Source organism: Providencia sp. PROV209, from assembly GCF_028479485.1.
In the GTDB taxonomy this organism is placed as follows: domain Bacteria; phylum Pseudomonadota; class Gammaproteobacteria; order Enterobacterales; family Enterobacteriaceae; genus Providencia; species Providencia alcalifaciens.
Genome location: NZ_JAMPNR010000002.1, coordinates 1 through 57671 on the forward strand (window position 1 = coordinate 1; position 57671 = coordinate 57671).

46 protein-coding genes (1 of these 46 running past the window's edge) are annotated in these 57671 nt (G+C 41.6%); 25 read left to right on the top strand and 21 right to left on the bottom strand.

The genetic code is table 11. The features are described from left to right. Positions 1-302: 302 nt before the first annotated feature. Complete coding sequence (locus tag PR795_RS02575; RefSeq protein WP_272516634.1) at positions 303-1049, top strand: hypothetical protein; 747 nt, start codon at positions 303-305, stop codon at positions 1047-1049. 2 nt (positions 1050-1051) lie between these two features. Beyond that, the gene (locus tag PR795_RS02580; protein WP_272516635.1) at positions 1052-1450 is read left to right on the top strand and encodes a hypothetical protein; all 399 of its coding nucleotides are present in this window, start codon (positions 1052-1054) and stop codon (positions 1448-1450) included. Positions 1451-1520: 70 nt separating this feature from the next. Here PR795_RS02580 and PR795_RS02585 read toward each other — a convergent pair whose 3' ends face one another. After that, positions 1521-1802, bottom strand: coding sequence for a DinI-like family protein (locus tag PR795_RS02585; protein ID WP_272516636.1), 282 nt, complete (start codon positions 1800-1802; stop codon positions 1521-1523). A 624-nt stretch (positions 1803-2426) separates the two neighbouring features. Between PR795_RS02585 and clpS the strand changes: the two genes are divergently transcribed. Both clpS and clpA read left to right on the top strand, forming a co-directional pair. Further along, entirely contained in the window at positions 2427-2747 is a 321-nt protein-coding gene (gene clpS / locus PR795_RS02590; protein ID WP_006662191.1) for an ATP-dependent Clp protease adapter ClpS, read from the top strand. 31 nt (positions 2748-2778) lie between these two features. Further along, complete coding sequence (gene clpA / locus PR795_RS02595; protein ID WP_006657775.1) at positions 2779-5064, top strand: ATP-dependent Clp protease ATP-binding subunit ClpA; 2286 nt, start codon at positions 2779-2781, stop codon at positions 5062-5064. 67 nt (positions 5065-5131) lie between these two features. Here the strand turns inward: clpA and infA are convergent, their stop codons facing one another. The 6 genes from infA to trxB form a co-directional block, all read right to left on the bottom strand. Further along, a complete protein-coding gene (infA, locus tag PR795_RS02600; protein WP_004244560.1) occupies positions 5132-5350 on the bottom strand; it encodes a translation initiation factor IF-1 in 219 nt (72 codons plus the stop codon). A 139-nt stretch (positions 5351-5489) separates the two neighbouring features. Next, positions 5490-6212 (bottom strand): leucyl/phenylalanyl-tRNA--protein transferase, encoded by a 723-nt coding sequence (aat, locus tag PR795_RS02605; protein ID WP_181480713.1) that lies wholly within the window; start codon positions 6210-6212, stop codon positions 5490-5492. Between the two features lie 8 nt (positions 6213-6220). Further along, positions 6221-7963, bottom strand: coding sequence for a heme ABC transporter ATP-binding protein/permease CydC (gene cydC / locus PR795_RS02610; protein WP_006662189.1), 1743 nt, complete (start codon positions 7961-7963; stop codon positions 6221-6223). A gap of 2 nt (positions 7964-7965) precedes the next feature. Beyond that, positions 7966-9732 (bottom strand): heme ABC transporter permease/ATP-binding protein CydD, encoded by a 1767-nt coding sequence (cydD, locus tag PR795_RS02615; RefSeq protein ID WP_036960844.1) that lies wholly within the window; start codon positions 9730-9732, stop codon positions 7966-7968. Between the two features lie 319 nt (positions 9733-10051). After that, positions 10052-11731, bottom strand: coding sequence for a DUF7057 domain-containing protein (locus PR795_RS02620; protein ID WP_181480714.1), 1680 nt, complete (start codon positions 11729-11731; stop codon positions 10052-10054). 190 nt (positions 11732-11921) lie between these two features. Next, entirely contained in the window at positions 11922-12884 is a 963-nt protein-coding gene (gene trxB, locus PR795_RS02625) for a thioredoxin-disulfide reductase (protein ID WP_036960839.1), read from the bottom strand. 536 nt (positions 12885-13420) lie between these two features. On the opposite strand from trxB, the gene lrp reads away from it, so the two are divergent. The 5 genes from lrp to serS all read left to right on the top strand — a co-directional run bounded on the left by lrp (position 13421) and on the right by serS (position 21460). Next, positions 13421-13915, top strand: a complete 495-nt coding sequence (gene lrp / locus PR795_RS02630) for a leucine-responsive transcriptional regulator Lrp (RefSeq protein ID WP_272516637.1) — start codon at positions 13421-13423, stop codon at positions 13913-13915. Positions 13916-14327: 412 nt separating this feature from the next. Then, a complete protein-coding gene (locus PR795_RS02635) occupies positions 14328-17987 on the top strand; it encodes a DNA translocase FtsK 4TM domain-containing protein (protein WP_272516638.1) in 3660 nt (1219 codons plus the stop codon). Between the two features lie 86 nt (positions 17988-18073). Continuing rightward, positions 18074-18694, top strand: a complete 621-nt coding sequence (lolA, locus tag PR795_RS02640) for an outer membrane lipoprotein chaperone LolA (protein ID WP_006657784.1) — start codon at positions 18074-18076, stop codon at positions 18692-18694. A 24-nt stretch (positions 18695-18718) separates the two neighbouring features. Beyond that, positions 18719-20062 (top strand): replication-associated recombination protein A, encoded by a 1344-nt coding sequence (locus tag PR795_RS02645; protein WP_181480716.1) that lies wholly within the window; start codon positions 18719-18721, stop codon positions 20060-20062. Positions 20063-20167: 105 nt separating this feature from the next. Continuing rightward, on the top strand, positions 20168-21460 hold the full coding sequence (serS, locus tag PR795_RS02650; RefSeq protein WP_006657786.1) for a serine--tRNA ligase: 1293 nt from the start codon (positions 20168-20170) through the stop codon (positions 21458-21460). Positions 21461-21621: 161 nt separating this feature from the next. Here the strand turns inward: serS and PR795_RS02655 are convergent, their stop codons facing one another. From PR795_RS02655 to ycaO, 5 genes are all read right to left on the bottom strand, one after another. After that, complete coding sequence (locus PR795_RS02655) at positions 21622-22452, bottom strand: BPSS1780 family membrane protein (protein WP_006657787.1); 831 nt, start codon at positions 22450-22452, stop codon at positions 21622-21624. A 198-nt stretch (positions 22453-22650) separates the two neighbouring features. Next, the gene (pflA, locus tag PR795_RS02660; RefSeq protein ID WP_006662183.1) at positions 22651-23445 is read right to left on the bottom strand and encodes a pyruvate formate lyase 1-activating protein; all 795 of its coding nucleotides are present in this window, start codon (positions 23443-23445) and stop codon (positions 22651-22653) included. Between the two features lie 112 nt (positions 23446-23557). Beyond that, the gene (gene pflB / locus PR795_RS02665) at positions 23558-25840 is read right to left on the bottom strand and encodes a formate C-acetyltransferase (RefSeq protein ID WP_006662182.1); all 2283 of its coding nucleotides are present in this window, start codon (positions 25838-25840) and stop codon (positions 23558-23560) included. 88 nt (positions 25841-25928) lie between these two features. Beyond that, positions 25929-26786, bottom strand: coding sequence for a formate transporter FocA (gene focA / locus PR795_RS02670; RefSeq protein ID WP_006662181.1), 858 nt, complete (start codon positions 26784-26786; stop codon positions 25929-25931). A 309-nt stretch (positions 26787-27095) separates the two neighbouring features. Continuing rightward, complete coding sequence (gene ycaO, locus PR795_RS02675; protein ID WP_036960343.1) at positions 27096-28850, bottom strand: 30S ribosomal protein S12 methylthiotransferase accessory factor YcaO; 1755 nt, start codon at positions 28848-28850, stop codon at positions 27096-27098. A gap of 235 nt (positions 28851-29085) precedes the next feature. Here ycaO and ansB point away from each other — a divergent pair, with 235 nt between their 5' ends. Then, the gene (ansB, locus tag PR795_RS02680; protein ID WP_006657793.1) at positions 29086-30129 is read left to right on the top strand and encodes an L-asparaginase 2; all 1044 of its coding nucleotides are present in this window, start codon (positions 29086-29088) and stop codon (positions 30127-30129) included. A 181-nt stretch (positions 30130-30310) separates the two neighbouring features. Here the strand turns inward: ansB and PR795_RS02685 are convergent, their stop codons facing one another. The 8 genes from PR795_RS02685 to ybfF form a co-directional block, all read right to left on the bottom strand. Further along, positions 30311-30832 carry a bactofilin family protein gene (locus PR795_RS02685; RefSeq protein ID WP_117584501.1) on the bottom strand — a complete coding sequence of 174 codons (522 nt, stop codon included), beginning with the start codon at positions 30830-30832 and terminating at the stop codon, positions 30311-30313. 434 nt (positions 30833-31266) lie between these two features. After that, positions 31267-31713: a ferric iron uptake transcriptional regulator gene (gene fur / locus PR795_RS02690; protein ID WP_006657795.1), complete on the bottom strand. Its 447-nt coding sequence runs from the start codon at positions 31711-31713 to the stop codon at positions 31267-31269. A 232-nt stretch (positions 31714-31945) separates the two neighbouring features. Further along, a complete protein-coding gene (gene fldA, locus PR795_RS02695) occupies positions 31946-32473 on the bottom strand; it encodes a flavodoxin FldA (RefSeq protein ID WP_006657796.1) in 528 nt (175 codons plus the stop codon). 153 nt (positions 32474-32626) lie between these two features. Beyond that, the gene (gene ybfE / locus PR795_RS02700; RefSeq protein WP_006662178.1) at positions 32627-32920 is read right to left on the bottom strand and encodes a LexA regulated protein; all 294 of its coding nucleotides are present in this window, start codon (positions 32918-32920) and stop codon (positions 32627-32629) included. Between the two features lie 173 nt (positions 32921-33093). Then, entirely contained in the window at positions 33094-35184 is a 2091-nt protein-coding gene (locus tag PR795_RS02705; protein ID WP_036960347.1) for a type I secretion system permease/ATPase, read from the bottom strand. Positions 35185-35187: 3 nt separating this feature from the next. After that, complete coding sequence (locus PR795_RS02710) at positions 35188-36516, bottom strand: HlyD family type I secretion periplasmic adaptor subunit (RefSeq protein WP_039861572.1); 1329 nt, start codon at positions 36514-36516, stop codon at positions 35188-35190. A gap of 17 nt (positions 36517-36533) precedes the next feature. Beyond that, positions 36534-38621 carry a peptidase domain-containing ABC transporter gene (locus PR795_RS02715; RefSeq protein WP_181480718.1) on the bottom strand — a complete coding sequence of 696 codons (2088 nt, stop codon included), beginning with the start codon at positions 38619-38621 and terminating at the stop codon, positions 36534-36536. Positions 38622-38831: 210 nt separating this feature from the next. Next, positions 38832-39608 carry an esterase gene (gene ybfF, locus PR795_RS02720; RefSeq protein WP_006662167.1) on the bottom strand — a complete coding sequence of 259 codons (777 nt, stop codon included), beginning with the start codon at positions 39606-39608 and terminating at the stop codon, positions 38832-38834. 223 nt (positions 39609-39831) lie between these two features. Here ybfF and seqA point away from each other — a divergent pair, with 223 nt between their 5' ends. From seqA to kdsB, 13 genes are all read left to right on the top strand, one after another. Continuing rightward, positions 39832-40383, top strand: coding sequence for a replication initiation negative regulator SeqA (gene seqA, locus PR795_RS02725; RefSeq protein ID WP_006662166.1), 552 nt, complete (start codon positions 39832-39834; stop codon positions 40381-40383). Positions 40384-40439: 56 nt separating this feature from the next. Then, a complete protein-coding gene (gene pgm / locus PR795_RS02730; RefSeq protein WP_036960355.1) occupies positions 40440-42074 on the top strand; it encodes a phosphoglucomutase (alpha-D-glucose-1,6-bisphosphate-dependent) in 1635 nt (544 codons plus the stop codon). 293 nt (positions 42075-42367) lie between these two features. After that, a complete protein-coding gene (gene serC, locus PR795_RS02735) occupies positions 42368-43456 on the top strand; it encodes a 3-phosphoserine/phosphohydroxythreonine transaminase (RefSeq protein ID WP_006657806.1) in 1089 nt (362 codons plus the stop codon). A 105-nt stretch (positions 43457-43561) separates the two neighbouring features. Then, entirely contained in the window at positions 43562-44839 is a 1278-nt protein-coding gene (gene aroA / locus PR795_RS02740) for a 3-phosphoshikimate 1-carboxyvinyltransferase (RefSeq protein ID WP_006662164.1), read from the top strand. Between the two features lie 191 nt (positions 44840-45030). Beyond that, on the top strand, positions 45031-45714 hold the full coding sequence (gene cmk / locus PR795_RS02745; protein ID WP_006657808.1) for a (d)CMP kinase: 684 nt from the start codon (positions 45031-45033) through the stop codon (positions 45712-45714). A 173-nt stretch (positions 45715-45887) separates the two neighbouring features. After that, positions 45888-47561: a 30S ribosomal protein S1 gene (gene rpsA, locus PR795_RS02750; protein ID WP_006662163.1), complete on the top strand. Its 1674-nt coding sequence runs from the start codon at positions 45888-45890 to the stop codon at positions 47559-47561. A gap of 54 nt (positions 47562-47615) precedes the next feature. Further along, a complete protein-coding gene (gene ihfB / locus PR795_RS02755) occupies positions 47616-47903 on the top strand; it encodes an integration host factor subunit beta (protein ID WP_006657810.1) in 288 nt (95 codons plus the stop codon). Positions 47904-48246: 343 nt separating this feature from the next. Continuing rightward, entirely contained in the window at positions 48247-50496 is a 2250-nt protein-coding gene (locus PR795_RS02760; protein ID WP_272516639.1) for a DNA internalization-related competence protein ComEC/Rec2, read from the top strand. Between the two features lie 38 nt (positions 50497-50534). Further along, a complete protein-coding gene (gene msbA, locus PR795_RS02765) occupies positions 50535-52283 on the top strand; it encodes a lipid A ABC transporter ATP-binding protein/permease MsbA (RefSeq protein ID WP_272516640.1) in 1749 nt (582 codons plus the stop codon). Then, positions 52276-53250, top strand: coding sequence for a tetraacyldisaccharide 4'-kinase (gene lpxK, locus PR795_RS02770; protein ID WP_006662160.1), 975 nt, complete (start codon positions 52276-52278; stop codon positions 53248-53250). The genes msbA and lpxK overlap by 8 nt, the downstream gene beginning before the upstream one ends. Positions 53251-53702: 452 nt before the next feature. Next, complete coding sequence (locus PR795_RS02775) at positions 53703-53918, top strand: cold-shock protein (RefSeq protein WP_006657814.1); 216 nt, start codon at positions 53703-53705, stop codon at positions 53916-53918. Between the two features lie 143 nt (positions 53919-54061). Beyond that, the gene (locus tag PR795_RS02780; protein ID WP_006657815.1) at positions 54062-54241 is read left to right on the top strand and encodes a Trm112 family protein; all 180 of its coding nucleotides are present in this window, start codon (positions 54062-54064) and stop codon (positions 54239-54241) included. A gap of 4 nt (positions 54242-54245) precedes the next feature. After that, positions 54246-54992: a 3-deoxy-manno-octulosonate cytidylyltransferase gene (gene kdsB / locus PR795_RS02785; RefSeq protein ID WP_006657816.1), complete on the top strand. Its 747-nt coding sequence runs from the start codon at positions 54246-54248 to the stop codon at positions 54990-54992. A gap of 64 nt (positions 54993-55056) precedes the next feature. On the opposite strand, the gene elyC is transcribed toward kdsB, so the two are convergent. Beyond that, positions 55057-55863, bottom strand: a complete 807-nt coding sequence (gene elyC / locus PR795_RS02790) for an envelope biogenesis factor ElyC (RefSeq protein WP_006662159.1) — start codon at positions 55861-55863, stop codon at positions 55057-55059. Between the two features lie 183 nt (positions 55864-56046). On the opposite strand from elyC, the gene cmoM reads away from it, so the two are divergent. Then, positions 56047-56835, top strand: a complete 789-nt coding sequence (gene cmoM, locus PR795_RS02795; protein ID WP_006657818.1) for a tRNA uridine 5-oxyacetic acid(34) methyltransferase CmoM — start codon at positions 56047-56049, stop codon at positions 56833-56835. Then, positions 56832-57671, top strand: the 5' portion of a protein-coding gene (gene mukF / locus PR795_RS02800; protein ID WP_006657819.1) for a chromosome partition protein MukF. 486 nt of this gene lie beyond the right edge of the window; the window shows 840 of its 1326 coding nt (coding positions 1-840); it begins with the start codon at positions 56832-56834; its stop codon lies off the right edge, out of view. The genes cmoM and mukF overlap by 4 nt, the downstream gene beginning before the upstream one ends.

Consider the following 57671-nt stretch of genomic DNA (forward strand, 5'->3'; position numbering starts at 1 on the left):
GTAGAGATTAGAGGAAGAATCCAAACAAGAACAAGCAAGCAAACTAGAAGAGTAATAACTAAGGTGCGCCAGCTTGAGTGGTTGGCGTATGTAGATATTAGATGCTGATTATTTTATTTGCAGAAAATAAAGTTAACTACTTAAAAGCTAGAAAGATTCTTCATGTTTTTTATTAAAAATAAATGCTTAATAAAAAACCACGGTTGTTTTTATTGATACAACCAAATTGCTAAGTTAATATAAATGGAATTATATTAACTTAGCAATTAGATGGATCCCATTGAAGGGAAGGAAATAAGTCGATGTTAAGACCCCAATCTAAAGGACAAGAAATTTTAGACACCATAGCTGAATCCATGTTATCTGGTGAGCTAAAGCTTTTCCCTATTCAAGTTATGGGAATTAAACGAGAGATAGAGAGGCTCGCTGACATCGCATTGAAGCTTCATTTAAAGGGAATTATGGCCATTCTTCAAGGGGTAGAAATAGAAGAAGGTATGTCCTTGTGTGAAAGGGCAATAAAACTAGATCAAACTAACCCGAGTTATTGGAATAATTACATAGTTACATTGCGAAATGCCGGACTACACCAAAAACATAACGCTTTTATTGAGGAATCGTCCCACTTGATTAATTACCACCCAAAAATGCTGGGCTATGAATTATTCATGCTGGGGGTGTATTCATTAAGGATTGAGCTTATTGATGCCGCAGTTTCTATCTTAGAAAAGATGGGTATATCTATAGATGATATAGGTTTAAACACTGAAGGTAAGGTGACGGCTATGTTAATGCGTGAGAATGCATCTCTTATAGAACAATTTCGACCTATGGTTGATTGTCTTTTAGACATTGTAGAGCGTCAATATAAAGGATCTCCATCAACACTATTAAAGAAAGATTCCGATGGAACAATGACTTATATTTTTAGAGTTAATTTAGATCTTGATAAAGTATCAGATCTAAATGAGCAATTATTTGAGTCTTTGTATGACAAAGGTTTGCTATCCAGTGATTGCTGTATCTATATTGAGCCAGGAAGGGCATAAAAATGGAACTTGATGATTACATTGAATATGCTAAAAAAATTATTGTAAACGATAAATCCGAGGTTGCAATTAGAACATCGATAAGTCGAGCTTATTATTCAAGTTATTACTATGCTAACGAATTAATATCTAATGAATTCAAGGGTAGTGAGCAATGGAATTCAATGCCTTTTGGTGAGCACAAAAAACTTGTAAAATCATTGATAGATTATCAGGGATGTAATGAGAATGTTCCTAGAAAACTTGCCGCTAGCGTTGGAAATAAACTGAATATTTTAAAATCAAAGCGGCATGATTCCGATTACAATCTAGAAATGAAGCATCCTGAATTGAAGGCATCTCAGGTAATTGATGAGTCCACTAGATTGATAAATCTTGTAAAATCATTAGATGACGAATAGTGATATAAGTAAACAAATCACTCTGATAGTTAAGCGAAAAGCCACTAATTAAAAAGTGGCTTTTTTTAATTCACTTGTCGAAAAATTCCACTTCCTCAGTTTCTTTCATTTCAGGCATCCAATCCCCATCATTCCATATTTCTTCCAGCGTTTCTTCGATGTAGGTTTTCTTTTCGTTCTTTCCAAGACCATCAATAGACACATTAGCTTGAGATCCCCAGTTGATATCGATATTTAAATCAGGGTATTTGGGACTCAATCTTTTTGTGATTTCATTTTTCAATGCATCGAAAGTCCCCATGGGTAACTTGCCTTTCATACTTGCAGCGAAGCGAACTTTAATAGTAACCATCGTACATTTTCCTTACATAGAGTACTGTATATAAAAACAGTCAAACAATAACTGTGATTATATACAGTAAAATGTTAATGGAGGTCAAGAAATAAGGTGAAATTTATCTTATGGCTAAGAAAACGACTTCCCCAAAACCATTTAAAGAATATCGTTAAATCAAGAGGTTAAATGATAGTTGAAAATGACATAAAACTAAGGGGTAATGCCATTTAAATGATTATGAATCAATAAGTTAAGTTATTATTAAGCGCATGAATAAAATACACATGCAAACTAGGTATAAATACGAGGTTTATCGCTCGCATTTCATACTGTATTGGATAGGGATATTTGGTCAAGAGTCGGATTTTGGCTTTTTGAGTAAACTGAAAATAATCCGATGAGCGTTTTTCGCGAATTTTTAAATTATTTGATATGGATCACAAAATTTAGGATCTACAAGTCTGCTATCAGCCCATGGTACACTGACGTAAATTGAGTATTTAGTATCAAAATGAAGACAAAATATTTTTAATGACCTAGCTTTATTGAAGTGCTATTTAACGGATAGATATCATTGATAATAAAGGCTATGCTTAAATTGAATTTCCACACTGAGCAACACGACTGAGCAAGAAAGTAATGAGTGATTTTCTGGGCACATTTAAAACTGACACAATTTTTAAAGATGAAGTTGAAAAGGCGCTGCAACCACCATCAATGTATAAGGTTTTGTTAAATAATGATGATTACACGCCGATGGATTTTGTTGTTGAAGTGTTACAAAAATACTTTTCTTTTGATGAAGAACGCGCTACACAGATAATGTTAGATGTGCATTTTCAAGGTAAAGGTGTTTGCGGTGTTTATACTGCTGAAGTTGCAGAAACGAAAGCCGCTCAAGTCAATGCTTTTGCAAGGGAACATGAATATCCTTTATTGTGTACTATAGAGAAAGTCTGAAGAGTCTTAATATCAATTTTGGGAGGTGCTTATGCTCAATCAAGAACTGGAGCTTAGTCTAAATGTCGCTTTTACCAGAGCGAAAGACAATCGCCATGAATTTATGACTGTGGAGCACCTATTGCTGGCGTTGTTGAGTAATATCTCTGCGCGTGAAGCATTAGAGGCTTGTAAGGTTGATTTGGTTGCCCTTAGACAAGAGCTTGAACATTTTATTGCCCAAACTACACCGTTATTACCTGAAAATGATACACGAGATACTCAGCCGACATTGAGTTTCCAGCGCGTGCTGCAACGTGCTGTTTTTCATGTTCAATCATCAGGGCGTAATGAAGTGACTGGCGCTAATGTGCTGGTGGCGATTTTTAGTGAACAAGAATCACAAGCCGCCTATCTATTACGTAAGCATGATGTTAGCCGCCTTGATGTGGTTAATTACATTTCTCACGGAACCATCAAAGGTGAGGATTCATCCTCCTCAGAAGAGGATGCTTCTAACAATGCTCCGTCAAGCGAAGAGCAGCCGGTCTCAGAAGACCATATGGACAACTTCACCACGAATCTTAACCAGCAGGCTAAGAAAGGGAATATTGACCCGCTGGTGGGGCGTCAAGCTGAATTAGAGCGTACTATTCAAGTACTATGCCGCCGCCGTAAGAATAACCCATTATTAGTTGGGGAATCCGGCGTGGGTAAAACAGCGATTGCAGAAGGCTTAGCATGGCGCATTGAACAAAACGATGTCCCTGAAGTGATGAAGGATTGCACTATTTATTCCTTGGACATTGGCTCGTTGCTAGCAGGAACAAAATATCGTGGCGACTTTGAGAAACGTTTCAAAGCGTTGCTAAAAATGCTGGAAAAAGATCCGAAAAGCATCCTGTTTATCGATGAAATTCACACCATTATTGGGGCGGGAGCCGCATCGGGTGGGCAAGTCGATGCCGCAAACTTGATTAAGCCACTTTTATCGAGTGGGCGTATTCGAGTGATTGGTTCCACCACATATCAAGAGTTCAGTAATATTTTTGAGAAAGATAGGGCATTAGCTCGCCGTTTCCAAAAAATTGATATTGTGGAGCCGTCCCCTGAAGAGACTGTACGTATTATTAATGGCTTGAAGCCAAAATATGAGTCCCATCATGATGTTCGTTACACCGCAAAAGCGATTCAAGCAGCGGTGGACTTGTCTGTGAAATACATTACTGACCGCCATCTGCCAGATAAAGCAATTGATGTCATTGATGAAGCAGGTGCAAGAACTCGTTTAGTTGCTCCAAGTAAGCGGAAGAAAACGATTGGTGTACCTGAAATTGAAACCGTGGTGGCACGTATTGCGCGTATTCCAGAAAAAACGGTTTCATCCAGCGACAAAGATCGCTTAAGAACCTTAGACTCTCGCTTGAAAATGTTAGTTTTCGGGCAAGACAATGCGATTGAAGCGCTTTCTGAAGCGATTAAGATGAATCGCGCTGGTTTAGGGCTAGAGCATAAACCCGTAGGCTCCTTCTTATTTGCAGGACCAACAGGGGTGGGTAAAACCGAGGTGACGGTCCAATTAGCGAAAGCATTGGATGTGAAACTATTGCGCTTTGATATGTCCGAATACATGGAACGCCATACGGTTAGTCGGTTGATTGGTGCGCCTCCAGGGTATGTGGGCTTTGACCAAGGCGGTTTGTTAACCGATGCGGTTATCAAGCACCCACATTCCGTGGTGTTATTGGATGAAATTGAAAAAGCGCACCCCGATGTGTTCAATATCCTTCTGCAAGTGATGGATCACGGTACGTTAACTGATAATAACGGTCGTAAAGCGGATTTCCGCAATGTGATTGTTGTGATGACAACAAACGCAGGAGTACAAGAAACTCAGCGTCGTTCGATTGGCTTTGCAGAGCAAGACAATAGTACGGATGCAATGTCAGAAATCAAAAAGACATTTTCACCGGAGTTCCGTAACCGTCTTGATGGCATCATTTGGTTTAATTCACTGTCGATGGATATCATCACACAGGTGGTTGATAAGTTCATTGTCGAGCTGCAAGCTCAGCTGGATGAGAAGGGCGTTTCGATTGAGGTTAGCCAAGCAGCTCGCCGTTGGTTATGTGAAAAAGGGTATGACAAAACAATGGGTGCCCGACCTATGGCGCGTGTCATTCAGGATAACCTGAAGAAACCATTAGCGAATGAACTGTTATTTGGTTCGTTAACGAATGGTGGCTCGGTGAGTATCGGGCTTGATGAAAATAGTCACACACTGACATACAGCTTCAGTAGCGTACACAAGGCCTCTCCAGAGGATGCTGTAATCTGACAATAGCTAGTACCACAGGTGTCTTGGGCACCTGTGGTCTTGTCAGGCCTTGCCTGAAAATCGAAAATCAGCGGCTACGGAAAATGATACGACCTTTGCTCAGGTCATAAGGAGTTAACTCTACAGTTACCTTGTCGCCTGTCAGAATGCGGATGTAGTTTTTACGCATTTTACCAGAGATGTGTGCAGTCACGACGTGACCATTTTCCAGTTCAACGCGGAACATTGTATTTGGCAGGGTATCCAAAACCGTTCCCTGCATTTCAATATTATCTTCTTTGGCCATCTAATCCTCTAAGTCTAATAACCGTGATTTTTTACGGGCAAGATAATGCCCAAAAACCCACACTAAGTAAAGAAGTGTCGCATTTTAAAGCGATCTTTCTTTCGCACAGTTGGGGATAAAATTACTGTATTGTCACTTTTTATTTCTTAAAAAGTGGTGATTTTTCAAATGATTGTGGTAAATCAATTGACTGTGGTAACCAGCATGCTGGGTCAATTCGCAGATCACGCCACCGGTAAAGAATATGAAGGAAATCCCTGCGGGAGATCTCCGTTGCACCCAGTGAGGCGGTGTGGTGGTTAAGTACCTGACAATCAAAAAGTTGCCCATTATAGCGCAAAAAATGAAAATAGAATGTAATAAAAGCACATTTGGATGCATCATTCATTTTACTGAACATGGATTCCCCACAAAACAGGTGTCCCATGTTCACGCCGTATAAGCCTCCAACCAATTTCTCGCCATGCCATGCCTCAATCGAGTGCGCTAAACCCTCTTGATGTAAAGCGAGATAGCCAGCCTGCACGGAAGGTAGGATCCAAGTCCCTTCTTGACGTACTGCACAGGCTTCAATCACATTTTTAAATGCATGATTTATGGTAATGCGATAAGGGGATTTTTTAAATGTTTTGATCATGGAGCGGCTGATATGCAGATCACCCACCATCAAAACAGCTCGAGGATCAGGAGACCACCATAATGGTACTTCTCCAGGGTTAAACCAGGGAAAAATACCATCATAATACGCAGATTGTAATCGGCGGGATGATAAATCTCCGCCAATCGCTAATAATCCATTAGGTTCCCGCATCGCTTCAGACACGGGAGGGAACAGATAAGAGTCGTCATCTAACTGGTACATGGTACACCTCAGCGAGTTTGCTGAACCAAATGACGCTGATGGAATTGATAATAGCGACCTTGCTCAGCTAACAGTTGCTGGTGGGAGCCTTGTTCAATGATTTCGCCATTATCCATCACACAGATAGTATCCATTTGCTCTAAACCTTGCAGACGATGGGTGATAACTATCAGGGTTTTATCTGCACATTTTTGTTTGAGTAAACTGAGAATTTGTTGCTCAGTATGGGCATCTAGCCCTTCGGTAGGCTCATCCATTAATACCAGTGGCGCATCATGTAAAAGTGCACGAGCGATACCTAAGCGGCGCTGCTCTCCTCCTGATAATTGACGACCACCTTCACCCATCCAAGCATTTAGTTTTAATTGGGTATCCAATAAGTTATCTAAGCCGACTTGGGTTAAAACATCACAAAGTTGTTCGTCAGAGGCTTGTTCATTCGCCAGCAGTAAGTTGTTGCGTAAGGTATCACTGAACACATGGACACGCTGAGGCACAACAGACATTGCTCCACGCAGCGCTTCTTCACTGTATTCTTGAATTGGCTGACCGTTAATCGTAATCACGCCACTGTCGACATCCCAAGCACGAGTGAGTAATTGAAGTAGGGTCGATTTTCCACAGCCGGTTTTTCCTAATAACGCAATATGTTGACCTTGCTTGACGAATAATGAGACTTTTTTGATAACCGCAAAAGGTTGCTCTGGATACGTAAAGGTCACATTATCAATCATTAAACTTTCAAGAGACTTCAGCTCGTGACTTTGATTAACAAAGCTCACTTCTGGCTTCGCATGCATTAATTGGGACACTCGAGTCGCTGACGCGATGACTTGTCCCATGTGTTGGAATGCCACAGCGACAGGACCTAAGGCTTCAAATGCAGCCAATGCACAGAAAACGAATAAAGCAATCAGCGCACCCGGTTGTGTATTTCCCCCCACATGCTCAGCAGCCATCCATAATAGCAAGGTTGCTGTCAGTCCTGATGCACAGAGAATAATTGCTTGAGATAGCCCCGTGAGTGCAGCTTGTTGCTGTTGACGCGCTTGCCATGAATTTTCGATGTTAGATAAGTTTTGGCGAAAACGTTGAGTGGCACCAAACAAGGCTAATTCAGCTTGTCCTTGTAATGCAGAAGTTAAAACGGTGCGGTAATTACCACGGAGTTCGGTGAGTTCGTGCCCAATAGGTTTACCCGCACGATAAAAAACAATCGGCATCGTGAACAGTAAAAACAACATTACGCCGCCTAGAGTCCATGCAAGGCGAGGGTCAAGGAAGCTCAGACCGATGATTAGCACAAATGTCACAAAGAAGGCGCTAACTATTGGAGACAGAACACGTAAGTAAAGATGGTCTAAAGTCTCCACATCGGCAACCAATCGATTTAATAAATCCCCTTGGCGGAAACGGCTGATCCCACCAGGAGACAGCGGTAGCACTTTACTGAAAGCGAAAACGCGTAGATGGGCTAAGACCTTAAAAGTGGCATCGTGGCTAACTAAGCGCTCGGCATAGCGTCCTGCGGTACGAAAAATGGCAGCACCACGGACACCTGCGGCTGGCAACATATAGTTAAAGAAATAGATCCCCGGAGCACCCACAATAGCAGCACCCGCTAAGAACCATCCTGATAGGGTAAGCAGCCCAATACTTGCAAGTAGAGTGACAATTGCCAGAATGATCCCTAATGAAATCAAAAACCAATGGCGGCGATAGAGGGCTAAGAAGGGCAGTAATACTTTCATTTTTAAAGCTCCTCTTGGCGGTGAGCAAGCAACTGGGCAAAGGCACCTTCAGACTGGCTCAGTTGTTGGTAATTACCACGTTGAATAATTTGTCCGTTTGCCATTACCCAAATTTGGTCGTAATCCATCGTTTCTTCGAGTAAATGGGTCACTAAGAGCGTCGTTTGCTGCTCGGAGAGTTGGTTTAATGTTTCCATGACACGCTGCTCGCTATGGGCATCTAAGCTCGCAGCGGGTTCATCTAATAGCAATAAACGTGACGGCTTTAATAGCACGCGAGCGACGGCCACACGCTGGGCCTGACCAACAGAAAGGCGCGCAGCAAAATCACCTAAACGCGTGTTTAATCCATCAGGTAAGTTTGGCAGAAATTCTGCAACATACGCTTTTTCAATCGCAGATTGAATTTCCGCCTCTGTTGCATCAGGTTTACCCAAACAAATGTTTTCTTTCAACGTCTGTTCTGGCAAATGTGGGTTTTGTCCTACCCAGCCGACCAACGCTCTCCATTCATCAGAGCATAGCTGATTGAGTTCATGACCATTAATGGTGATAGAGCCACGGTAAGGAAGGAAACCGAGTAATAAGTTTAATAAGGAGCTTTTACCCGCACCACTTTGCCCAACTAATGCGATGCGTTGTTGTGGCTCAACCGTAAAATCAAGAGGACCCGCAAGGATAGCGCCATCGTGGGAGAGAATTTCCAGCCGTTTGGCTTCAATGCGAATCGGTTGATTATCAATGACCTTGTTGCCTTGAGGTGATTTTTCATCAGCTTGGCTTTCGAGTAGGGTTACAAGTGATTCAGCTGCGCCCACAGCTTGAGCTTTAGCGTGGTAGTAAGTCCCTAAGTCGCGCAGAGGCTGGAAGAACTCAGGGGATAAAATTAAAGCAAGGAAACCCGCAAATAGGGTAACGGGCAGACCATAGCTACCGAAGCTCAATTCCCCGAGGTAGGAAAAACCAAAGTAAACGGCAACGACGGCAATAGAAATAGAGGCAAAAAACTCTAAGACACCTGACGATAAAAACGCCATGCGGAGCACTTCCATCGTCCGAGAGCGAAAATCTTCGGTGGATTCACGAATTTGAGTCACTTCTGCTTTGCCACGGAAAAATAGACGAAGAGTATCCAATCCTCGTAATCGGTCAAGGAAGCTACCACTCAAACGGCTCAATGCTAAGAAGTTTCGACGGTTAGCATCTGCAGCGCCTAGCCCAACTAATGCCATGAAAATAGGAATTAATGGTGCAGTAGCAAATAAAATTAATGCCGCAGCCCAGTTAAATGGGAAGATGGCAATCAGGATCATGATTGGGATGATGGTGGCGAGATACATTTGAGGAAGATAGCGAGAGTAGTAATCTTGCATATCTTCAATTTGCTCAAGAATGATGGTTGCCCAGCTGCCAGCAGGTTTACCTTTTACCCACACGGGACCTAGTTCTTGTAGTTTATCTAACACCATACTACGGACTTGCTGCCTAACGACTTGCCCACAATGGTAACCCGCTCGTTCGCGCAGATAGTGAACAATGCCTCGTAAAATAAAGACACTAATCAATAAAGTAAAGTCGGTGAGCAGTTGCTCTCGAGGAATGTGGTCCATCAGCAAGGCTTGTAAAATCACTGCGATTAACCAAGCTTGCGCAATAATTAATAAACCACTGACTATGCCTAAGAGCATAGAAATTCGGAGCCAACGCTTGGCAGGAGCGCTGTGTTGTTTTAACCAACGCACCAATTCAGTCTGTCTTGATTTATCCATAATGATTTAGTTAGCAGGTGTAGTTTTCATGTTATTGAGTGCAGTTAAGATAGTTGACTTTGTCATCAAATCTAACCGAATTTTTACCTATCATAACAGCTTCCATTGGAGATGTTACATAATAAAAGTTAGATATTTGAATAGAACAATTTTTGTTATCAATATGTTTTATAAAGGTAAATCATATTGATTGTCATATAATTAAATTCGAGCGAGCAGAGGATGTTACCGTTATTATGACCAAAAAATAAGGTGGCATAATTTATAATTGTTAAGCCACCTACATTTTAGATTGAAATCGCGAGAGGAAGTCAGTCAGTTATTCAGGAACAATTTCTAACCATGTTTTAGGTTGTAGCTTAAATTGGTTATTGAGTAAGTTATCCCATGCGGCTTTTTTATCAGCGGTATCATCAAAGACTTGCTTTTGTGTATCCACTAGATTCCATGTGTTTGCTTGGGCTTGCCAGATGGTGCATTCATAGTCGAGGGATTCTGGCATGGAATAGCACATAACCACTTCATCAGCCCCATCGCTGTTCACATCCGCCATGAATCCAAGACATTCGTAATTACGGTAATAACTTGTGCAGTTCCAGGAATCTCGAATTCCATCTTCCATATCAAACCAACTCTGGGGAAGTGGCTGACTACCTTTTGCGATAATGAGTACTTCTTTAAAAGGTTTTGGTGTATCGGAGTAAGCACCAACTTTAAGTTGAGCTTTCGTTTCTGGGTTTTGTTCCAGTAGTGCTAAAGCGGCTTTTCCTCGCTCCCCGAGTTTTTCTAGGTCATACGATAAATCGTAATTAATTTTAATTTTGCCTTTTTCAACCGCCGCCATAATGCTATTAACCGTGATCCTCTGGAAATCACCAATAGGACTATTAATCACTAAAATGGTGGCGATTAAACCAAGAATAGCTACCTTATTAATCGAGCCTAGAGCGTTTGCCCAGTGGCGTCGTTTTATCATGACTGTGATGCTGTACGCCAAAATAAGGATTGCCAAAAATAATGCAATTGCAAAGGCGTACAATCGGCTGACACTCCAACTATATTGGTTGACTCGAACTAAGATGCCATACAGAGAAAGTGCAGAGAATGCGTTGAGCAGAACGATGCTAATTAATACAAACCCATTGATGATAGCTTTAAATTGAAATTGCGTTGAGCCATCACCATAAAGGGCATTAATAAAAATGACATTTAAAATAACAAAGCAAAGCATGGTTCCAGAGCCAAGTTCAGAAGCGGTATAGTGCACCCCCGTAAAGAGTGAAATGGCAAGACCAACTAAGAAAATGGCTGCAATAAGGCTAAGCAGTGGTAGGAAAAATTGTGAAAAATATTTGGCGATATTGTTCAGCTGCATCACTAATTTAGAGCGCAAAAACAGCACGCTGATATTGAAGCCAAGTAAAAAAGCGATCCAAAGGATGTAATCATTGTTAAGGAAATGACTGAGTGTCGCCAGATTAACAATGCCGAATAAGAAACTGGCTTGTTTAACAATAAACGCTAATAAGCCACCAATAGCACAGGCAAAAAAGCCAAATAGCGTATTGCGGAAATAGTGCCCGACTAAGCAGCTGTAATGAGCTTTCCATCTACCCGTGGCTTGGCGATTTTGCATCCATGGTAGCAAAAAGAAAATCAGGACGGTTAGCGTGCTCACCGCGAGGAAGGGTTCACTACTGGATGAAGACCCTGTTTCTAAGTTCTGCCAAGTATTAATCCAACCGATAAGAATGATGGTCAGGATGATATTCAGATAAAAAGCAGGTTGTTTGGCATTTGTAATAAGAAAACTGATTACAGAAGGCACAAAAATGGCGAATACCATGGGCAAATAGATCCATATAGGATCTAATTCAACATTGGTACGAATGGAGTAATCTAGCGTACCAGTGATGATAATCCCTTGAATAACCGATAACAAAATAACAATCAGATATGCCAATTTACTCACTGATTCTTTTTGCGTTTGTGGCTCCATGTCAATTCCTTAGTGAATAAGATGATGAAGCTGAGTATAGATAGGGAGTCAAAAGAACAACATAAACTTGCTCCTAATTCACTTAGCGGTGCGATGCTTATTTTTGTGAAATGGATAAATAAAAAGCCCCATTCTATTTCGTTTCGATGAACGGACAGAATGAGGCTTAAATTAAGGCTGGGTTAGAAAATTATTTCTTATCGGCTAATCCATCAAGATAGCGCTCTGCATCTAATGCTGCCATGCAACCAGTTCCCGCAGATGTAATGGCTTGACGATAGATGTGGTCCATGACATCGCCCGCGGCAAAGATCCCTTCAACAGACGTTTGGGTCGCGTTACCGTTAGTACCGGACTGCACTTTTATATACCCATTATTTAAGGCTAACTGACCATCGAAAATCGCGGTGTTTGGGCTATGACCAATAGCAATAAAGGCACCCATTACCTCGATATCCTCTGTTTTATCTGTTTTGGTGCAACGTAAGCGAACGCCAGTCACGCCCATGTCATCACCCAGAACTTCATCTAGAGTATTGTCAGTGTGCAGAACGATATTACCATTTTCGACTTTATCCATCAGTCGGTTGACTAGGATTTTTTCTGCTCTGAAGCTGTCACGACGGTGAATTAAATGCACTTCAGACGCAATATTAGAAAGATATAGCGCTTCTTCAACCGCAGTATTACCGCCGCCAACTACGGCGACTTTTTGGTTACGATAGAAGAAACCATCGCAGGTTGCACAAGCGGAAACACCGCGACCTTTAAATGCTTCTTCAGATGGTAAGCCAATATAACGAGCCGATGCACCCGTTGCGATGATTAATGCATCACAGGTGTATTCAGTCTCACCACCGAACAAACGGAAAGGACGCTGTTGGAAGTCTACTTTTGTAATGTGGTCGTTGATGATTTCCGTTTCGAATTTTTCTGCATGGGCATGCATGCGCTCCATGAGTCCTGGACCTGTTAAGCCTTCAGGATCACCCGGCCAGTTTTCAACTTCGGTAGTTGTGGTTAATTGACCGCCTTTTTCCACCCCAGTAATCAGTGCAGGGTGTAAATTTGCGCGAGCTGCGTAAACGGCTGCGGTATAACCGGCAGGACCTGAACCTAAAATGATTAACTTGCGATGTGTGGTTGTGCTCATGAATTCCTCTTTTAGTCTCGAAAAAGCATAAACACGATTGTAGGAGAAATAGGGGGGTAACAAAAGTGATTTAACTGTTCATTCATATGGACAGAACAAATTTTTCTGATAGGTAGTACCAATTAAGAGTTAAAAAATAGAAGGGAAAGTGCTTTAATCACGAAATGGTAATTTTAGGAATTATCTTGAATTAGGTCTGCGAAACGTTTTACTGAAAAAAAAACCGAAATCTTGTACTGATTTTTATTCATTTACTTTGACAATCGGCTGCGCATTTGCGAAAACATCTATCTAAGAGTTAATTATCTAGCAGGTCAATGGAAATGGCGCATTTTTGTTCTTACTGGAAAATTAACTTTACGTCACACATTCAGGCAATGTCGCGACGATTGTAAACAATTATTCGGTTTACGAGAACTTCAGTTATGACGAATAGAATAGGTTCCACGCCCGCTAGTCCGCTTAGGAAGACTGACGTATAGATGGGGCCGTTTTATAAGATATGAAAATAACAATTAGAGAAAGAGAGATAAGAGATGATTGACAATAAAAAGCGTCCTGGCAAAGACCTTGACCGGATTGACAGGAATATACTGAACGAATTGCAAAAAGACGGGCGTATCTCTAACGTTGAACTATCTAAGCGCGTTGGTTTATCTCCAACACCATGTTTAGAGCGTGTTCGTCGTCTTGAAAGACAAGGGTTCATTTCTGGCTATACCGCGCTGTTAAACCGACACTATTTAGATGCATCACTGCTGGTTTTCGTTGAAATTACGTTAAACCGTGGGGCTCCTGATGTCTTTGAACAATTCAACACAGCAGTTCAAAAACTTGAAGAAATTCAAGAATGTCACCTTGTTTCTGGTGACTTTGACTATCTGTTGAAAACGCGTGTGCCAGATATGTCCGCATATCGTAAACTGCTAGGTGAAACCTTATTACGCCTTCCGGGTGTAAACGATACTCGTACCTACGTAGTTATGGAAGAAGTGAAACAAAGCAACCGTTTAGTGATTAAAACTCGCTAATCGTACTTTGTATTCATCATTCCTGCACAGCAATCTGCATTGTTGTCGCACTGCTGTTTCAACGCTGAGTTTACTCAGCGTTGTTCCGTTTTAGGAACACTCACTTTTCTCTCTGTCCCCTTAATGATTCTTTTTTAAACACGATCTTGTCTGCTGTACTCAAGAGACCTCAAATTTAGTCAGAAATTTTCATTTCAATTTATTGATTTTAAAGCTATAAACAATTAAGAATTTTGACCTTAAATAGAGTTTGAAACCTCATTCGTAAGATGAAATACTGAATCTTATGGTCTCTATGGTGTGATAATTTGTCTTAATCTCCTTAAAGCAGGCACGTTTAGGGGATTAGTGTTAGAATAATCATAGAATAATCACGTATTAAGCAAGAACATCAGTCAGTAAAGAAACAATAATGAGCCAAGAATATACCGAAGATAAGTACATCAAATTTAAAAAGCTGAGTAGCGGCAGACGGCTATTAGAGGTGATTTTGTTGGTCATCTGCCTCTGCGCGATTTTTCTTATGGTCGCGTTATGGAGCTTTAACCCTTCAGACCCAAGTTGGTCACAAACTAACTGGGATGCTCCCGTCAAAAATTTAGGGGGAAGCATTGGCTCATGGAGTGCGGATATCCTCTTTTCTGCATTTGGTATTCTTGCATTTGCGATTCCTCCGTTATTGTTGCTCGGGTGTTGGGCAATTTATCATTATGAAAGTCAGCGTCGTTATATTGACTTTTTCTCACTTTCTTTACGCTTGATTGGCGGGTTAGCGCTGATCTTGTCATCCTGTGGTTTAGCTGCCCTCAATTTTGATGATTTACCAAACTTCGCTTCAGGTGGGGTGATTGGTAGTGTCTTTAGTAATGCCATTATGCCGTGGTTTAACTCGTTAGGCGCCACTTTAGCTTTACTGTTTCTCTGGGCTATCAGTTTTACTCTTTTCACTGGATGGTCTTGGCTTACGATCGCGGAAAAAATTGGGGCAGGGATACTACTTCCAATTACATTACTGACAAATCGAGCGCGTGGTGATGATCTGGATGACCACGATTATGAGGTTGAAGAAACCGAAGAGGCATTGCAGCGAGCTCAAATCGCTGAGCATCAAGCGCATGATGAAGCGCAGCAATATGATGCTGATGATGTGCTTTTCTCAGCACCGACGGTATCGGAGCTAGTCTCTGAAGATATACAGGCTGCTGCTGAACCACAAATTGTCGTTGATTCGCAAGCACCTATTGATTCGCAACCGACTATTGTGTTGCAGCAAGAGATTGAACCTGTACAGCCAACCGCATCAATAGCTGAGCCTGTATTTGTGGCGAAACCGACGGAAAACGAGAATTTACCCAATTTCTCGGCAACGGAAGAACCGCAAACTTATCATTTTGAAGTTCCTGATGAATATCAGCCGCAAGTGCCGCCGACACAGGCATATTCTTCTTCACTTGTGATTTCGCAAGAGCCTGCGTACACACCTGAGCCTACATTTACGTCTGAGCCAGCATTTACTCAACCACCTGCATTTACGCCAGAGCCTATTTTTGCTCCTGAACCACAGGCGCCAAAGTCAGTTGCACCAACAACGACAGCATTTTCACCTGTAGAACCCACAATAGAAGTGGGAAGTCCTGATATCAGTGAACCTTCAGTGACCAACCGTATTGCTGATCCTGCTGCGCTAACCGCGGCAGGTATTTCAATCGCTGCGATGGATCGCCATGCACAAGTGAAAAAGAATCTGGAGCCAGAATTACCGCGCCCAAATCCAGTTCGTTTGCCAACACGTCGTGAGCTGTATGGTATCCGCATTCCATCTCAACGGGATGCAGAATTACAGCGTCGCCAAGAAGAGGCATCACAGCGCGAACAGGTTTATCAACAATGGTCCGCGGAACAAGAGCCGGAAGAAAACGTTAAAACGGATGATGAGCTGGAGCAAGAAAGGTTGCTGCGCGTCCAGTTTTTGGAACAACAGCGTCAGCGCTATGGTGAACCAGAAACGGATATGCAAGATTTTGACGCTGCATTTCAGGTTGACCAATCTGCGGTTGAGGCTCCTTTAGAGCAAGTAACGCCGCCGGTTAGCACGTTTACTCAGCCTGAAATTGAGCATCGTTGGGCTTCTGCGCCAGCGTTTACACCTGCTTTTGAACCTGTTGTACCAACAGAACAAACTCAGCCTTCAGATATCCACCGTTTTACGGCTCATGCCGATGATGAGCATGATTTAGATAATGATGTGGATGACTTAGAGCCTAGGATTGATTTAAGTACGCCATTGTCAGCATTTGAACGTTTCTCACCCGTTGATGATTTAGTTGATGATGAGCCAGCCGTGCCGTTATTTATGCCATCGGTGGCTGAACCACCTGTGCAAACGCCATCTACGCCAGTTAATCCTATCAATGAAGTTGTTGCTCATTCTGCTGTGCAGCCACACACTATTGCGCAGCCGCAACAGCCGCAACAGCCGCAACAGCCGCAACAGCCGCAACAGCCGCAACAGCCGCAACAGCCGCAACAAGATAGCTTGTTCCACCCATTCTTGGTACGTAATGATCAACCATTACCAAAACCAACAACGCCAATGCCATCTCTTGATTTATTGGCAAGTCCACCAGAGCAAGAAGAGCCTGTGGATATGTTCAAATTGGAGCAAACAGCAAGGCTGATTGAAGCTCGCTTAAATGATTACCGCGTCAAAGCAGAAGTCGTCGGATTCTCTCCTGGTCCTGTTATAACGCGTTTTGAGTTAGATTTAGCACCCGGCGTGAAAGCCGCTCGCATTTCAACGTTATCAAGAGACCTTGCTCGCTCGTTATCGACGACAGCAGTACGTGTCGTTGAAGTGATTCCGGGCAAACCTTATGTGGGTCTCGAATTACCGAATGAAAAACGTCAAACGGTGTACTTAAGTGAAGTCTTAGATTGTGATGATTTTAGAAAAAATCCATCACCATTGACGATAGTTCTAGGAAAAGACATTGAAGGCGAGCCGGTTGTTGCGGACTTGGCAAAAATGCCTCATTTATTAGTCGCAGGTACCACAGGGTCAGGTAAATCTGTGGGGGTCAACGCTATGATCCTCAGTATTTTATATAAAGCTAAACCTGAAGATGTTCGCTTTATTATGATTGACCCGAAAATGTTAGAGCTCTCTATTTATGAAGGGATCCCACATTTATTAACCGAAGTCGTGACAGATATGAAGGATGCCGCCAATGCACTGCGTTGGTGTGTTAACGAGATGGAGCGCCGTTATAAACTCATGTCTGCATTGGGTGTGCGTAACCTTGCTGGCTATAACGATAAAATCAAAGCTGCGGCAGAGATGAATCGACCAATTCCTGATCCGTTCTGGAAACCGGGTGACAGCATGGATGTAGAACATCCAATGCTGAAAAAAGAACCGTATATTGTGGTGATGGTTGATGAATTTGCTGACTTAATGATGACCGCAGGGAAAAAAGTGGAAGAGCTTATTGCTCGCTTAGCGCAAAAAGCGCGAGCTGCGGGTATCCACCTAGTATTAGCAACACAGCGCCCATCCGTTGACATCATTACAGGGTTAATTAAAGCCAATATTCCAACCCGTATAGCCTTTACGGTATCCAGTAAAATCGACTCTAGAACTATTCTTGATCAAGGTGGCGCGGAATCATTATTGGGTATGGGGGATATGCTTTACCTGCCACCTAACTCATCAATTCCTGTACGTGTTCATGGCGCATTTGTGCGTGACCAAGAAGTTCATGCTGTCGTTAATGACTGGAAAGCGCGTGGCAAACCGCAATATATCGACAGTATTACGACGTGCAGCGATGACAGCGAAGGGGGCGGCAGTTCAGATAATGGCGATGAAGATCTTGACCCATTATTTGATCAAGCAGTTGAATTTGTTGTTGAAAAACAAAGAGTCTCTATCTCTGGTGTGCAACGTCAATTCCGTATCGGTTACAACCGTGCCGCTCGAATTGTTGAGCAAATGGAAGATCAAGGAATTGTGAGTGAACCTGGACATAATGGTAACCGAGAGGTATTAGCTCCGCCATCAATGGGATATTAATATTTCATGTGCTAATTGCTGGTTTAATTCAAGGGGTGTATAAAGACATACGCCGCTTGAGGTATTAATTTAAAGGTCTTTTCTCGATGAAAAAAATGATGTTATTAGGTGCATTAGCCCTGAGTTTAAACGTAGGTCAAGTATTGGCAGATGCGAGTCAAGACCTTCAAGACCGCCTGAGTAAGGTGAATAGCTTCCAAGCAAGCTTCTCACAAAAAGTCACTAGTCCAGAAGGTGATTTGATCCAAGAAGGTGTTGGTGACTTATGGATTGAACGTCCTAACCTATTTAACTGGAATATGACTTCGCCAGATGAAAGTGTGTTGGTGTCAGACGGCAAGAACCTCTGGTTTTATAACCCGTTTGTCGAACAAGTCACAGTAACGAATTTGGCAGATGCAACGCAAGATACGCCATTTTTACTATTAACGCGTAATAATCCTCAAGATTGGAAACAGTACTCGATCGTTCAACAGGGTAATACGTTTGATTTAAAGCCAAAACAAACTAATGGCACGCTAAAAAGTTTCTCTATTACCGTTAACCCACAAGGTACGATCGAAAAATTTGCTGCGGTTGAGCAAGATGGCCAAACGAGCGCATATCAACTAAAACAGCAAAAAAATGGGCCAGTTGATCCAAGTAAATTTAAATTTACGGTACCGAAAGGGGTCACTTTGGATGACCAGCGTTCTCGCGCTCACTAATCTCTAGGGGGTAAAGAGGATCTCGTGGGTAACTTGTCTCTCGATTTTTCACAAAATGAATTTCAACCACTGGCTGCACGTATGCGGCCAGAAACCCTTGAGCAATATATAGGTCAAAAGCATTTACTTGCCGAAGGTAAACCGTTATCAAGAGCGATTAGGGCAGGTCATTTACACTCGATGATCTTGTGGGGACCTCCGGGAACGGGTAAAACTACATTGGCTGAAGTTATTGGTCACTATGCACAAGCAGATATCGAGCGCATCTCGGCAGTGACTTCGGGGATCAAAGAGATCCGTGAGTCTATCGAAAAAGCGCGCCAGAATCTTAGTGCAGGGCGCAGAACTATTCTGTTTGTGGATGAAGTTCATCGGTTTAACAAAAGCCAGCAAGATGCTTTTTTACCCCACATTGAAGACGGGACGATCACCTTCATTGGCGCGACAACGGAAAACCCTTCATTCGAGCTTAATTCAGCACTGCTTTCTCGTGCGAGAGTCTATTTATTAAAATCATTAGAAAGTAGCGAAATTGAAGAGGTGTTACTTCAAGCTCTCGGGGATAGTGTTCGCGGATTAGGCGGGCAAAATATTATTCTCCCCGATAGCACAAGAAAAATGATTGCTGACTTAGTCAATGGGGATGCGCGACGTTCGTTAAATCTGCTAGAAATGATGGCGGATATGGCTGAGGCTGATAATCAAGGTCAGCGTATTTTAACGGCGGAGTTACTCAAAGAAGTCAGTGGCGAACGAGCGGCTCGTTTTGATAATAAAGGCGACCGTTACTATGACTTGATTTCAGCACTTCATAAATCTGTTCGTGGCTCTGCGCCTGATGCCGCTCTTTATTGGTATGCCCGCATTATCACGGCGGGTGGTGACCCACTCTATGTTGCTCGCCGCTTATTAGCAATCGCGTCAGAAGATATCGGAAATGCAGATCCTCGTGCAATGCAGGTCGCTATTTCAGCGTGGGATTGTTTTACCCGTGTAGGGCCTGCAGAAGGTGAGCGTGCGATTGCTCAAGCCATTGTATATCTTGCATGTGCCCCGAAAAGTAACGCCGTGTATACCGCGTATAAAGCCGCGATTAAAGATGCTCAGATGCAGCCAGATTATGATGTTCCTGAGCACTTAAGAAATGCCCCCACTAAGTTAATGAAAGAGTTAGGGGTTGGCAAAGAGTATCGTTATGCTCATGATGAGCCTAACGCGTATGCGGCGGGTGAAAACTATTTCCCTGAGCCGATGAAAGCGACGCAATACTATTATCCAACCGCGCGTGGGCTAGAAGGCAAAATTGCCGAAAAACTCGACTGGTTAGCCCAACAAGATCAAAATAGCGCAACAAAACGCTATCGCTAAGCGGGTCAATGCGATAAGGTTATAACGCAATAAAATAATTTAAATATAACGCCGGAGCGCGTTATATTCGTTCTCACAATTGACTAACAAAATCACAGGATAAGCATGCTCGATCCAAATTTACTGCGTACGGAGCTAGACGCGGTTGCTACAAAACTGGCTCGCAGGGGTTTTACCCTTGATGTGGAAAAGCTGCGTGAATTAGAAGAACGCCGCAAAGTTTTACAAGTTGAAACTGAAACCCTGCAAGCAGACCGTAACTCGCGATCGAAAACTATTGGTGCAGCTAAAGCGCGTGGTGAAGATATTGAGCCATTACGTCTGGAAGTGAACCAATTAGGCGAAAAATTGGATGCTGCTAAAGCAGAGTTAGATAAACTGCAACAAGAAATCCGTGATATTGCATTAAGTATCCCGAATATTCCTGATGATGAAGTACCAGATGGTAAAGATGATTCAGAAAACTTGGAAGTTTCTCGTTGGGGTGAACCGCGCCAATATGATTTTGAAGTCAAAGATCATGTGAGCTTAGGCGAACTGGCTGGTGGTTTAGATTTCCCTGCTGCGGTGAAACTGACTGGCGCACGTTTTGTTGTGATGAAAGGTCAAATTGCACGTATGCATCGTGCATTAGCTCAGTTTATGCTGGACTTGCACACAGAAAAACATGGCTACCAAGAGCTGTATGTACCTTATTTAGTCAACCATGCCACTCTGTATGGTACAGGTCAGTTACCTAAATTTGGTGAAGACTTATTCCACACTAAACCATTGGAAGAAGAAGCGGATAGCAGCACTTATGCGTTGATCCCAACGGCGGAAGTGCCTGTGACTAACTTAGTGCGTGATGAAATTTTAGATGAAGACGCGCTTCCTCTGAAAATGACGGCTCATACCCCATGCTTCCGTTCAGAAGCAGGATCTTATGGTCGTGATACGCGCGGTCTGATCCGTATGCACCAGTTTGATAAAGTCGAATTAGTGCAAATTGTGCATCCAGAAAAATCAATGGCAGCATTGGAAGAGTTAACGGGGCACGCTGAGAAAGTTCTGCAATTATTGAACTTACCGTACCGTAAAGTATTACTGTGTACTGGTGACATTGGTTTCGGTTCTCGCAAAACTTACGACTTAGAAGTCTGGTTACCTGCGCAAAATACGTATCGTGAAATCTCTTCTTGCTCAAATATGTGGGATTTCCAAGCCCGTCGTATGCAAGCACGTTTCCGTGGTAAGAGTGATAAGAAAACCCAACTGGTTCATACATTGAATGGTTCTGGTTTAGCGGTAGGTCGTACTCTGGTTGCTGTGCTGGAAAATTACCAGCAAGCGGATGGTCGTATTGAAGTGCCTGAGGTATTACGTCCGTATATGAATGGCTTAGAATATATCGGTTAATTGATATATTAGGCGTTAAAGGCTGAGTCTAGTTTTAAACTGGGCTCAGCCTTTTTTATTTGCACATAAAAAATCCCCCAAATGTTTCTCAATGGGGGATTTGAGTCGTTTTAAATTGCAAACCATCAACAAAGCAAATGAGCACGATATCTCAGCTGTGATTACATAATCAATGAGCTGGTTTGTGACTGTTTAGTCTCGGTAAAAAAGATACTGCGGTATGTGCTGTAGTATGTCGCATACATAATTGGCATAGAAATAAACAGACCTAATCCAAAAGGAATGATAGAGACAAACATCAGTACCATGGCAATCAGGAAGAATAGGAAACCAGGCAATAGGTTTTTCTTGACGGCTTGTAAGCTGGCGGAAATAGAAGTACCAATTTTAAAGTCATGGTTCATGATTAACGCAGGGGCAAACCACGTCAATGCGGTACCAAATAAGCTGGCTAATGCCATGACAATTCCAGCGAAGACAAATGACCCCGTTGATGCGAAAAATGCAGCATCAGAAATTCCATCATATTGATCGGCTTGCATCACTAAACTAAAGATTGCGGAACCTGCGATGAGGAACGCAATTAACATGCCTACCATATTTGCGGCGAAGTTAATGGCGCCGACAGCAAACAGTTCACCAAATTTCTTTTGGAATCCAGAGAAAAGTAAGCCAATATCCGCTTCACCGGTTTTGCGCTGATTTTCGCAAATGGCAATAATCCCACCCACAAAAACAGGCGTAACAAAGCTGACGAACATGCTAACGAGTGGCAAGAAAGCCATGGCAAAAATAATCAGGAAAAAGACGATGTTAATGAGGATCCACATCCCTAATTTTTCCTTGACCAGTGCCCATGCTTGGCTGATCCACTCAACCCCTTCACCTGCTTGAACGGCATTAGGTTCTGGTGTAAATACAAAGCTATCGATGGGCTCGGGTGGTGTCATAGGCGAAATGTCGTTATCAACATTATCGTGTTCATTGTTCATAGTGAGTGACCTATTTAGTAGTGATGAATTAGCAATATTTATTATAGAGTTATGTTGCTATTAATAAATTAAATTTAACGTGCGGATTATGCCTAAAAACCGTGCCTGTTCAAAGCAGAGTAATCTGGTAACGAGAAGAGAGGTCGGATGCGAAGAGATTATATGAAATAGGCTCCCAGAAGGGAGCCTATGAAGAAATTAGTACATGACTTTTTTGCCGTAGCTTTCGAGGATACTTTTGACTCTTTCCATTACCTCTTTTGACGGTGGTCTCACGCCATCAAGTTTGTACTCTTCACCCATGGTTTCCCATTTGTGCTTGCCGAGTTCATGGTAAGGGAGTAATTCAATTTTCTCGATATTATCCATATCTTTGACAAACTCACCTAGCATATGGACAGAGTGGTCATCGTCACTCCAACCTGGCACGACAACATAACGGATCCACGTTTTTTGGTTACGTTTTGCAAGGTAGCGGGCAAATTCTAAAGTGCGATGATTGGAAACCCCAACCAGTTTTTGGTGAATTTCGTCATCAAGCTGTTTCAAATCTAGCATGACAAGATCAGTGACATCCATTAGCTCATCAATGACAGGGTCATAGCGACGAACAAACCCGTTAGTGTCTAAGCATGTATGAATGTTCTCTTTTTTGCAGGCACGGAACCAATCACGGACAAAATCAGCCTGTAAAATAGCTTCACCACCTGATGCCGTGACACCACCGCCGGTTGCGTTCATAAAATGGCGGTAAGTGACCGCTTCTTTCATTAACTCATCAACGGTAACCATGTTGCCTGTATGGGTATCCCAAGTATCACGGTTATGGCAATACAGGCAGCGCATTAGGCAGCCTTGGAAGAAAACGATAAAGCGGATCCCTGGACCGTCGACGGTACCACAGGATTCAAAAGAGTGAATTCGTCCAAACGTCGCGGGTGGCGAGGTGGTCGAAATTTCAGTCGTTGGAATAGTCTTTTGCGTTGTTGACATAGCAGGAACTCACAGAATGTAGAATTATAATCTCTTATCTTTGACTAAGATAGAAAGGCCCCAATGGGAGGGGCCTTTTATTTATTTTACGTTATAGAATCTTAGCGCAGTATTACAGAGTACTGGTGAAAGTACGAGTAATAACGTCTTGCTGCTGTTCTTTAGTCAGAGAGTTAAAGCGCACTGCATATCCTGATACACGGATAGTCAGTTGTGGATATTTCTCTGGGTTTTCCATCGCATCTAACAGCATTTCACGGTTCATCACGTTCACGTTTAAGTGCTGACCGCCTTCGATAGAAGATTCATGATGGAAGTAACCATCCATCAGACCCGCTAAGTTAGTTTTACGAACTTCGTCATCTTTACCTAACGCATTTGGCACGATAGAGAAGGTATAAGAGATACCATCTTTTGCGTAAGCAAATGGCAGTTTAGCAACAGAAGTCAGAGATGCTACCGCACCTTTTTGGTCACGACCGTGCATTGGGTTAGCACCTGGTCCGAATGGTGCACCAGCGCGACGACCATCTGGGGTGTTACCTGTTTTCTTACCATACACAACGTTAGAAGTAATGGTCAGAACAGACTGAGTTGGAACCGCGTTACGGTAAGTAGGCAGTTTCTGAATTTTCTTCATGAAACGTTCTACTAAGTCACAAGCGATATCATCAACACGTGGGTCATTGTTACCAAATTGTGGATATTCACCTTCGATTTCGAAGTCGATAGCGATACCGTCTTCATCACGAATTGGTTTAACTTTTGCGTACTTGATTGCAGACAGTGAGTCAGCAGCAACAGACAGACCTGCGATACCACATGCCATTGTACGGTAAACATCACGGTCATGAAGCGCCATCAGTGCTGCTTCATAGCTGTATTTATCATGCATGAAGTGGATGCAGTTCAGCGCAGTAACGTACTGAGTTGCTAACCAGTCCATGAAGTGGTCCATTTTGTCCATCACGGTATCGAAGTCGAGGACTTCATCCATGATAGGTGCGTGTTTAGGACCCACTTGCATTTTCAGTTTCTCGTCCACACCACCATTGATGGTGTACAGCATTGTTTTCGCTAAGTTTGCACGAGCGCCGAAGAACTGCATTTGTTTACCAACAATCATTGGGCTTACGCAACATGCGATTGCGTAGTCATCATTGTTGAAGTCAGGACGCATTAAGTCGTCGTTTTCATACTGTACAGAAGAGGTGTCGATAGAGACTTTTGCTGCGAACTTTTTGAAGTTCATTGGCAGTTTTTCTGACCACAGGATAGTCATGTTAGGCTCTGGAGATGGGCCCATGGTATACAGTGTGTTCAGGAAACGGAAGGTGTTTTTAGTCACCATAGTACGGCCATCAAGACCCATACCTGCCAGTGATTCTGTTGCCCAAATTGGGTCACCAGAGAACAGCTCATCGTATTCAGGTGTACGTAAGAAACGAACCATACGCAGTTTCATGACTAAGTGGTCAATCAGTTCTTGCGCTTGTTCTTCTGTGATTTTACCTGCATCTAAGTCTCGTTGGATGTACACGTCTAAGAACGTAGATACACGACCAAATGACATTGCCGCACCGTTTTGAGATTTAACAGCCGCTAAGTAACCGAAGTAAGTCCATTGAACTGCTTCTTGTGCGTTAGTTGCAGGACCAGAGATGTCGTAGCCATATTTAGCTGCCATCTCTTTGATTTGACCCAGTGCACGATGTTGCTCAGCAATTTCTTCGCGCAATTGGATAGTCATTTGCAGGTCTTCACCTTTCTCTAATCTTTCTTGCAGAGAAGTGAATTGGTTGAATTTGTCTTTCATCAGGAAATCAATACCGTACAGAGCAACACGACGGTAGTCACCGATGATACGACCACGACCATAGGCATCTGGTAAACCGGTTAAGATACCGGATTTACGGCATTTTAAGATGTCTGGAGTATAAACATCGAAAACACCTTGGTTGTGAGTTTTACGGTATTCAGTGAAGATTTTTTTCAGGCTAGGATCTAAAGTACGATCATAAGCTTTACATGAACCTTCAACCATTTTGATACCACCGAACGGGATAAGACCACGTTTCAGAGGTGCGTCAGTTTGTAGACCAACGATAGTTTCTAATTCTTTGTTAATGTAACCAGCATCATGGGAAGTGATTGTTGATGCAAGGTCTGTATCAAAATCAACTGGCGCGTGAGTGCGGTTTTCGATTTTGATCCCTTCCATGACTTTTTCCCACAGCTTATCAGTTGCTGGAGTTGAGCCTGCTAAGAAAGATTCATCACCTTCATACGGAGTATAGTTTTTCTGAATAAAGTCACGGACGTTGACGTTATTCTGCCAGTCACCTTGGCTAAAACCTTGCCATGCTAAAGCGAATTTTTCATTTAATTCGGACATGATACTTTTACCTTTTAACAATGGATCTTTGAGGGATCTTAATAAATCTTTGTGTACGTGTAATAACAATTATATTAATAAATTTCGATTAATGTTTTTCGTTATTACGCAGATGCATTAACCAGTAAACTAGGCCGACTAACACTGCGCCGCCAATAATATTTCCGATAGTCACTGGTATTAAATTGTCACTGATAAAGTTCCCAACCGTTAGGTTAGCGAATTGCTCAGGTGCCATGTTGATTTGAGTCCAAAATTCAACAGGGGCGAATTCTTTAATCATGATACCCATAGGGATCATAAACATATTTGCGATACTGTGCTCAAAACCGCTGGCGACGAACATCGCAACAGGCAGAATCAAGGCGACAAATTTATCGGTTAGGCTACGACCGGCATAACTCATCCAAACAGCTAAGCAAACCATTAAGTTAGCTAAAATACCAAGGAAGACAGCTTCCACAAAAGTGTGGTGTAGTTTGTAGTTGGCGGTTTGTAGTACGTTCAAACCCCATTGACCGTTTGCGGCAACATATTGCCCTGCAAACCAAATAACCGCGACAAAAAACAGTGCGCCGACTAAGTTGCCAATATAAACGTGGAACCAGTTGAGGAGCATTTGACCCCAAGAGATTTTTCCTGTGGCTTTAGCAACAACGGTTAAAACAGTGGATGTAAATAAGTCGGCTCCACAGACTACTACCAACATTAATCCAAGAGAGAAGCAGATGCCCCCAATCAGTTTGGTGAAGCCATAAGGCGCACTCGCGGTACCCGTAGTAGCTGTGATATAGAACACAAAAGCGATAGAGATAAAGATACCAGCGGTGAATGCTGACAAGTAAGTCATGGCGGGGTGTTTGTTGACTTTATAAACGCCCACATCATTAGCGACTTGAGCCATTACAGCAGGGGGTAATAAATTAAAAGGGTTGTCAGCTTTCATACCAACACTCTCTTACAAAGTTGATTAATTATAGCACGCAATTATAGTAACAAACGGGTGTGGTGATAAATTTGATGTGGATCATGAAGTGTTAAGAGAACGGGGGTAAAATAGGTCTAAAATCGTCAAAATTAAATGTAACATTATGATTTAATTATAAAAAATTTTTATAAAACCACGGAAAACGGTCTTCAGAAGTAAAATGTTACAGATGATTGTTAACGAATATCGATAATTATTATGTGATTGAAATTAAATATTGCTTAAGTAAAGATAAAAGCCCGAAGGCCTTTATCTTATTGTCGTCAATTACGCGTTAGCGCGCTTGGCTCTTTGCAGCTTTTCGTAAGCAGCGAGTAGTCCTTGATGAGCCGGTAATGCTTTTAATTCTGCATCTACTGACCATAATCCATAGAAACACGATTCACCGGCGATTGCTGCGGATGCTGCATCCACCGCTTCTTGCCCATACATACGAACAAATGCTTGATAATATTGAGTAGGTTCTCTCTCTTCTTCTTGAGAAAGCAGCAGTAAGGTGTGCAAGCAACGATAGTAGTTGGCACGTTCAGGCGTGAATACTGAACTGTTGAAGTCTTGTGTCCATTCGACCCAAGCCAGTGCTTGTTCAAGATCACCACCTGCGAGCGCCAGCATTGATTTCAATTCACCGATGCGCAGGTTACTCCAGCCATTATCTTTGCCAACGGCTAAACCTAACAGCTCGCGTACGCGGGTAAAGTCATCTAAACCGTCATCATCTAACTGTTCAATTAAAGCGAGGTAATCTTCTTTTTCCCATTGGCTATCTGGCAGCGCCATGATGGTGTCACGCAGGTAAGCCCCCATCGCATTGTTAGCAATGTGCAAATCTTCGACAGGATAGATATCGGACATGCCTGGTACCAAAATACGGCATGCGTATACGCCTAAATGGCTATAGTCCGCAATATAAACTTCCGCATCAAGCTTATTGAAGATGGCCATTAATGTGGCGAACTCTTCGGTCGTGGTCCCTTTAAAGCTCCAATCTACGAATGGATAATCCGCATCATCTTTAAACGTATCCCAGCTAATTAAACCGCTAGAATCGATAAAGTGAGTTTCTAAGTTCGTGTGTTCACCCACTTCTTCATCGTCAAAGGTTGGGGCGTTAAAGACATCTAAGTCTTTCAGACCACGGCCTTGCAGCAATTCAGTTACGGTACGCTCTAATGCAACACCAAAATCAGGGTGTGCACCGAAAGAGGCAAAACACGTTCCGTTTTGTGGGTTAAATAACACAACACAGATAACAGGGAATTCCCCACCTAAAGATGCATCGTAGCTGAAGATTGGGAAACCTTCGTTTTCTAACGTTTCAATCGCTGCAACGACACCTGGATAGCGAGCCATCACTTCGGCAGGAATTGTCGGTAAGCTAATGCTTTCAGCAATAATTTTATTTTTCACAAAGCGTTCGAACACTTCGGATAACCCTTGAACTCGCGCTTCATTGGCGGTGTTTCCTGCGGACATCCCATTGGATACATACAGGTTACCCACAATATTCATCGGAATATAGACGGTACGATTATCTGATTGGCGTGTAAATGGAAGGGCGCAGATACCACGTTCTTCATTGCCAGATTGCAGGTCGATAAGTTGGCTGCCAGCGAGTGCATTATCAGGATCGTAAAACGCAACTAAGCGCTCATCTAATAAACCTTCTGGTAGGCTGTCGTCTTCGGTGAGCGGGAACCATTTCTCATTAGGATAATGGACGAAGTCCCCTTCAGCGATAGATTTACCCAGATAAAAATCCGCAAAGAAATAGTTTGTGGATAAACGTTCAAAATACTCGCCAAGTGCAGAAGCTAATGCCGCTTTTTTACTGGCGCCTTTACCATTGGTAAAGCACAGTGGGCATTCCTTATCACGGATATGAACGGACCAAACGTTCGGTACGGGATTTAGCCAAGAGGCCTCTTCGATATCGAATCCTAGATTTTTCAGTTTAGTTTGGAATGCTTCAATGGAGACTTCGAGTGCGGCATCTTTGCCGGGAATAAATGTTTGGCTCATTGTCAGTCACTTGTAAATGGCTTGTTTCAGATAGCGACTATGATACGGATTTTTCCCAGATTGCTCACGCTTTTTATGCTGAGTTCCTGTTTTTTATTCAAGACAGAAAACAGGCAAAAAATTAGAATTTACTAAAATGACTAAGCGGATCACAAAACTCTCGGATTAAATCCACATAATAACGTGAGTTTATTTTTAATATCATGTTCGTCAATTTTAGTTAAAGGAAAATAGGATGAAAAACCGTAATAAAGCACTGTTAGCCACATTGGTTTCATTGTTTGCTGCATCTGCATTTGCACAACCGAATATTACTGTGTTGGCAACAGGCGGGACGATCGCTGGTGGGGGAGAATCAGCAACTGGCTCGAGCTATCAAGCGGGTAAGGTGGGGATTGATTCTTTACTTAATGCGGTACCAGAAACTAAAAAAATTGCCAATCTTAGTGGTGAGCAGCTTGTGAACATCGGTTCTCAAGATATGAATGATCAAGTGTGGCTAACCCTCGCTAAAAAAATCAACCAAGATTGTAATAAAACCGATGGTTTTGTCATCACTCATGGTACTGACACCATGGAAGAGACTGCCTTTTTCCTCGATTTGACTACAGCATGTAAAAAACCCATTGTAATGGTTGGTGCGATGCGTCCTTCTACTGCCTTGGGGGCCGACGGTCCATTGAATTTGTACAATGCCGTGGTACTGGCATCTGACAAATCAGCAGGGGAGCGAGGCGTGCTGATGGCAATGAATGACAAAGTGATTCAGGGTCGTAATGTGATGAAAATGAGTACAACGGAAGTTCAAGCATTCGACGCGGTGAATGCGGGAGCTGAAGGTTATATTCATGATGGTAAAGTGACTTACTACCAAGCTGCTCAGCCTCGCGGTGACAAGCCTGTTTTTGATGTGAGTAAATTAGATAAATTGCCGGAAGTCGGTATCGTTTATAACTATGCAAATGCTTCGGCTGCACCAGTAAAAGCGCTACGTGAAGAAGGAGTTAAAGGTATCGTCAGTGCGGGGGTAGGTAACGGCAATATGTATAAGACCATTTTTGATGCACTCGCGAATGCGGCAAAAGAAGATGTGGTTGTTGTGCGCTCTAGCCGAGTTCCAACAGGCTATACAACACGTAATGCTGAAGTGAATGACAATGAATATGGCTTTGTGGCTTCCGAAAGATTAAATCCACAAAAATCACGCGTATTATTACAATTAGCACTGACTCAAACAAAAGATCCGAAAAAGATTCAAGAAATGTTTGAGCAATATTAATTCTCTAAGAATAGGCGGCAGAAATGTCGCCTTGATTATGTTTTTATAACTACATCTAGAATGTGTTTCTTGATTAGTAATCACATTTAAATAATCAAAATAACTCGATAATAAATTCCTATAAGATAGGTAATAAAGTTTATTATCGAGTATTTATGTATCATATATTTAACAAAATTAATTATAAAGCACCGACTTCGGGCGTTTGAGGATCGGATTTTTCTTGCTTATTTTTTTCTTTAAATGCAGTTACGTTTCCTGTCGATTGTGTGGCAGATTTAACTTCAGCAAGCCCAGAAAATATTCCGCCTTTTTTGATGGATAAATTCGAATAGCGGATAGTCCCATAAATTTCGCCATTGGTATCAATGCTGATGGTTTCCGAAATACATTCCCCTTCAACTTTACCGTTTACCCACAATTCATTACTCGTAATATTGCCGGTAACATGCCCATTTTGCATAATTTTTACGGTGTTATTTTTGCCAGTAATATTACCAATCACAGTACCATAAATATGCACTTGCTCATTGGAGGTCACATTGCCTTCAAATACGACATCTTTGGCAATGATAGTATTGGTTTTTTCTTCACTGACCGTCGGTGATGATACTTGCATTTTTTCCTCAGCGATCTGTTGAATGATTTCTTCTTTATTGATAGTGGGAGTGGGCTCTGGTTTGTTTTGTTTTTTATTGAACATGTGACTAACCTTTTTGAAATTGAAGTATAGAACCAAACAAATGATTGAAGATATAAAGGCAAGAGATGCCACAACGGTATATCTAAAAAACCACGCTATCAAAGTAAGAAACCAGAAGAAAAAACTTATGTTCAAAAACAGATAGGCTTTTTTCATCTTTTAATCTCTTACACATAAATTTAAGCATCAGTATAAATTAAAATAACACATAACAAATTAAAGAATAGAGGATGATTTTAGTTTTATCTGAAGAAATAAAGGCATGAGTTTTTAAAAAATAGTCGTTATTTTTCAGATATAGAATGGAAATAGGGAGATGTTAAGAAGGGTTAAATAAAAATACCCACAATGAACATTAAGTGGGTATTCTCAGCATTAAATCACGTCTTAATTAAATCGCTTCCTTTAAAAGAAAGAAGCGATTGATAATGTGATTATTTTGCTTCGTGTGCTTCAGTATTTTCGCGACAATTACCTTCAGCGCAGTGTCCATACAGATATAAACTGTGGTTAGACAGTTTAATACCGTGACGTGCAGCGATATCATGCTGGCGTTTTTCGATTGATTCGTCTGTAAATTCGATAACCTTGCCACAATCTAAACAAATTAGGTGGTCATGGTGATGTTGCTGAGTTAATTCAAATACGGATTTTCCACCTTCGAAATTGTGACGTGTCACAATACCAGCATCATCAAATTGGTTTAATACGCGATAGACAGTTGCTAACCCGATTTCTTCACCAATATCAATCAGCTTCTTGTAGAGATCTTCCGCACTGACGTGATGGCACTCAGGCTCCTGAAGTACTTCCAAAATCTTCAATCTTGGAAGAGTGACTTTGAGTCCTGCATTTTTCAATGCTTTATTATTGTCTGTCATGCGGGCTTGTCCTGTATTTTAAATCATAAATTTAACAATAATGAGACGTTTTTAACAAAAATCCAGTTGTCTTCTAAACTGATTTACAATTATAGGCATGGAAAATAAAAATAGAAACCATGCATTGTCTCATTATTTTGATTCGAGCTTAAAAGCGAGTCCCTTAATGTGGTGGACGAATGAGCCATCATATCTAACAGTGCTCGCTTTTAATTGACAATCAATGTCATTATTAGCCAAGGATTTCAGCCAGCGACATCTCTTCAGAGATCTGTTTAACCCAAGCATTAACACGCTCTTCGGTAAGCTCTGGTTGACGATCTTCATCGATAGCAAGACCGATAAAGTGAGTATCATCAGCCATACCTTTAGAGGCTTCAAAGTGGTAGCCTTCTGTTGGCCAGTGTCCCACAATGACTGCGCCGCGGGGCTCAATGATGTCACGGATGGTACCCATCGCATCACAGAAATATTCTGCGTAGTCTTCTTGGTCTCCACAACCAAACAGCGCGACAAGTTTACCGTCAAAATCAATTTCTTCTAATGTTGGGAAAAAATCATCCCAATCACATTGAGCTTCACCGTAATACCACGTCGGGATGCCGAGAAGTAGGATATCAAATGCTTCGATATCTTCTTTGCTGCACTTAGCAATATCGTGAACTTCTGCAACATCTTTGCCTAATCTTTCTTGGATCATTTTGGCAATATTTTCTGTGTTACCTGTGTCACTTCCGAAGAAAATGCCTATAACTGCCATAAATTGATTAACCTCTTGTTTTTCTAGCAGAGAGTTTAACTTGTTGATTCTACTAGAATTAAAAATAGAACGAAAATAGGTAAAATTTGCGCCTTATTTTGGCGAAAAAAACGGTGTTAGTCTGTCAAATTTGTGTGATTCATTCAGACACAGCTAGTGGTCAATTGTCTCACTAACCTGCTCAAGTTGAGCCATCAAAATTTCTTCAATTAGCTCACTTCGGCTTATATTTTTCTCTTCAGCTAATTGGTTTAAGACTGCGACAGCGTCTTCATTTAATTTCAGCTCAACTCGACGCAGTCCTTTGACTTTATCCCGTTTGAGCTGATTTCGTTTGTTAATTCTTAATTGTTCATCCCGCGACAACGGGCTAGTTTTTGGTCGCCCAGGCCTGCGTTCTTCTGCGAACAAATCCAGTGTCGTGCGATCAGTTTGTTCTTTTGCCATATCTACTATTGCTAACGGAAGGGGTGTGCCAGTATTTCAGCGCGCAATGATACCCTAGCTGAATCCCTAGTACCATAGGTGCATACCCAGCTAATTCATCTAATAGATTAAAAAAAAAGCACTTTTAAGAAAAAAGCATCACCCAACGAGGGGGAGATGCTTTTTTGTTCAGGTCAACGAGTCTGCTGCTGCCATAAATTTGCATAAATGCCATTCAATTTAAGGAGGTTTTCATGGGTTTCCGTTTCAGTCACTTCCCCATTGCAAATCACGTAAATTTTATCGGCGTTCATGATGGTATTGAGACGGTGGGCGATGCTAATTACCGTTCTACCTTGTGAAATTAATGGCATGTTTTGCATGATGGCAGATTCCGATTCGTAATCTAATGCGGATGTAGCCTCATCAAGAATTAAAATATCGGGCTCAGTAATTAATGCTCGAGCTAACGCAATGCGCTGACGCTGCCCGCCTGAAAGATTTAACCCTTTTTCAGATAAATGATAATTAAAATTATTAGGCAATGACATAATAAATTCATACGCACCTGCAAGTTTTGCTGCATGAATTAATTGTTGCTCATTTGCTTGTGGGTAACTTAAACGAATATTTTCTGCAATTGTTCCGACAAACAATGTGCTTTCTTGTAGCACGACACTCATTCGACGACGCAATGCCACTGTATCGGCAACGGCTAAATCCATTCCATCCACAATAACTTGCCCATGTTGAGGAACATATAATCGCTGTAATAGTTTTGTTAGCGTGCTTTTCCCCGAGCCAGAAGGACCCGTGATACCAATAAATTCTCCCGCCTTGATGGATAAACAGAGATTATTAAGGACTTCAGGGGTTTCTGGTTGGTAACGAAACCGGATGTTTTGAAACTGAATCTCGCCTTGAATAGCGGCGGAGCTAGCAATGCCTTGGCGCTCATTTTCAATAGGTTTATCAAGAATATCACCGACGCGACGAAGGGAAATGATCGTATGCTGAAAATCTTGCCAAATTTGAGCAAAGCGCAAAATGGGTTGAGTTACATGGGCGCTAAGCATATTAAAGGCGACAAGCTCCCCTGGAGTAATGTTGCCTGCTAGCACCTCGTTCACGCCAATCCACAGTAAAATCGCAGTAGTAATTTTACTCACTAATGTCATCAATTGCGTTGCAACCACGCTGCGCATGGATACTTTAAAGCCTTGCATCAATTGTTGACTGAGTAATTTCTGCCAACGCCTAAAAAAATATTTCTCTGTTGCAGTAGTTTTTAGGGTTTCAATCCCCGTAATGGATTCAGTTAAAAACGTAAGGCCATTTTCATCAGCTTGGTAAGATTTTTCTGTCTGTTGACGAATAATGGGACCTAAAATCATCCATAAAATAAAAAAGACGCCCATAGAACCGACGAGAGTCCAAGTCATTATGTCACTATACGAAAATAAGACGGCGACAAACAGGATCACAAAAATAAAGTCAATGAACAGCATAAGTGTTGAACCAGTCAAAAATTGACGGATATGCGCTAATTCACGGACACGAGCAATAATTTTTCCTGTTGGTCTTAACTTAAAATAATTAAGCGGTAACGCCATTAAATGGCGATAGAGTTTACCGGATAACTCTGCACTAATTTGTGTGCTGGTATGGCTGAAGATTTTATTACGAATAAAGCTATAAATAGGCTCTGCAATTGCAATGGCGAGTATGCCAAGCGCAAGAATGTGCAAATTAGGTAGGCTTCGTCCAACCAGCACTTTATCAATCAGATTTTGAAATAGTAGCGGGCTGATTAATGCAAATAGTTGCACAATTGCCGCTAGGATAAAGACATTTTTGAGTTTAAAACGCTGGCGAATAATAGAGGGAATAAACCAGCTAATACCAAATGCCCTTTTTTGTTCTGTCTCCAATTGTTCTTTAATTAGAATCACGGAGTAATGAACATCAACAGAATTATCCCACGGTTCTACGCTGTCACCTTGTGGCGTGATGACGGTGAGTGGTGAGTTTTGAGTAATAATATGCCAACGTTGGTTGATTAATATTAAGGCTGGTAATGGAATATTTTGCATTTGTTGTTGAGTCAAGGACACATGCTGTGTTTCATAACCAATAATTTGTGCACATTCTCTGAGTTCTAAATCTGTTGGTGAATCACCCTGCATACCAATAGCATGCATTAATTGCCCTTGAGTGATATTTTTTTGAAAGTGATTCGCTATCCAGACTAAGGCTTCCAAGCCATTATTATTGCGCTGTTCCATGGATTACTTCTCTCTCATCGCAGTGGAGGTATATTCATTAATTGGGCTAAGCAGGTAATCAATGAGTCGACGTTTATCGGTTTTTATTTCGGCAACAATAGATAAACCCGGCGTTAATTCAATGTGTTCTCCTTCAACTAATAGTTGTTTACTGCTTAAACCAATTTGAGCCAAATACACTAAGCCTAAGTTTTCATCTTGAGTACTATCACGGGAAATAGATAGCAGTTCACCTTCAATGGTGCCGTAGCGTGTATAAGGGAATGCATCAATTTTTACATCAGCTTTTAAGCCTTCTTGAATAAAGCCAATATCTTTATTCAGAATTTTGACTTCCGCGAGTTGTACATGATTATTAGGAACGATAACCATTAATTGCTGTGCTGGTTGTAAAACCGCACCGAGAGTATAAATAGCAATTTGTTGTACTGTTCCGTCAACGGGGGCACGAATAATTTCTAGTTGGTTTCTTTCTTGGTTTTTAATGAGCTCTTGCTCAAGGGATACAAATTTGAATTTAGCTTGCTGATATTTCTCATACCATTCTTGGTGTTTTTGCGCATTAATCCTATCTTGCTTTTCGCGTAAAGCATGGTGTTGGCTATTCAATATGGAGAGTTCAGATTGTTTGGCGGTTTTCTCTTTTCTAGCGAGTAATAACTCACGTTCTTGTTCTAGAAACTCTTTTTGGCTGATCAATTGTTTTTGATTCAGAGCTGTGTGTGCATCAAGTCGTTTTTTAATGTTATGCATCAATATATTGATATCTTTTAATTCACGTTCTCTTGCTTGGTAATTCACGCGATTAAGTTGAACTTCGTTAGCTATCTCGTTCAGTAATGTTTCATACTCTTTTTTAATGGTTTGGTAGCTAAGTTTTGCTTGGACTTGTTCCGTTAATGAAAGCTGAGGGTATCGTGGTGATGTCTCGATTTGCTGTTGATTGAGTAAGGCATGGTGGATCATTTCCTCACTAGCATGAAAGTTTTTCTGGTAGTGAAGGCTAACAATATCTTGGTCAACACCCAGGACTTTGACGCTGAGTAATGGATCGCCTTGTTTAACTTGCTGTCCATCTTCAACGTGGATTTGTTGTAAGCGGCTTAATTCAAAAGCTTGGATAGTTTGTGTTCTTCCCGAGACAATCAGTTTTCCCTGAGTAGTGGCTTGAACGTCCAATTTGCCAAAATATGACCATGCAATTGCAATAAAAATACCGACGCTAATGCTGATGGCCATTGTAAAAGCCAAATAAGAGGGTGGTGTTTTTAAAATAGATAAATGAGCAGGTAAAAAGCTGTTATAGCGGGTAGTGTTTGATTTTCGTTTCATGATTAACATCCATGTCATTATTTAAGAGACTGCTGAAGCGTCCATAAATGTCTATAAAATTTATTATTTTCGATTAATTGTTGGTGGCTGCCTTGCTCAACAATTTGTCCCTGTTGCATCACGATAATGCGTTGGTGATTACGGATTGTGGAAAGGCGATGGGCAATCGTAATAACAGTGCGCCCTTTGGCTATTTCTTGCATATTTTCTTGAATAATAGCTTGGGATTCGTCATCTAATGCGCTGGTGGCCTCATCGAAAATGATGATTTTAGGGTCAGCTAAAAGGGTTCTTGCGATGGCGATACGTTGGCGTTGTCCCCCTGAAAGTGATGATCCACCTTCAGCTAAAACGGTGTCATATCCCATGGGTAATTTGAGAATAAAATCATGCGCTCCCGCCATTTTTGCGGCATTCACCACTTGATCCATTGATGCATTGGGGTTCGTTTGTGCAATATTATTGAAGACAGATTGGTTGAATAGAAAATTTTCTTGTAAAACAATACCAATTTGTTTCCTTAACGATGAAAGCTCGATAGCTGAAATTGGCGTGCCATCAAGGTAAATTGCCCCTTGTTCTGGAGTATATAAACGCAATATTAACCGAGCTAATGTGCTTTTCCCTGAACCTGAGGTACCCACGATACCGATGGTTTCGCCTGCTTTAATCGAAAGATTAAAGTTATCGAGGATAGAAGGCATATTAGGTTGATAACGGAAGCTAATGTTGTGTAGTTGAATATTGCCAATGAGTTGAACGTCATTGCCTTTTTTACTTTGCTCTATCGGAAGGTTGATTATTTGCGACAGTTTTTCTATTGCGACTTTGGTTCGAATATAGTCTCCCCATAATTTCACCAGTTTCACCAGCGGTTGGTTTGCGTGGTTGACCATCATGTGAAAAGCAATAAATTGCCCAATAGTCAATTGCAACGCGAGAACTTCGGACGCACCCACCCATAGAACAAGGGCACTGGTGACTTTTTCAATCACCATGACGATGTGCTCTGAGCGAGAACTGATTTGCCCAGAGACAAAGTTGGTTTGGCTCATATCGGCAGTTTGTGTATCCCAGCGACGGGTAAAGCTCGGTTCAATGGATAAGCTTTTGGCTGTCTCTATCCCATTCACACTTTCCGTTAAAAATGAGGTATTGATAGCAATATTTGCAAACTGCTGCTGAGCTGCCGCTTCAATCTTTGGTGTCAGCCACCATGCGACCAGCAAATAGCAGGGGATTGAACATAAGAAAAGTAAGGTAAGTGTGGTGGATAGCAGGTTCATCACATAGACGAAGACAAATAAAAATAGTACATCAACGCACAGTGTGAAAAAGCTACTCGTTAAAAATTCTCGAATGGTTTCTAATTCTTTTACTCGAGTGACAATCGCACCGATTTGTCTATTTTTAAAAAACGAAATAGGCATATGCAATAAATGATTAACGAGTTTTAATCCTAGCGTCATATCAATACGATTGACGGTATGGTTATAAATATACTCTCTTAGACCTTTTAATATAACTTCGATGATAGCAGCAACAATTAAACCGAAAATTAAAACATCCAAGGTGGATAAACTATTATGAATAAGGACTTTATCCATAATTACTTGCATGACAATAGGCGAAGCTAAAGCCAAAATTTGTAGAATAAAGGAAAAAACCAGTACCCATGCAATAATACTACGGTACTTCATGAATTCTGTTTGGAACCATGAAATATCGAATTTTCCTTGTTTGACTTTGACGTGAAGCCAATCTCCACTCCAGTTATTTTGGAGTTCTTCATGGCTCCATATTTCAGGCGAGGATTGACCAATACGCTGAATCAGCACCTGTTCTTGATTATGATTAGCCAGAAGAAATGCATGCCCATTATTATCATATAAAATAGCGGGTGAAGGGAGTTTCTTTATTTTTTTATCACGCTGATATTTATTTTTACATTTAATCTGATATTTATCTTTTATTACTTTAATGTAATTTTCAATATGATGAATATCTTTTGTGGCTTGCTTGAAATCGTCATAGTCGATTTCACCAGAAAGCTTTGCAATTATGCTAATAAAATATAACGTTGATTGTGTTTTAACACTTTCCATTGTGTATTTTTATCATCCTGTAATTTTAATAATGCTCATGTATCAATTTCGAGAATTTAGTTATTTAATCGAGATGGATAATACCGTCATCATAATTACAAGTGTATTGAAGTTCGTCTTATTATTTGAATATGAATATATTGAGGATATACCTTTGCTCCTGATATTTAAAAATTAAATATCAGGAGCAGTACTGCAAAGGATAGGGGGTTAATCAGGAATACTTAAGAAGCGGTGAATGGCACGTAGTACATGTTCTGGTTTTTCAGCATGCACCCAATGGCCCGCATCTGCGACTACCCATGCCTTTGCTTGAGGAAACTGTCCAGCAATGTCTTCACGATATTCAGATTGTACATAAGGAGAGTTTCCACCGGGAATGAGCAATACCGGTTTATTCCACGCAGGCACTGTTTTCCAACCAATAATTTTTTCATAGTTGGCTTTGAGGGCGGGAAGGTTGAATTTCCATTCGCCTTGCTTAAAGGATTTCAGTAAAAATTGAATCACGCCGTCTTCAGGGATAAATTGGCGCATAATGTTACTGGCATCTTGGCGTGTTTTGACTTGCGCTTGCGTTGTCGCTTCTAACGCGGCAATGATTTCATCATGACGGCGGACTTGATAAGCGACTGGGGCAATGTCAATTGCCACGATTTTTTCAATAAAATCAGGTGCTATCTCGCTGGCCGCCATGGCAATCTTACCGCCCATGGAGTGACCTATCAAAATGGTACTGTGATAACCAAGGGATTTAACCAGAGTGATCACATCTTCAGCCATATCTCGGTATTCCATTTCATTGGAACGAAAAGAATCACCATGATTGCGTACATCAATTTGAATGGTATCGAAATAGTTTTGTAAGTCGCGACCTAAAACCCCTAAATTATTCAGATCACCAAAGAGCCCATGGATCAAAACAACGGGGGTGGTGGTGATCGGGTTTTCAGGTTTATGGATTGTATAATTAAGTAATTCGGTCATATTTGAACTAGGATTAATGTTGTTTGCCGGATGAGGGGCTTATCATGGCATGGTGATGAGGAAAAACCAAATTTGTGTAATAGCAAACAAGATAACTTACTGAAATATCGTAAAACTTAACTCATTGTTTGTTTTAAGTTATTGAAATTTTAATTGTTTTGTTTTTTTTAAATCTGGCTTATAATCTGGCGCGAATTTTAGATTAAGAAAGTACTGGGAAAAAATGAAAACGATAGAAGTTGATGAAGAGCTTTACCGCTATATTGCAAGTCACACACAGCATATCGGTGAAAGTGCATCGGATATTTTACGCCGTATGCTAAATTTCAAATCCGCGCAGCAGCCAGTACCCGCAGCAAAAGAAGTGAATTTAACACCATTAGCGCCGCAAGATGCGCCGGTGATGAATACTAAGGTGGTTGCACAGAATCCAGTTAGAGTGATCAGAGAATTATTACTCTCTGATGCCTATGCGGAAAAAAACAAAGCGATCGATCGCTTTATGCTAATTCTTTCAACGTTGTATAGCTTAGATGCGAAGAGCTTTGAGCGCGCAACAGAGTCAATGCATGGTCGTACCCGTGTTTACTTTGCTGGTGATGAGCAAACTTTATTGGCTGCGGGCAAGCAGTCAAAACCTCGTCATATACCGGGCACACCGTATTGGGTGATCACCAATACCAACACCAATCGCAAGCGCAGTATGATTGATGCGATTATGCAAGAGATGAACTTCCCTGCGAATGTCATCGAAAAAGTTGGTAATACTATCTAAACATTGTGAAGTCACTGGTGTTTCACGCTAAGCATCAGTGCTTTGGGAGATAACAAGTGGCAATTCATGAACGAGCAGGGCAGCTTCCATTTCAAAGTGATTTGATTAACGTTGCTCAGTTAACGGCTCAATATTATACCCAGCAACCGGATCCTGAGGTGTCTTCTCAGGCAGTCAAATTTGGGACATCCGGTCATCGCGGTAGTTCGCTACGTAATAACTTTAATGAAAATCACATTCTGGCGATTGCCCAAGGCATTGCCGATTTGCGCAAGCAGCAAGGTGTAACAGGACCTTGTTACGTGGGGAAAGATACCCATGCGCTGTCAGAAGCTGCATTTATTACTGTGATTGAAGTGTTAGCAGCGAACCAAGTTCATGTTATTGTTCAAGAAAATAATGGTTTTACTCCAACGCCAGCTATCTCCCACGCTATTTTAAGCTATAACCAAACACATAAAGATGTCGCTGATGGCATTGTTATCACTCCTTCCCATAACCCACCGGAAGATGGCGGAATTAAATATAACCCTGCCAACGGTGGTCCTGCGGATACAGATTTAACTTCCGTTATTGAAAAACGCGCGAATCAGTTGCTGGCGACCGATCTTGATGGCGTGAAGCGGTTAGATTTTGCTGATGCAATGGAAAGCGGTTTTGTGTCTGAGCAAGATTTAGTGATGCCGTATGTTCACGCATTAGGCGATGTTATTGATATGCAAGCTATCCAAAAGTCAGGATTAAAAATTGGTGTCGATCCGCTAGGTGGCTCGGGTATTGAATACTGGAAAAAAATTGCGGAATATTATCAACTGGATATTGAAATAGTGAATGACCAGCTTGATCAAACCTTCCGTTTTATGCCGTTAGATCACGATGGAGTGATCCGCATGGACTGTTCATCCCGTTGGGCGATGGCGGGTTTGCTAGGCATGAAAGAAAAATTTGATTTAGCCTTTGCAAACGATCCTGATTATGACCGTCATGGTATCGTTACCCCGAGCGGGTTAATGAATCCTAACCATTATCTTGCAGTTGCGATTGATTACCTATTTCAAAATCGCCCTCAATGGGGGAAAGATGTTGCTGTTGGCAAAACCTTAGTCTCCAGTGCCATGATTGATCGTGTTGTCAATGATATGGGGCGCGAATTGATTGAAGTGCCCGTTGGTTTTAAATGGTTTGTCGATGGGTTATTTAATGGCAGCCTTGGGTTTGGTGGTGAAGAAAGTGCAGGCGCTTCATTCTTGAAGTTTGACGGTACTCCGTGGTCGACAGATAAAGACGGGATTATCTTATGTTTACTTGCCGCAGAAATCACAGCAGTAACCGGAGAAAATCCCCAGCAGCGTTACAATAAACTCGCTGAAAAATTTGGTGCGCCAATCTACAGCCGCATTCAAGCAAAAGCAACCCACGAGCAGAAAGCTAAGCTGAGTAAATTGTCCCCAGAAATGGTGTCAGCAGATACGTTAGCAGGGGATCAGATTACGCAGCGTTTGACTGCGGCGCCCGGAAATGGTGCTTCAATCGGTGGACTAAAAATTATGACCGACTACGGCTGGTTTGCAGCACGTCCATCTGGCACTGAAGAAGCCTACAAAATTTATTGTGAAAGTTTCCGTGGTGAAGAGCACCTTCATTTAATCGAGAAAGAAGCGATCGAAATCGTGAGTAAAGTGATTAGCTAACTCCTACCTTACAAGCGGGCGCTTTTCGCCCGCTTATCATGACTAAATCACTCGATAGTGAAAAATAGCATATTCAGGATTTTATCCCTTTTTTAGCGCGCATCACTTCATAAAATTGTGGTAGCTGATTCTGTGACGCTATTAACAAAATTGTTTTCTTTTCTGACCCACTAAATCTCACTTTTTGTTTTTGCCATTGAGACGTAATAACCGTTGCAGCTAGTGGCATGGAATGATACAACTTTAAGAATCTGGGTGATGTTAACTAACAATATTGAAGGTAGGTAAGATCAATGAGTCAGGTTTATAATTTCAGCGCAGGTCCAGCAATGTTACCTGTTGAAGTCATGCGCCGCGCGGAGCAAGAGTTTTGTAACTGGAAAGGTCTAGGGGTTTCTGTGATGGAAGTTAGCCATCGCGGAAAAGATTTTATTGAAGTGGCAAAAGAAGCTGAACAAGATTTACGCGACTTATTAAATATCCCTGACAATTATAAAGTTTTATTCTGTCATGGCGGTGCCCGTGCCCATTTTGCGACACTACCAATGAACTTATTAGGCGATAAAACGACGGCTGACTATATTGTTAGTGGCTATTGGTCCGAATCCGCGGCTAAAGAAGCAACAAAATATTGCACACCGAATGTGATTGACGTTGTTCAAGAAAACAATGGGGTTGTGAGTATTAAACCAATGAGTGAATGGCCGTTAAGCAAAGATGCTGCGTATGTTCACTATTGCCCAAATGAAACTATTGGTGGTTTGGCTATCCATGAAGAGCCGGATTTCCCTGCGGATAAAATTATTGTTGCAGACTACTCTTCTGCCATTTTATCCAAGCCAATTGATGTCAGTCGATATGGCGTTATTTATGCTGGTGCTCAGAAGAATATTGGACCCGCCGGTTTAACCTTAGTTATCATTCGCGAAGATTTATTAGGCAAAGCCTCACCTCAAACGCCATCCGTATTCGATTACACCGTATTGGCAAAACATGAGTCTATGTTTAATACACCTCCAACTTTTGCATGGTATTTAGCTGGTATGGTTTTCAAATGGCTAAAAGAGCAAGGTGGATTGCAAGAGATGGCAAAACGCAACTATGAAAAATCACAGTTGTTGTATAACGCAATCGATGACAGTGAATTTTATATTAACCGTGTAGCAGTTGAAAATCGCTCTTGGATGAACGTACCATTTCAAATGCAAAACCCTGCATTAGATGCAACTTTTATTGAAGGTGCGAAAGATCAAGGATTGTTATCACTGAAAGGTCATAAGGTTTCAGGCGGAATGCGGGCTTCAATTTACAATGCGATGCCTCTAGCCGGTGTTCAAGCACTCGTTGATTTTATGGCGGACTTTGAACGTCACCACGCATAATTTATTCAGTTCTATTTGAGCCGGTTTGTTTAGGAAGAACATTCCGGCTTATTAATTTAAATAATGATAAAAAAGTAGCAAACGACATCGGAGAAATCACTTTTTATGCAATCCCTGACATTACAACCTATCTCTTCAATTAGTGGCACCATTAATCTGCCGGGGTCAAAAAGTGTCTCCAACCGCGCGCTTCTTTTAGCCGCTATGGCGAAAGGCACTACGGTACTGACTAACTTATTAGACAGCGATGATATTCGCCATATGCTGAATGCATTAAGCTTGCTTGGCGTTAAATATCAATTATCAGCGGATAAAACACGCTGCGAAGTTGAAGGTATTGATGGCTGTTTATCGCATAAGGGTGAGTTAGAAATCTTTTTAGGCAATGCAGGAACGGCCATGCGTCCTTTAACGGCGGCACTTTCATTATGTCCAAATGATATTATTTTGACTGGTGAGCCGCGTATGAAAGAGCGACCAATTGGTCACTTAGTGGATGCCTTAAGAGAAGGCGGTGCTGAAATCGATTATCTTGAACAAGAGAATTATCCGCCAATGCGCTTAAAAGGGGGCTTTGTTGGTGGACATATTTCGGTAGATGGTTCAGTTTCTAGTCAATTTTTAACGGCATTACTGATGGCTGCACCTTTAGCGGCTCAAGATACGGTGATCTCTATTGCGGGTGACTTAGTATCGAAACCGTATATCGACATCACACTGGCATTAATGAAAACATTCGGTGTGGATGTGGAAAATCACCAATACCAAAAATTTGTGATTAAAGGTCAGCAACAATATTTATCTCCAGGGGAGTACCTTGTTGAAGGTGATGCATCTTCTGCTTCCTATTTCCTTGCAGCGGCAGCTATCAAAGGCGGTGTAGTCCGAGTTACTGGCATTGGTCGTAACAGCTTACAGGGCGATACAAAGTTTGCTAACGTTTTGGAAAAAATGGGAGCAATTATCCGCTGGGGGGATGATTACGTTGAATGTGAACGTGGAACTCTGAATGGTATTGATATGGATATGAACGCTATTCCCGATGCAGCGATGACTATCGGAACGGTCGCTTTATTTGCAAACGGTGAGACGGTGATTCGTAATATCTATAATTGGCGAGTAAAGGAAACTGATCGCTTATATGCAATGGCAACTGAGCTACGTAAAGTGGGGGCGGAAGTGGAGGAAGGACACGATTTTATTCGTGTGACGCCACCGAAGCAGCTGAAACACGCTGAAATTGAAACCTACAACGATCATCGCATTGCAATGTGCTTCTCACTGGTTGCACTTTCAAATACCCCTGTGACGATTTTAGATCCGGGATGTACCGCAAAAACATTCCCAGATTATTTCCAGCAACTTGCGCGATTAAGCCACTAGCATAATGAGATTGGTTGATAAGCATCAATGAGTTATCAACCAATTTTTATTTTGCTTTTTTCTTATCTTTACCTATTTTTATTCCTGGCAAGTCCACCTGTATATTTCACAAAATCGTTGAGTAGGTATAATATCCCCCACAGATTTTAATTGCGGGTAGCTTAGGCTATTTGCAGAAAAGGAGATTTTTTATGGTGGCTATTGCCCCTGTAATCACCGTTGATGGACCAAGCGGAGCGGGTAAAGGAACCCTTTGCCAAGCATTAGCAAATGAATTTGGATGGCAACTCTTAGACTCTGGTGCAATTTACCGCGTGTTAGCATTAGCGGCTCTGCATCACCATGTTGATATTCAATCCGAAGATGCGTTAGTACCTTTAGCTGCAAATTTAGATGTCCGTTTTGTGCCTGAAGAAAATCGATTGAAAGTCATTCTCGAAGGTGAAGATGTGTCTAATGAAATTAGACAAGAAACCGTTGGGAACACAGCATCACAAGCAGCGACTTTTCCGCGTGTTCGTGAGGCTCTATTAAGACGTCAGCGAGCCTTTAGAATGATGCCTGGCTTAATTGCGGATGGCAGAGATATGGGAACCGTTGTTTTTCCTGATGCGCCAGTGAAAATTTTTCTGGACGCTTCAGCAGAAGAACGAGCTCACCGCCGGATGAAGCAGTTGCAGGAGAAGGGGTTTGATGTTAATTTCGAGCGACTTTTAACCGAAATTCAAGAGCGCGATTATCGAGATCGTAACCGTCCGGTAGCGCCGCTCATTGCCGCGAAAGATGCATTAGTGCTGGATTCCACAAGTATGTCTATTGAGGAAGTTATTGAAAAAGCACGAACCTACGCGAAAAAAATTCTACAATTATCGTGATAATAGGCTTTATTTTAGCTTATAATTAGATAATATACTCAATTACCTCCATGCTGGTCATTTTCTAGCATGGTTAAAACTTTGCGACAAGGAATGTTGTGGAGTATGTGAAACAACCCCATTTGGCGGGATGCTATGTGGACGTTAATATAAGACACTTGAAGATCATTAATATGACTGAATCTTTTGCTCAACTCTTTGAAGAATCCCTGCAGAATATTGAAACTCGTCCAGGTTCTATTGTACGCGGTACAGTAGTTGCTATCGATAAAGACGTAGTACTGGTAGACGCAGGTCTTAAATCAGAATCTGCTATCCCAGTAGAACAGTTCAAAAATGCTCAGGGTGAGCTGGAAATCCAAGTTGGCGACGAAATCGATGTAGCTCTGGATGCAGTAGAAGATGGTTTCGGTGAAACTATCCTGTCTCGTGAGAAAGCGAAACGTCATGAAGCATGGCTGATGCTGGAAAAAGCTTACGAAGAAGCTGAAACTGTAACTGGTGTTATCAACGGTAAAGTTAAAGGTGGTTTCACTGTAGAACTGAACGGTATTCGTGCGTTCTTACCAGGTTCACTGGTAGATGTACGTCCAGTTCGTGATACTACTCACTTGGAAGGCAAAGAGCTTGAGTTCAAAGTAATCAAGCTGGATCAGAAACGCAACAACGTTGTTGTTTCTCGTCGTGCTGTAATTGAATCTGAAAGCAGCGCTGAGCGCGATCAACTGCTGGAAAACCTGCAAGAAGGCATGGAAGTTAAAGGTATCGTTAAGAACCTTACTGACTACGGTGCATTCGTTGATCTGGGCGGTGTTGACGGCCTGCTGCACATCACTGACATGGCTTGGAAACGTGTTAAACACCCAAGCGAAATCGTCAACGTTGGTGATGAAATCAATGTTAAAGTTCTGAAATTTGACCGTGAGCGCACTCGTGTTTCTCTGGGTCTGAAACAACTGGGCGAAGATCCTTGGGTCGCAATCGCTAAACGTTACCCAGAAGGTACTAAACTGACTGGTCGCGTTACTAACCTGACTGACTATGGTTGCTTCGTAGAAATCGAAGAAGGCGTTGAAGGTCTGGTTCACGTTTCAGAAATGGATTGGACTAACAAAAACATCCACCCATCTAAAGTTGTTAACGTTGGTGATGTTGTTGAAGTTATGGTTCTGGATATCGATGAAGAACGTCGTCGTATCTCTTTAGGCCTGAAACAATGCAAATCTAACCCATGGCAGCAATTTGCAGAGACTCACAACAAAGGTGACCGTGTTGAAGGTAAAATCAAGTCAATCACTGACTTCGGTATCTTCATCGGTCTGGACGGCGGCATCGATGGCCTGGTTCACCTGTCTGACATCTCCTGGAACGTTGCAGGCGAAGAAGCAGTTCGTGACTACAAAAAAGGCGACGAAATCGCAGCTGTTGTTCTGCAAGTCGACGCAGAGCGTGAGCGTATCTCTCTGGGCGTTAAACAGTTAGCTGAAGATCCATTCAACAACTACCTGGCAGCAACCAAGAAAGGCGCAATCGTTACTGGTAAAGTAATCGCAGTTGATGCTAAAGGTGCAACTGTAGAGCTGACTCTGGGCGTTGAAGGTTACCTGCGTGCATCAGAAGCTTCACGTGACCGTGTTGAAGATGCAACTCTGGTTCTGAACGTTGGTGATGATGTTGAAGCTAAATACACTGGTGTTGACCGTAAAAACCGTGTAATCAACCTGTCTGTTCGCGCTAAAGACGAAGCTGATGAGAAAGATGCTGTCGCAGCTGTGAACAAGCAAGAAGATACTGCATTCGGCAACAATGCAATGGCTGAAGCTTTCAAAGCAGCTAAAGGCGAATAATTAAGTGGGGGTAACTTCGGTTACCCCTTTGTATCGGTAGTTTAGGGAGGTACTATGACCAAGTCTGAATTAATTGAAAGACTGGCTAGCCAGCAGTCTCATCTTTCAGCGAAAACCGTTGAGGAAGCTGTAAAGGAAATACTTGAGCATATGGCTGATACGTTAGCTGAAGGCGAGCGTATTGAAGTCCGTGGATTCGGCAGTTTTTCTCTTCACTACCGTGCTCCACGTGTTGGCCGTAATCCAAAAACTGGTGACAAAGTGGAACTGGAAGGTAAATACGTTCCCCACTTCAAACCGGGTAAAGAGTTGCGTGACCGTGTAAATATTTATGGTCAATAATCGACTATAAATCTTAATTATTACTATAAAACAGCGCCTATATTTATATAGCGCTGTTTTTTTTATGCCCGTACTTTTCATATTTCCCCACTGATTTCGATTTTAATAAATCATTTAGCTAATACTTTTTGCAAAGCGCTTCGCAATTAATCTTTTTCTATATACCGTATTACATTTAATTCTGGATGCGTGCTTGAAGCTCTCTATCGTCTGGGCTTTTTTACTCTTATTTATGTATTTAACTTACCTACATGAAAATAACAGTTTGGTAGATTAAATGCAGATAGGACTATTCAGTCGTAACCTCCCAAGTACACTCTCTTATACCGAAGCGGCGACTGCGTTGATTATCGGTACGCTACCGTTACTTTTTCTATCTAAATTACCTGACTCAAATTACTATTTAGTAATCGGTTCTATTTTATTGATTACTATTGTTTTTATTTGGAAAAATAAATTTTCTCGATTTTTGTTTTTGATAGGAATGAGCTTTCTTTGGGCTTGTTGGCACGGACTTGAGATAACACAGAAAATCGATTTTTTAAGTAGTGACTATCGACAGTGGGATATCACAATAGTCAGTATCCCACTTACTCAGGATGACCCAATAAAACGCGTAAAAATAGATAGAGTTGACGGAAGACGGATTTTTCCATCCTTATATGCATCATGGAATTTCAAACAGAATGGACATGAAAATAGGTGTGTAGGGCAACAATGGCGAGTAACAGGAAAATTAAACCCTGTTCATGCCTCATTGAATGAGGGAGGGTTTGACAGGCAGCGATATTTTATAGCGCAAAGAATGATTGGAACATTAAAAGCTAAGAATGTGGAACAAGTGAGTGTGCAGTGTTCTTTACGGCAAAACATTATTGACCAATTCAAAGAAAAAATTTTAGCTCAAAAAAATCAAGGAATTATTTACGCATTAATGTTTGGGGAAAGAGGATTAATTTCTATTGAGCACATTCAATTACTTCAATCTACGGGGCTAACCCATCTAATTGCGATTTCAGGGTTACATATTGGTATGGCTTATTTAATTGGCTATCTATGTGCTCGATTATTACAATTTTTTTTACCTATAAGATGGATAGGTGAAAATTTACCATTACTATCAGGGATGCTCTTTGCCTTGCTATATGCTTGGCTTTCTAATTTTGCGATTCCGGCAACTCGAGCAATATTTGCATTATTGTTATGGCTCTATGTTCGTAAGCAGTCATTTTATTGCTTTTCATGGCAATGGGCCATTTGGAGTATTGCAAGTATTCTATGGTTTGACCCGCTTGCTATTCTTTCTGATAGCTTTTGGTTATCCAGTTTTGCTGTATTAGCTATTCTATATTGGTTCCGTATTTTTCCTATACCATTAGTATTTAATCGTCACCCACTATTCAGGAGAGTGGTTCCGCTCATTCATTTGCAAATTGGGCTATTGATTTTATTAATTCCGATCCAAGTATTGTTATTTAAAGGGATTAACGTGATGAGCCTATTTGCTAACTTATGGTTTGTTCCGTTAATCACATGGGGTGTTGTTCCAATTGTCTTTGGTATATTACTGTTTCCTATCAATGCTTGGCATAATATTGCATTTAGATTTATCGATAAAGTTATTGAAATTGGATTAGAGCCCCTTGTTTACTTAAATAGTTTTTGGGTGGAAATTAATGCAATGTCAATTTATATCGTACTTTTTTGCGGGTCTTTTGCTTTCATTCTTTTATTCGGTTGGTATCGAAATTACCTTGGGCTATTAATTTGCTTCATTGTGATGCTCTTTTTCACACAAAGTAAAAATCAGCATCAAGAGCATGATTGGTGTCTCATTCTGTTGGATATTGGGCATGGACTCGCTGCTATTATGGTGCAAAATCAACAAGGGGTTTTATATGATACTGGTAATCGTTGGAATAAGGGAAGTAATGTGAAACAGCAGATCATTCCATTTTTGAAACATCACCAAGTCATTCCTATTCATGCAATATTAAGCCACAATCATCTTGATCACACTGGTGGTGTATCCGATTTAATTAAGCAATATCCATGGGTAAGTTTACGTAGCAGTTTCGGGCAGCCGCGTCACCTTCCATGCTACCAAGGGCAAAATTGGCAGTGGGGTAAGCTCCGATTTGATATTTTGTGGCCAAAGAAACTCGCGGAGACATCACATAATAATGACTCTTGCGTAATACAAGTCAGTGATGGCTATCGGAAATTATTACTGACCGGAGATTTAGAGAAAGAAGGTGAGAAAAGCTTAGTGATGCAAGATAAGTATTCTCTCAAAGCTGATATTTTATTTGTTCCTCATCACGGAAGTAGCACATCTTCAACGCCTTTATTTATTCGAAAAGTACAGCCAACTCTCGCATTAGTCTCTTCAGCACGCTATAGCCCATGGAAAATTCCATCAGACAAAGTGTATTTGCGCTATGCTAAACATAATATTCAATGGCTAAATACAGCTGAGGAAGGTCAGATAACAATATGTTTTAAAAAAGAAAAAATGAAAATATCACGTTACAGAAAGGACATTAATCCCCGTTGGTATCATCTGTGGTTTGGTGATCGCCAATTTCCCTAGTAGAATAGTGCGCTTACATTAAGTCTGGTAATAAAAGAATGAATGATCAAGACCTATCGACAAAACAAACATTTAAGCGCCTATGGCCAACCATTGCGCCTTTTAAAATTGGGTTAGTTGTTGCCGCAATTGCGCTTATCATTAACGCGGCAGGTGATGCGTTTATGATTTCTTTACTTAAGCCATTATTGGATGATGGTTTTGGTAAAGCGGATAATGACACGTTAAAGTGGCTACCTCTCGCGATTCTAGGATTGATGGTCGTGCGTGGGTCTTCAAGTTATGTCTCCACCTACTGCGTTTCTTGGGTTTCAGGAAAAGTCGTCATGAGCATGCGCCAAAAATTATTTGGTCACATGATGGGAATGCCAGTAAGCTATTTTGACCAGCAATCAACGGGAACTCTGTTATCGCGGATTACATATGATTCAGAGCAAGTTGCCTCCTCTGCATCTGGTGCGCTCATTACCATTATTCGCGAAGGCACTTATATTATCGCGTTATTTGGGATCATGTTTTATAACAGCTGGCAGTTATCGCTGATTTTGATTGCTATTGCGCCAATTGTCTCTATAACCATTCGTGTTGTTTCTAAACGTTTTCGCAAAATCAGTAAAAACATGCAAACCGGTATGGGGCATGTGACTACTAGTGCTGAGCAGATGTTAAAAGGGCACAAAGAAGTACTCATTTTTGGTGGTCAAAAAGTTGAAACAGAACGTTTTAATAAGGTTAGCAATAATATGCGCCGCCAAAACATGAAGATGGTTAGCGCCTCAGCTATCTCTGACCCTATTGTTCAGATGATTGCTTCTTTTGCATTGGCTTTTGTTTTATATGCGGCGAGCTTTCCTGAGATTAAAGATCAATTATCACCAGGTACAATCGGTGTGGTTTTCTCATCTATGTTTGCGTTAATGCGCCCACTAAAATCACTGACTAACGTGAATGCACAATTCCAACGTGGAATGGCTGCATGCCAAACGTTATTTGCGATTTTAGATACTGAAAAAGAAAAAGATGAAGGAACAAAAGTTCTGAGCGATGTGAAGGGCGATATTGAATTCGATTCTGTTACTTTTACATATCAAACCAAAGAGCATCCTGCTTTAGAGGATGTTTCTTTCACATTACCTGCGGGTAAATCAGTGGCTTTGGTAGGGCGTTCAGGCTCGGGTAAATCGACTATTGCTAACTTAATTACTCGCTTTTATGACATTGATAAGGGCAGTATTCGTATCGATGGTCATGATATTCGAGATTACACTTTGCAGTCTTTGCGTAGCCAGGTCGCTTTAGTATCTCAGCACGTTTATTTATTCAATGATACTGTGGCAAATAATATTGCCTATGCCACCGATGGACGATACAGCCGAGCAGAAATTGAAAAAGCAGCTGAAATGGCATATGCCATGGACTTTATCAAAAAGCTGGATAATGGCCTAGATACCATGATTGGCGAGAATGGAGTGATGCTTTCCGGTGGTCAACGCCAGCGTATTGCGATTGCTCGTGCGTTATTGCGTGATGCACCAATCTTGATTCTTGATGAAGCAACATCCGCTTTGGACACTGAATCTGAGCGAGCAATTCAAGCTGCACTGGATGAATTACAAAAAAATAGAACATCATTGGTTATTGCTCACCGCTTATCCACGATTGAAAATGCGGAGCAAATCTTGGTTGTACAAGATGGGCATATCATTGAGCGTGGTGACCATGCAACGTTATTAGCGAAAAATGGCGCATACGCGCAATTGCATAGGATCCAATTTAAGAATGATTGAACGCATTTGGTCCGGTAAATCATGGCTTTATATTTTACTACTTCCATTATCTTTTCTGTATGGATTGATAACGTTAGTTCGCCATCTTGGTTATAAAACCGGACTATTTCGTTCATGGAAATCCCCTGTACCTGTTGTGGTTGTGGGGAATTTAACCGCAGGGGGAAATGGAAAAACCCCTGTTGTAATTTGGTTGGTTGAGTCACTGAGCAAACAAGGCGTGCGTGTTGGGGTTGTTTCGCGTGGATATGGCGGAAAGTCTGATCATTATCCCTTAGTTCTTAATCAAAACACGACGACCGCCGTTGCTGGGGATGAGCCTGTTCTTATTTATCACCGCACTCATGTTCCTGTGGCAGTGGCACCGAAACGCAGTGATGCAATTAAAGCATTACTCGATAATTTTCAGTTAGATATCATTATTACTGACGATGGTTTACAGCATTATGCACTACAGCGCGACTATGAAATTGTCGTCATCGATGGGCAACGTCGTTTTGGTAATGGTTGGTGGCTGCCCGCAGGACCTATGCGTGAGCGTGCTGGACGATTAAAGACAGTTAATGCCTTGATCGTTAATGGTGGACACCCTGATTTAAATGAAACGCTTATGTCTCTTGAAGGTGATATTGCCGTTAATTTGGTCACGGGAGAAAAGCGCCAAGTGACAGAACTTAAAAATGTGGTCGCAATGGCAGGAATAGGTCATCCACCTCGATTTTTCTCCTCTCTAGAAAGTAAAGGGTTAATATTAGCGAATACTCAAGCTTTTTCTGATCATCAAGCTTATAGTCAACAACAATTGGCAGATTTAGTGGATGAAAACCAAAATTTACTGATGACAGAAAAGGACGCTGTAAAATGCCAAACCTTTGCACAATCCAATTGGTGGTATCTTCCAGTAGAAGCGAATATTGATAAAACAGGCGAAAAACGAATCTTAAGTGAAATAAAATCACTTATCTGAAATAAAACCACTTGCTTTTAGGATTAATTTCAGATAATAATACCCGCAATGTGATGCAGATCTACTTATTATGTACCAAGTTGCAATACATTAATAAGTGGATTATTTGCTAGCTTTAATTTTACGACCCGTTCTTGAGTTAGTCACTTATCCCCGTAATACACTGCTTACACCGCTATTTCGTGTTGTCATCATAATGTCAAAATAGACTGTTAAGTTCACGGTAAATGTATGGTGCCTGATACCTACACTTGGGTCGTTATAAGATATGCATAAACATTTGATGCATAAATTGGTTAAGTTAATTACTCTTAATTATGTTAATAGATCGGCATGAATAGATCGGAATGAACCGATCGCTTTGAATCATTCAGCAAGATAAATGGAATAACGAGTAGAGAGTAATGATACAAATATAAAAAATTGTTCTCAGAACAAGAAGGAGTTTCAATATGAATTTTCAATTACATATGGGTCGAGTTAAATGGTTTGATGCAAAAGAAGGTTACGGTTTTATTTCACCTCGTAATGGTGGTGATGATATTTTCGTGACAACCAAATCACTTGCGAATAAAAAAATCAAATCATTATTTGAAGGCCAAAACGTCGAGTTCTCTGTTACTCGCAATTCAGATGGCATAACGGCAAGAGACGTTATCGCTTACTAATTGAATTTTTAACAGAAATATTTCTCCTGCGCTATCCTCTCATTCTCTTGCAGGAGATCTTAATAAGCAAGAATAGAGTTAACGGTGATACCTGCATGTGATATCCTGACGCCAAGTGAGTTTAAATCCATTTGGGAGAAAACATGGATCACCGTTTACTTGAAATTGTTGCTTGCCCATCCTGTCACGGCAAACTCAGTTACAACAAAGAAAACCTCGAATTAATCTGCAAATTTGATCATCTCGCCTTTCCAGTTCGTGATGGTATTCCTGTACTACTTGAAAATGAAGCGCGTAAAGTGGCTTTAGACGAAGGACAGTAATCCTATGTTTACCGTCATTATTCCTGCACGTTATGCTTCAACACGATTACCGGGTAAGCCTTTAGCAGATATTCACGGTAAACCGATGGTTGTTCGTGTCATGGAGCAAGCGATTAAGTCAGGCGCGAGCCGAGTGATTATTGCTACGGATCATACTGATGTTGCTGCCGCAGTGATTGCGGCGGGTGGTGAAGCTTGCATGACTAATCCTGATCACCAGTCGGGTACTGAGCGGCTAGCTGAAGTGATTGACACTTATGGTTTCTCTGATGATGAAATTATTGTCAATGTACAAGGTGATGAGCCACTGATCCCACCTGAAATTATTCGCCAAGTTGCTCAAAATTTGCAAGGTAGCCAAGCTAATATGGGAACGCTGGCAGTGCCTATCCACAGTGCACAAGAAGCGTTTAATCCGAATGCGGTGAAAGTGGTGATGGATAAAGATGGCTATGCACTCTATTTTTCTCGTGCCACCATCCCTTGGGATAGAGACCAATTCGCGAAAAGTAAAGAGACCATTGGCGATACTTTCTTACGCCATATTGGTATCTACGCCTATCGTGCTGGGTTTATTCGTCGCTATATTGCTTGGGATGCAAGCCCACTCGAAAAAATCGAAATGTTAGAACAACTTCGAGTGCTGTGGTATGGCGAAAAAATTCATGTTGCGGTTGCAGAAAAAGCACCGGGAGCTGGCGTGGATACCCCAGAAGACCTCGAATTAGTTAGACAAGAATTTCAGCCATAATTTCAATAGGAGATCATGGCTTATTTAGTAGAAGGGGGAGCTCAATGAGTTCCCCCTTTGTATTTTAATCAGTTTGATTTTCATCGAGTGGTTGAGTGTTGTCGGGCTTCAAATGCCACCAAATGGAACCCAGTAGCTCATACCATGCGCGTTCACTATGACTAAAATAATACGCTGAAGGAATATAACGTTCCCATGGATTCAGATCGCTGGTGATAACTAATTGGTTAGCAGGCGCGGGATAAGGCTGCATACCACGTCCTGTAAACATTTTTAAGGCTCTAGGCAAATGATTAGCAGACGTTACTAGTAGAAATGGCTGCTTTCCAATGATTTTTTCCACTTCATAGGCTTCTTCTTGTGTATCTTTCGGTTCCATCAATGGAATGGTATCGGCCGCGGGAACGCCTAAAGATTGAGCGACCATGGAGGCGACTTCAGCGCTGCTAATAGGACTACTCGCTTTTCCACCAGTAAAAATTAATTTACTACCAGGATGCTGTAAATAAAGCCGTACTCCTTCAGTGACACGAGGCAAACTATTACTCAGTAAATTCGAGCTTGGACTCCAGTCTGGGTTGTAGGTAAATCCACCGCCTAAAACAACAATGTATTTTATATCCTGCGGTGGATTGGTCGTGATGAGTTCATAGCGTTTATTATAAGGACCTTCAACGGGTGCCAGTAGCTTGTCCGAAATAGGCTGCAATCCGAGTAATGCAATAACGAATAAGCTGATGGTGACCAAGGATTTTCCACTTTTTTGCCAGCGTGTAAACCACAATAAAATTAGCCCGATTGCGCCTAATATCAGCAGCAAAGGTAAGGGCATCAACAGTGAGCCAACATATTTTTTTAGCAGAAATAGCATAGAAAGCCTGTCATGAAAATATTGTAAGGGAATAGGGTCAAATGTAGCCGCATCAGCAATAAAATGCCATGTAAAATAAATCGGATACAAAATAAAGTACTATGCAAAAACAGCTTGATTATCTGTTATAATTCTTGGTTTTGATACGCTGTAAATAACTCATGATAGGTAATTGGAAAGCAGATGGCAGACCGCAACTTTGATGATATTGTCGATAAATTTGCAAAAAATATTTATGGCACGACAAAAGGAAAAATTCGTGAAGCGGTGGTTTGGCAAGATCTTAACCAGTTACTGGAAACGCATTTTCAAGGTCGTTCATTACGTATATTAGATGCGGGTGGGGGCGAAGGTCACTTTTCCAGAAAATTAGCGGCGATGGGGCATCAGGTTATTCTTTGCGATTTATCCGAAGAAATGTTAGAACGGGCATCGGTGCTTGCTGATGAGCAAGGAATTAGCGAGAATATCAGCTTCATTCATTGCGCCGTACAAGACATTGCTCAACACCTTGATGAACCTGTTGATTTTGTTTTATTCCACGCAGTACTTGAATGGATTAGCGATCAAAAATATGCATTAGAGCAACTGGCGGATATAATCAGACCAGAAGGCATATTTTCTGTCATGTTCTATAATGCAAATGGCTTGGTGATGCGTAATGCAATTTTAGGTAATTTTCATCTCGCAACTCCTCACATTCAACGTCGCCGTAAACGCTCGTTATCGCCACAAAATCCGCTTTTCCCTCAACAGGTTGATGAGTGGCTCATTGGTTGCGGGATGGACATTCTAGGTAAAAGTGGCGTCAGAGTGTTCCATGATTATTTGCAAAGTAGACAATTACAACAAAAAGATTTTCCAGCGTTATTGGCGCTTGAACAACAATATTGTCGTGAAGAACCCTATATCAGCATGGGACGATATATACATGTCATGGCACGCAAACAAACCCAAAAGGACGATTTATGAGTGATTTTTCCCAGACCGTCCCTGAACTCGTGTCTTGGGCACGAAAAAATGACTTTGCGATTTCCCTTCCGCCAGAACGCTTAGCATTTTTGCTAGCAGTGGCTGTGCTTAACAGCGAGCGGGTTAATGGTGAAATGAGTGAAGGGGAGCTGGTGGATGCGTTTCGCGAAGTGTGTAAAGGCTTCGAGCAGACCACGGAATCACTGGCAGTGAGAGCGAATAACGCCATCAACGACATGGTTCGCCAAAAAATATTTAACCGCTTTGCCAGCGATGTTGTCGAAGGCAACGCAATTTACCGCCTAACGCCACTCGGCATTGGCATCAGTGATTACTATATTCGTCAACGTGAGTTCTCAACGTTAAGATTGTCGATGCAGTTATCGATTGTAGCGGGAGAGCTACAGCGTGCAGCGGAATCAGCGGAGGAAGGTGGTGATGAGTTTTACTGGCACCGTCATGTTTTCGCACCATTAAAGTATTCAGTCGCTGAAATTTTTGACAGTATTGATTTGTCACAGCGAATTATGGATGAGCAACAAAACAGTGTTAAAGATGATATTGCTGCGTTATTAAACCAAGACTGGCAAGCCGCGATTGCGAACTGTGAACAGTTATTATCTGAAACGTCTGGCACACTCAGAGAATTACAAGATACCTTAGAAGCTGCGGGTGACAAATTACAGGCGAATTTATTGCGTATTCAAGAAGCGAATATGAGTGCGCCACAGTTTTCAGAAATGGTTGATAGGCTTATCTTTGATTTACAAAACAAATTAGACCGTATTGTCAGCTGGGGACAGCAATCCATCGATTTATGGATTGGATATGACCGG

Coding starts and splice junctions, on each gene's coding strand:
- PR795_RS02575 (WP_272516634.1), top strand. CDS start 303: ATGTTAAGACCCCAATCTAAAGGACAAGAAATTTTAGACACCATAGCT.
- PR795_RS02580 (WP_272516635.1), top strand. CDS start 1,052: ATGGAACTTGATGATTACATTGAATATGCTAAAAAAATTATTGTAAAC.
- PR795_RS02585 (WP_272516636.1), bottom strand. CDS start 1,802: ATGGTTACTATTAAAGTTCGCTTCGCTGCAAGTATGAAAGGCAAGTTA.
- clpS (WP_006662191.1), top strand. CDS start 2,427: ATGAGTGATTTTCTGGGCACATTTAAAACTGACACAATTTTTAAAGAT.
- clpA (WP_006657775.1), top strand. CDS start 2,779: ATGCTCAATCAAGAACTGGAGCTTAGTCTAAATGTCGCTTTTACCAGA.
- infA (WP_004244560.1), bottom strand. CDS start 5,350: ATGGCCAAAGAAGATAATATTGAAATGCAGGGAACGGTTTTGGATACC.
- aat (WP_181480713.1), bottom strand. CDS start 6,212: ATGTACCAGTTAGATGACGACTCTTATCTGTTCCCTCCCGTGTCTGAA.
- cydC (WP_006662189.1), bottom strand. CDS start 7,963: ATGAAAGTATTACTGCCCTTCTTAGCCCTCTATCGCCGCCATTGGTTT.
- cydD (WP_036960844.1), bottom strand. CDS start 9,732: ATGGATAAATCAAGACAGACTGAATTGGTGCGTTGGTTAAAACAACAC.
- PR795_RS02620 (WP_181480714.1), bottom strand. CDS start 11,731: ATGGAGCCACAAACGCAAAAAGAATCAGTGAGTAAATTGGCATATCTG.
- trxB (WP_036960839.1), bottom strand. CDS start 12,884: ATGAGCACAACCACACATCGCAAGTTAATCATTTTAGGTTCAGGTCCT.
- lrp (WP_272516637.1), top strand. CDS start 13,421: ATGATTGACAATAAAAAGCGTCCTGGCAAAGACCTTGACCGGATTGAC.
- PR795_RS02635 (WP_272516638.1), top strand. CDS start 14,328: ATGAGCCAAGAATATACCGAAGATAAGTACATCAAATTTAAAAAGCTG.
- lolA (WP_006657784.1), top strand. CDS start 18,074: ATGAAAAAAATGATGTTATTAGGTGCATTAGCCCTGAGTTTAAACGTA.
- serS (WP_006657786.1), top strand. CDS start 20,168: ATGCTCGATCCAAATTTACTGCGTACGGAGCTAGACGCGGTTGCTACA.
- PR795_RS02655 (WP_006657787.1), bottom strand. CDS start 22,452: ATGAACAATGAACACGATAATGTTGATAACGACATTTCGCCTATGACA.
- pflA (WP_006662183.1), bottom strand. CDS start 23,445: ATGTCAACAACGCAAAAGACTATTCCAACGACTGAAATTTCGACCACC.
- pflB (WP_006662182.1), bottom strand. CDS start 25,840: ATGTCCGAATTAAATGAAAAATTCGCTTTAGCATGGCAAGGTTTTAGC.
- focA (WP_006662181.1), bottom strand. CDS start 26,786: ATGAAAGCTGACAACCCTTTTAATTTATTACCCCCTGCTGTAATGGCT.
- ycaO (WP_036960343.1), bottom strand. CDS start 28,850: ATGAGCCAAACATTTATTCCCGGCAAAGATGCCGCACTCGAAGTCTCC.
- ansB (WP_006657793.1), top strand. CDS start 29,086: ATGAAAAACCGTAATAAAGCACTGTTAGCCACATTGGTTTCATTGTTT.
- PR795_RS02685 (WP_117584501.1), bottom strand. CDS start 30,832: ATGTTCAATAAAAAACAAAACAAACCAGAGCCCACTCCCACTATCAAT.
- fur (WP_006657795.1), bottom strand. CDS start 31,713: ATGACAGACAATAATAAAGCATTGAAAAATGCAGGACTCAAAGTCACT.
- fldA (WP_006657796.1), bottom strand. CDS start 32,473: ATGGCAGTTATAGGCATTTTCTTCGGAAGTGACACAGGTAACACAGAA.
- ybfE (WP_006662178.1), bottom strand. CDS start 32,920: ATGGCAAAAGAACAAACTGATCGCACGACACTGGATTTGTTCGCAGAA.
- PR795_RS02705 (WP_036960347.1), bottom strand. CDS start 35,184: ATGGAACAGCGCAATAATAATGGCTTGGAAGCCTTAGTCTGGATAGCG.
- PR795_RS02710 (WP_039861572.1), bottom strand. CDS start 36,516: ATGAAACGAAAATCAAACACTACCCGCTATAACAGCTTTTTACCTGCT.
- PR795_RS02715 (WP_181480718.1), bottom strand. CDS start 38,621: ATGGAAAGTGTTAAAACACAATCAACGTTATATTTTATTAGCATAATT.
- ybfF (WP_006662167.1), bottom strand. CDS start 39,608: ATGACCGAATTACTTAATTATACAATCCATAAACCTGAAAACCCGATC.
- seqA (WP_006662166.1), top strand. CDS start 39,832: ATGAAAACGATAGAAGTTGATGAAGAGCTTTACCGCTATATTGCAAGT.
- serC (WP_006657806.1), top strand. CDS start 42,368: ATGAGTCAGGTTTATAATTTCAGCGCAGGTCCAGCAATGTTACCTGTT.
- aroA (WP_006662164.1), top strand. CDS start 43,562: ATGCAATCCCTGACATTACAACCTATCTCTTCAATTAGTGGCACCATT.
- cmk (WP_006657808.1), top strand. CDS start 45,031: ATGGTGGCTATTGCCCCTGTAATCACCGTTGATGGACCAAGCGGAGCG.
- rpsA (WP_006662163.1), top strand. CDS start 45,888: ATGACTGAATCTTTTGCTCAACTCTTTGAAGAATCCCTGCAGAATATT.
- ihfB (WP_006657810.1), top strand. CDS start 47,616: ATGACCAAGTCTGAATTAATTGAAAGACTGGCTAGCCAGCAGTCTCAT.
- msbA (WP_272516640.1), top strand. CDS start 50,535: ATGAATGATCAAGACCTATCGACAAAACAAACATTTAAGCGCCTATGG.
- lpxK (WP_006662160.1), top strand. CDS start 52,276: ATGATTGAACGCATTTGGTCCGGTAAATCATGGCTTTATATTTTACTA.
- PR795_RS02775 (WP_006657814.1), top strand. CDS start 53,703: ATGAATTTTCAATTACATATGGGTCGAGTTAAATGGTTTGATGCAAAA.
- PR795_RS02780 (WP_006657815.1), top strand. CDS start 54,062: ATGGATCACCGTTTACTTGAAATTGTTGCTTGCCCATCCTGTCACGGC.
- kdsB (WP_006657816.1), top strand. CDS start 54,246: ATGTTTACCGTCATTATTCCTGCACGTTATGCTTCAACACGATTACCG.
- elyC (WP_006662159.1), bottom strand. CDS start 55,863: ATGCTATTTCTGCTAAAAAAATATGTTGGCTCACTGTTGATGCCCTTA.
- cmoM (WP_006657818.1), top strand. CDS start 56,047: ATGGCAGACCGCAACTTTGATGATATTGTCGATAAATTTGCAAAAAAT.